We start from the raw sequence: 57,671 nt of genomic DNA on the forward strand, positions 1-57,671 counted from the left end.
ACAAAAACAAATAAATCATCTCATTTTGAGACTCTTAAAATAAGAGAGACTGCCCAAATATGAGCAGCCTCTCCACAACACAAGCTAATCTTATGATTATTTCACAATAACCTTATAAGATTTTATCGTCGATTTAGTTTCTATCTTAATAATATACACCCCGGTTGGAAGTGAAGAGGTATCAATACCTGTATGAGCATTGAACTTATCTGTTTTAACTACCTGTCCCTGTGCTGAGAACAATGTATACACTCCTTCTTCTGCTGATGTTATTCTAAGGTTTTCCCCAGCCTTTACAGGGTTTGGATATACTTTTACATCATTCGCTGCTTCTTTAACATCTGTGGCAGCAACTTTTGCAGTACTGGATACATTTTTCAGTAATGAAGCATAAGGAGAAAGTGGTGAATCCGGAGATCCTCTTTTCACAAGATCTGTATCTACTACAGCCTGAATACCGTCTTTGTCATTATCATTAATCGTAGAGATAAATCCTCCTCCTAAAGTATCAAGGTTTGCTTTTCCTATTTTATAAAGGTCAAGATCTGAACCATTGGAAGTAATATCCAGGAAGTCTGGTTTATCATCCCCGTCTGTATTTTTGATTGGGTATTTCAATACTCCTGAATCTGGCGAAGTTTCCAGAATATCAGCAATTCCGTTTTTACCTACCGGAACATTGGCATCAATGATACCGTTATGATCTGCATCAATCTGGTTAATTACCGAGTTTGGAATTCCGGATTCAAATAAATCTAAGATTCCGTCATTGTCAGAATCAAGGTCAAGATAATTAGGTACAGAATCTCCTAATACCGGTGTTATCAAAATATCACCTTCATTATCATCATCCTGGAATTTACCATTTTTATCAAAGTCTTCTACAGCATCAGGAATACCATCGTTATCAGAATCAAGATCACAAGCATCTACAATTCCGTCGCCATCTGTATCTAATGCAGGAGATTTGTCATTTACCGCTGTACATCCTTCTGCACAGTCAGGAATTCCGTTTCCGTTATTATCTATGCTGTCATCACCTCCCTGGCATTGATCGAAACAGTTCGGAACACCATCATTGTCATCATCTCTACTCGCAAAAGCATTATAGATATAGTAATTTTGAGGAATACGAATTGCCGTTCCACTGTTGAAAGTAATTTTAATACGGTTGAATGGTTTTGTAGCCTTTCCTCCTACATAGAATTTATTGGAATTTGTAGTGAAGAAATTTCCGCTGATAAGACTTCCTGAACTTGTGAAAGTATCTGTCAAAACATTCCCGTTATATAATGTTACGGTGATGTTTTCCAGAACACTTACTCCAAGAAGGTTTCCTGCTTTTTCTACAGTAAATCCAGCCATTGTATTGGCAGGAAGTACCGCATTAGTACCTACTGTTGCAAATGCCGAGAAAAGACTTAGGATAGATGCTGCAGGAACAGTAGCCGTTGCATAATTAGAAGGATTATTGTCCACAATTGCTTCCGGATTAGTCATTTTAGCTAAAATAAGCCCTAAGAATCCCGGACCTGAAGTCCATGTAGTACCTGTCACCAAATTTCCTGGTACCGCAGAACCGCTTGTCTGGATTTTATCATCACATTCACAAGTAATCGGTTCTTCGAAAGCATAATATACTTTCAATGCTCCTAAATTAAATCCTACGGTTTGGGTAATTTTCAATCTTACTTCGTTGAAAGGCTTAGTAGTGGTTAAAGTCACTTTTTGTTTTCCTGACCCATACCCTAATACTTTAATATTGATTAAACCTCCTCCGTCAGACAGTTGTTTTGAATCCTGAAGCTGACCGAAAAGATAAGTTTCTATGGTAATATTTTTTAAGAATTCCGCGCTTAACAGTTTCCCCTGATCATCCGGCTCTATAACAAATCCTGTTCTGTTTCCTGCAGGATAAGTTTGATTTTTGTCAAGAACTCCTACTGAATAAGATCCTAATAACCCTATTGGCAGCACTATTGACCCATATGAATTTTTATTTCCGTCACCAATTCTTTCTTTATTCTGAACATAAGAAAGCGGAGCCAGGAAACTGCTGCTTCCGGATACGTTTCCATCCACACCACTTCCTGCGATGATGTCATCACAAATACCATTGTTATCTGTAGGTACTTTTGCAGGATCAAATGCAAATGCATAATATACATTCATTGCACTGAATACAGAAAGAACATTCGTCTGATACAATCTTACTTCATCAAATTCTTTTGAAGTTTTAAAATGCAGGAATATTCTGTTTTTGCTTCCCCCGAATGCAGGCACTGATAAAAGTGTATTGCTGGTGGTTGTTTCCTGAAGTATCCCGTTTTTATAGGTACTGATTCTCAAAGAGCTCAAAAGATCCACCGTAATAAAACTTGTTCCAAGATCTACATTGAATCCGGTGATATATCCCGCAGGATACGTTGTATTTTTGTTTCTTACAGATATTCCGTTTCCACTTAAAAGAGAAGCGAAATTCCCCATACTTACGCTGTTATCAAGGCTGGCATCCACTACGGGATTCATGCTTCCGTTATAACATGCAAGACAAATCCCTGAATTGTTGACAGGTTTTGCTTCAACCCCCATCCCACGGATAGGTTCATAGCCCTGCTGCGCAAATAATACCGCAGACATCATCAATGTCATAAGCATCGCAGCTAACTTTTCGAATAATTTTCTGGTCATTTTATATTTTTTAAAGTTTGTGTTCGTTTTTTATTGAATTAGTAAAGAGCTTTCCAGTTTGTTCCATTGCAGCCTTCATGCACTCTAGTAGTTGTGTTATACCGGATTGCCCCTTCTTCAGCAGTTGTACAAGCTGCATTGGCATCGGAAGCAATTCCTTTCATCTGAATAGCTGCACCCGTAGCTGTAGCTGCTGTAGGAGCCATATTGATTCCTAAAATAGTGTCGGTTCCATTGCCTTTATTAAAAAAAACATGTTCTTTGTTAGCATAAACCATTTGTCCCGTAGCTGCCTGTCCGGAAAATCCTATTGCAAAAGCTTCTGTACCCGTAGCTGTATTGGCAGAACCTACAGCAATATTGTTCAGTGATGTTATATTTCCACTTCCAATGGCAATCCCACCACTATTGTTATGATTGTTTCCAATAGTAAGTCCCGCAATTCCTGTTACCGTATTAAGGTTTCCAAAAACCATGTTATTGGCCCCCGTTGCGCTGTTGTTATTTCCTATTATTTTAGCCCCATTATTGGCCGCATTATTTAATCCAATAGCTACAGCCGGAAAGTTCCCCTGTGCAGAAACTGTGTTGTCTTTTCCCAATGCAACATTGGAGGAGGTACTGTTGGTAAGGGTATTATTGGAACCCCATGTAAATGAAGCGAAAGAACCCGTAGCAGAATTGGCATTTCCTCCCTGTAAGGTTCCATTAATGTCTAGAACTCCTTTTACATTTTTCTGAGTTGCCAAAATTAAATTCTGACCGTCTGTTGTTCCTAAATAATTTCCGGTTCCAATATCAGTTCCTAAAGCTGCCGTTGCAGCTGTTGTTCCAGTATTTCCTACCGTCCGCCAGCTTCCGCTTAAGCTACCCCATTTGGTTCCGTCAAAATAATAGTATCCCGGTGAAACTACATCCACAGTCTGTCCTGTAGGTGAAGCTTCAACCGCTGTAACATATACGATTGCCCCGGTTTGTGCCGCTGTATAGTTTTTAGCTTTCAGTTGTACTCCAGTAAGCCTTGGCGCTATTACCCCGTCCAGTTTACTTGTATTAGAAGCTGATCCTACGACATCAAGCGTTGCCTGCGCCTGAGAGGTGTTAATCCCTACCTGTGCTAATGTGGTCAAACTAAATGATAAAAGAGCGATGGTTAATAATTTGTTTTTCATTTCTAATGATATTTGCTGTTTTTTTTTATGTGGATGTGTTTTTTTAAAAGACAATTATTGAGTGCTCTCATTTAAATAATAAATGAAATAACAGGTATACTGTAAGAAGCACCAAAATTGTGAGAAATATTAAGAGATAAGGGAGTGAATTAGCTTATCAGGAATTTTAATAATAAACTTAAAACCGTCAACCAACTTAATGGAATTAGTATAGAACTTTTTACCCTCTTCAAATGCCAGGAAATTATTTTGCTTGTAGTTCAGAGATGGATAATTCCATTTATTTCCAACGGCGATAAATTTTACATCTCTTTGGAAAAATTGCTGAAGGTTACTATTATTAAAAAAATTAAGATTGTATCTGGAACTTTTGCAATAGAAGAAATGAGTTTCATTCTGATCAGCCATTGTTTCATTTACAACAGCTAGATTATGGTATTCTTTTTCAGAATATAAATGAATGGAAACACCAGCTAAGCATCCCTGCAGATGATTATTACTATCTGCACTATATGATAACTCAGGCTTTGTCATCGTAACAGATATAAACTTAGCGTTTAGTTTCCCTACAGCTGCCAGAAGCAATATAAGCGTGATCTTGTGGCTGTAGGAAAGAAAGTAATTTCTATCCAATTATGTTGTGTTTTTTCGATACAAATATAATATTTTTTCAATCAAAACAACACTTTATTGATAAAAATTTACACAAAATGGATAGACAATAAAATTAAAACAAAATATTATGTTAATTTATATCAAATAACTAATCATAATAAAATACAATACGATAAGAGCCAATAATAATAAAATACTATTGTGAAATAAACCATAGATTTACAAAGACTTACATACAAAAAAAAGTCCGAACAATGTTCGGACTCCTATATTTATAATAAAATTGAAATTATTTCAATTCTACTTCAGCACCAGCTTCTTCTAATTGCTTCTTAAGAGCTTCAGCTTCGTCTTTAGATACACCTTGCTTAATTGGAGCAGGAGCACCGTCTACGATATCTTTAGCTTCTTTAAGACCAGCACCAGTTAAATCTTTTACTAATTTAACGATAGCTAATTTAGAAGCACCTGCAGACTTAAGAATTACATCGAATTCAGTCTTTTCTTCAGCAGCTTCACCTGCTCCACCTGCAGCAACTACTACAGCAGCAGCAGCTGGCTCAATTCCGTACTCATCCTTAAGGATAGCAGCTAATTCGTTTACGTCTTTTACAGTTAGGTTTACTAGCGTTTCAGCTAAATTTTTTAAATCTGACATTGTTGTAATGTTTTTGTTGATTATTTATTTAATTTTTTGAGAGTAATTATTCAGCAGCTGGCGTTTCGTCAGTGCTTTCTGCAGCAGGAGCTTCCGGAGCTTCAGCAGCAGGAGTTTCTTCTACCGCAGGAGCAGCTTCTTCAGCTTGAGCTTCTACAGCTTCAGATTTGTTTTGAAGAGCAGAAACAACTCTTTGAATTGGAGACTGAAGTAATCCGATGATTTCACCGATCATTTCTTCTCTAGACTTGATGCTTACTAAAGTATCAAGGTTATTGTCACCAACATAGAACGTTTCTTGTACGAAAGCAGACTTCAAAGCAGGCTTCTCGTCTTTCTTTCTAAAATCTTTGATTAATTTTGCAGGAGCGTTAGCTGTCTCAGCAATCATTAAAGCAGAGTTTCCTTTGAATGTCTCGAACATTTCAGAGAAATCTACTCCTTCAATCTGCTCCATTGCTTTTTGCAAAAGGGTATTTTTTACCACTTTCACTTTGATATTTTGCTTGAAAGCCTGTCTTCTGAAATCTGAAGATTTAGCAGCGTTCAAACCATCTAGATCTGCTACGTATACTACTTTTGCATCCTGAAGCAAGTCTTTGATCTCTTGTATTGCTACAACTTTTTGGTCTTTTGTCATTGTCTTAGGATTAAATATTAGTTAACAGATTTTGTATCAATTGCAATACCTGGGCTCATTGTAGAAGACAAATAGATGCTCTTCACATAAGTTCCTTTAGCAGCAGTTGGTTTCATTTTGATCAATGTCTGGATAAGCTCCTGAGCATTTTCTTTGATCTTAGCAGCATCGAAAGATACTTTACCAATACCAGCATGGATGATACCATACTTATCTACTTTGAAATCAATTTTACCTGCTTTAACTTCAGTTACTGCTTTACCAATTTCCATTGTTACAGTTCCTGATTTAGGGTTTGGCATTAAACCTCTTGGACCTAATACTCTACCTAATGGACCTAATTTACCCATTACAGCTGGCATAGTAACGATAACGTCAACGTCTGTCCAACCTTCTTTGATTTTTTGTAAATATTCGTCAAGACCTACATAGTCAGCACCAGCAGCTTTAGCTTCTGCTTCTTTATCTGGAGTTACAAGAGCTAATACTTTAACATCTTTACCAGTACCGTGAGGAAGAGATACAACACCTCTTACCATTTGGTTTGCTTTTCTAGGGTCTACACCTAATCTTACAGCGATATCTACTGAAGCATCAAACTTTGTAGTGTTCACTTCTTTTACAAGAGCTGAACCTTCTTCAAGGTTATAGATTCTTCCTTTTTCTACTTTGCTTAAAGCTTCCTTTTGCTTTTTAGTTAATTTTGCCATTTCTTTAAGTTTTAAGCGTTAGTTGGTTTAGTTCCTGTTACTCTTAATCCCATAGATCTAGCAGTACCTGCAACCATAGAAAGAGCAGAGTCCATTGTAAAACAGTTAAGATCCGCCATTTTATCTTCAGCGATTTTCTTTACTTGTTCCCAAGTTACAGAACCTACTTTGTTTCTGTTTGGTTCACCAGAACCTCCCTTGATCTTAGCTGCATCCATTAACTGGATTGCTGCAGGTGGAGTTTTAATAATGAATTCAAAAGATTTGTCTTCATATACTGTAATTACTACAGGTAAAACTTGCCCTGGCTTATCTTGGGTTCTTCCGTTAAATTGCTTACAAAACTCCATGATGTTCACACCTGCAGAACCCAATGCTGGACCTACTGGTGGAGAAGGGTTAGCTGCGCCACCTTTCACCTGAAGCTTTACCATTTTAAAGACTTTCTTAGCCATTGTTTGTTTTTTAAATTTGAATAATTAATGAGTTTGGAAGCATTTATTATTCAGTAGGTTATGCACTCACATAACAATAAACCTACTTTTTGGACTGCAAAAGTATAAAATATTTTTGAAATAGCAAACGGAAATTGCTGATTTTTAAAAAGTTTAAGAAAATATTTTATAAGGTGTTTTTAATTTTTGTTCAAATCATCTTAGAGAAAACAAAAACGACTATTTGCAGTAAATAGTCGTTTCATATATTTATAAAAGTAAAAAACTTATTAAAATCCTGAAGGCTTACTAATCGTCTGGGTAGAACCATCCGTTCCTCCGAGATTGGCATTGATATCACTTATATTTTGTTTTTCAATCAGTCTTCTGTAGGCCATCAGATAAAGATCAACGGTAAAGTTATTATACGTTCTTGACGGCGGATTAGAATTGGTTGCAATAATTCTGCTATCGGAAAATTTTGCCCTGATATGCCATGTTCCGTTACTTTTAAAGGCTACAACATCCGGTGATCCCTGTTTGTTGTCATTTACACCATTGTCGCCATAATCCAGCATTACGTTTGTAGTACCGTCATTCAGTTTGAATGAATAGTTATGAAGAATAACCAGAAAGTTATTTGCGTCTATTTTGGTATCATAATCTGTAATTCCTGCTCCTGATACTCCGGTAAGGGTAAGTTTAAGATAATTAAACAGTCCGCTGCTCTCCAAAGACGGATCATACAATTGCAGACCATTCTGTGAAGTAGCTAAAAAGCTACCACCCGTCATGGTAGGTTCTCCCGGATTTCTCAGATATAAAGAATTCGTGTAGGTTTTTCCATTGACGTCAAGTGTTTCTGCAGGATTTGATGTGTTTATTCCTACTTTTCCTTTTTGGGCATTCAAAAATATCCCAAGGCACATAATTATTGTGATATAAATTTTCTTTTTCATAAGTTTTTTATTGAAGCCCAAGAGGCGTATTGGTTGATACTCCCGAATATGCCGGTGAAGCAGATGCTGAAACAGAACCATTGAAAGTTCCCCAGTCTTTAACTAGTGATTTTTCAAAGACATTCAAAGTAAGTGTCCATGTTCCGTTTTGGGAAGAAACTGTTCCGGCTCCTTTAAAAGCTAAATTAACAGCATGATAATTTTTACCTGCACTGGTTACCTGGGTAACTTCAGTTGCATAAGAACCATATGATTTGGGACTGGTTGTAGTATTTGCTGCGGAGACCGCTCCTGTAAAAACAGCACCTGTAATTGCCACTACATATTTATTTACATCTAATCCTGTATTGAGATTCACAACTTCATCCTGTCTCACATTGGTCAATACAACATTATACATATTTACAGGGGCTACATTACGGAGCGATATATCCAACAGCTTAACCTTACCAACCGGTGAAGTATCTTTAGAACGGGTAAGCAGAAGATAGTTTCCGTTTGCCTTCGTATTTTCTGTATCTATTAAATAAGACTCTACCAATGTTTCTCCTTCAACATCGAGAGTTCCTTTTGGTGTTTTAGTATTTATTCCTACTTGTGCATGCGTGCTTAAAGCAGCAAAACCGGTAAAAAGTATCGCAATAATTTTTTTCATAGTGCATTTATTGAATTAATGGAGCCGCTGCAGCACCTGTAGTTGAAGCATTAAGATTTTGTGTAGGACTAAACTCCTTGGCATATGATCTGTCAAACACCAATAGATTCAAAGTCCACACTCCTGTAGGGAAAGAGTTATCCGGAGCGAATCCTTGATAATCTGCCTTAAGTTTCCATGTCCCTCCTGAAGAATAAGCAAAAATCTGGGGCACTGGAGTTAGCCAGTCTGCAGAGAAAGTTCTTGTAGGCTGTGTAAATCCGAAAGAAGAGATCACGACCAAAAACTTGTTGGAATTGATCTTTGTATCAAACTGATTTACCCAATCTTTATCTGAAGCATCACAGGTAATTTTAAATTGAATAAGGTTAATCGGAGCGGGAGAATTAGGTACAAAAGAATCATTGTAAGCCGTAATTTTGTTTTCCGGAGCCGGAGATTTGATAATGAAAGTGTAATTCTCGTCCGCTTTCAGTTTTTCCATGGGCTGCTTGAAAACAATTCCTGATGTCTTCATTGTACCGTTCACGGTAAGTTCTTTTTCAGGTGCTGTAGTATTGATACCAATCTGAGCACTTGTGAGCATAGATGTACCCACCAAAATGATCATCGAAATAATTTTTGTCATTGGGGTTGTGTTATTTAAGACTTGTGTTTTGGGTAATAACCCATATTTTATATTTTTCTGATTAAAAAATATAATACATCCACACACCTGCAAATAGTGTATGAAATAAAAAATATAAAATTATTTGGATTAGTTAACAGATTGTTGCAAGAAGTATGCCATCTGCAGGTGAATTAATCATCCCTCAAAGGCACCGGATACAGAAAAACAAGTTTACTCCCAATGACGTGATAATTAAATTGAAGCAAAACTCTTTATAGTGGTATCAACAAAAAATCTACCATTTGAATAGGGTTTTATAATTCAAACATTAAAAAAACTTGGAAAAATAATACTCCTTTACTTTTTGTAAGGAAAGCCCTCTCCCATCATATTGAATATGAATAAAGAAAAAGATAAAAAATATAATATTAATAAAAAGGAAACTTTTTAAGAAACTATTCTGATTGAATGAGATACCAAGACCTTCTTTATTTGGGAGCATTATTATAGTAACAATTAACAATAACATAGAATATATGTGATCCCAACGATACCAATCTATTCCCAAAACATACAAAGGTGCTACCCAAATAAGACTCACACCAACAAACTTAGCAAATGCATTAAACTTACTTCTGTAAAATATAAAGACATAGTATAAAAACATAGAAACTTCAAGAGCGAGTTCCAAAATGAATAAAAGATAAGAAATAACTTCTTGTTTTATAAGCCCAAATCCATCTGAAAATTTATAAAGAAAGATATTGTTATCACTAAAAACAACCCCCCTGTTTTTAATCATCTCTAAACTCTTACCACAATTGATTTCGTTGCCGAAAAAAACAGAATACCCATTATTACAGTGGATAAACCTAAAAAAAGCATCCAAAGAGAATATTTCTTTTCTCCAGTTTTAAGAACATGTATCGCAATAAAAAAAGGAAGGAAGAAATAGAACATTTCATGAATAAACAGACTCAGGCAAAATAAGATTAAAAAAATTCTTTCTTTAAGAACGGTCATCTTACCAAAAGCAAAGAATGCGGCCAAAGCAAAAAGAATCATTTCCCTTTTTCCGGAGTAAGACAGATTAACGGGGAAGTACATAAAGCAAAGTGGTGAACATAGTAACACTAAAATATTCCAATCCATTTTCTTTGTTACCAACAATCTGAAATAGGCGTAGAAAATAAGTGTATAAAAAATGATCTGCGTTATATAAACCTGGATAGGTAAAGATATTCTGAATTTATCCTGTACAGCAAAATACATACTTCCGGTAATTCCTCTGCGTTTAAAACCTCCATCTTCATAATTAACCAGCCAGTCTGACAATGTCCATTCCTGAATAGATAAAGTAGCCTTTCCGTATAATTTAAAAATTACATAAAGAAAGATCATAATTAGAAAGAAACAATATAACAAAAAGATGCTATTTTTTTTTGAAGATAATGTCATAAATTCTATCTTATTTCATGAATGAAAAAAGACCGCTTATCAGCAGTCTTTTTATATTTTTATAAGTAACTATTATACTTTTTCTACTTGCATGTAGCTTAGTTCCATTGGAGTTTTTCTACCGAAGATCAATACAGAAACTTCAATTTTCTTTTTGTCTTCAAGAATTTTCTCTACTGTACCATTGAATCCGTTGAAAGGTCCATCGATTACTTTAACGTTTTCACCTACTACATAAGGAATTTCAACATCGCTTGCGAATTCTGAAAGCTCATCCATTCTTCCAAGCATTCTGTTAACCTCAGATTTTCTCATTGGAACAGGATCTCCTCCTTTTGTTAAGCTTAAGAAAGAAATAACTCCAGGGATATTCTTGATAACGTGAGGAATCTCTCCCATCAGGTCAGCTTCAATCATCAAGTAGCCAGGGTAGTAAGGTCTTTCTTTAGGAACTTTTTTTCCGTTTCTAATTTGGATTACCTTTTCCATAGGAATAACCACTTGAGTAACGTACTGCTCAAACCCTAGACGTTTGATTTCTGTCTCAATATAGTTTTTCACTTTATTTTCCTGTCCGCTGATTGCTTTCAGCACATACCATTTCAATTCGCTCATTATGGGAAAATACTTAATTATTAATTGAACAAGTTGATTAGCATTCCTATTATGTTGCTGATTGCTTTTGAAAACAATTCATCAACTCCAAAGGTAAACAATGCCAGAATCACTGTCGCAATAGTCACTACGATTGTAGAAGACTGAAGGTCAGCCCACTTTGGCCATTCAACCTTATGTCTGAATTCGTTATAAGAACCTTTTAAAAAATCGACAAATGAACTCATAATTTATATTTGCACGGGCACAAGGATTCGAACCCTGATCAACGGTTTTGGAGACCGGTATCCTACCATTGGACGATGCCCGTAGTTAAAAAAAGCCCCGTAAAGAGAGTTCCTTACGGAAGCTTTTTTATATTTTTAAGATGATTAGTCTAAGATTTCAGTTACCTGACCTGAACCAACTGTTCTACCTCCTTCTCTGATCGCAAACCTAAGACCTACGTTAAGAGCGATTGGTTGTAACAATTCTACAGTAATCTCTAAGTTATCACCAGGCATTACCATTTCTACACCTTCTGGTAAGAAGATCTCACCTGTAACGTCAGTAGTTCTTACGTAGAACTGAGGACGGTACTTGTTGTGGAATGGAGTGTGACGTCCACCTTCTTCCTTAGAAAGGATATAAACAGAAGCTTTGAATTTTTTGTGTGGCTTAACTGAATCTTTCTTAGCGATAACCATACCTCTCTTGATGTCAGTTTTTTCAATACCTCTCAACAATAGACCTACGTTATCTCCAGCTTCACCTCTATCTAGGATCTTTCTGAACATCTCAACTCCTGTAATAGTAGAAGTTAATTTTTCGTCACCCATACCTACGATATCAACTGGATCTCCAGTGTTGATAACACCAGCCTCGATTCTACCAGTTGCTACAGTACCTCTACCTGTAATAGAGAATACGTCTTCGATTGGCATCAAGAATGGCTTGTCAGTATCTCTTGGTGGTTGCTCGATCCAAGTATCTACAGCATCCATTAATTGCTCTACAGTTTTGAACCACTTATCTTCTGTGTTAGCAGGAGATGCAGTAGCAGCAGTAAGAGCACCTAGAGCAGAACCTTGAATTACTGGAGAGTTATCTCCGTCAAATTCGTAAGTAGATAATAAGTCTCTAAGTTCCATTTCAACAAGCTCTAACAACTCAGGATCGTCTACCATGTCAACTTTGTTCATGAAAACAACGATTCTAGGTACGTTTACCTGACGGCAAAGTAGGATATGTTCTCTAGTCTGAGGCATAGGACCATCAGTTGCAGCACATACTACGATAGCTCCATCCATCTGAGCAGCACCAGTTACCATGTTCTTAACATAGTCGGCGTGACCTGGACAGTCAACGTGAGCATAGTGTCTTTTTTCAGTTTCGTATTCGATGTGAGCAGTATTGATAGTAATACCTCTTTCTTTTTCTTCTGGAGCAGAGTCAATTGCAGAGAAGTCTTTTTTCTCAGCAAGACCTTTGCTAGCTAATACAGCAGAAATAGCAGCTGTAAGAGTAGTTTTACCATGGTCAACGTGACCAATAGTACCAATGTTCAAGTGTGGTTTGTTACGATTAAACGTTTCCTTTGCCATGATTTAAAATTATTTATTTATTGTTTTTCAAATTTTCGGTGTGCAAATATAATGAATTTTTAAATACCAAAAACTTTTTATTAAAAAAACTTTCAATATTCTCATCCAGTGAAGGACAAACCTTATATTTAACGTATTGAGACTGCAAATTTACAAATTTTTCCGAATAGAAAAAATCCTTATAAACGTTTTATTAAAAATATAAACTATCTCACTAATTATGAATGAAATATATTGACAAATTAGTGATAATTATCTCTATGGTAAATCCAACATTCCTTTTTTCTCGTACATATTAAAACAAACTAAAATTAATATTATGAGAAAACTATTACACATGTGTTTAGCCCTGTTTGCTTTTACAGCATTATTTTCATGCGATAACTCGGACGAAAACATGATGCCTGAAAATACACCCCCTCAGGGCCCGGATCTTATGGTATATGGAATAACAGCAATGAACGAACTTGTTTATTTTAATTCCAATACCCCCAAAACTTTCACCTCAAAAACAGCTGTAACAGGTGTTACCTCAGGAGAAAAACTGCTAAGTATAGATTTCAGACCTGCTACAGGAGAATTGTACGCTCTATCAAATGCCAGCAAATTATATATAATCAATACCTCGAACGCTTCAGCAAGAGCGGTAAGTTCAACGGCATTCACCCCCATGATCTCAGGAACAATAGCGTCTATTGATTTCAATCCTACCGTTGACAGGATTCGCCTGGTGAGTAATACCGGACAAAATCTACGTCTGCATCCTGAAACCGGAGCTGTTGCAGCCACAGATTTAAATATCAACGGAACCGGAACTCCTTCAGTAACAGGATTAGCATACACCAACAGTAAAGCAGGTGCTTCCAATACAGTTTTATATGATATTGATCCGATGTTGGGAAAATTGTATAAACAGGATCCTCCCAATAATGGAACTTTGGTAGAGGTTGGAAGCCTGGGCACTACTTTTACAGGACAGGCTGCTTTTGACATTAGATATGATAATAGTACAGCTTTATTGGCTTTGAATGATAAATTACATGTTCTGGATCTGAATAATGGAAAAGCGGCTTCCATAGGAACTCTTCAACAGGCAGTCATTGATATTGCCATCCCTACGGAACCGGTGGCTTATGCTATTGACAATTCGAATAACCTTCAAATTTTTAATCCCAACAACCCGATGCCTGTTTCAAAAACCATTGCAGGACTGCAAAGTGGTGAAAGTATTTTAGGGATAGATTTCCGCCCTGCAAACGGGCAATTGTATGCTCTGGGAAGCTCAAGCAGAATTTACACCATCAATTTGGGAACCGGAGCAGCTACAGCAGTTGGTACTACTCCTTTTTCAACTTTACTTTCCGGAACAGATTTCGGCTTCGACTTTAATCCAAACGTAGACAGAATAAGAGTAGTGAGTAATACCGGCCAAAATCTCAGACTTAATCCCAATGACGGAACAATTGCTGCAGTAGACCTTACATTAAATCCCGGAAGCCCTATGATAAGTGCCGCAGCCTATACCAACAATTTTGCTGGTGCTACCTCTACTACCTTGTTTGTCATTGATCATAATACCGATAAATTATATCAGCAAAACCCACCGAACAACGGGACTTTAGTAGAAACAGGTTCTTTAGGAATTAACATTACAAATACGAATGGTTTTGATATTGGAAGCATGAGCCAAAAAGCCTATTTAATGGCATCGGTAGGTTCATCTACAAAAATTTACACTATTAATACCACATCGGGAGCTGCAACTTCTGTTTCTGATTACCCAAATCCTGCAAAAGCTTTTACCCTTGGATTGGGTTTTTAAACTCATCCTATCTTATTTCAATAATGGAGAAGCGCGGAAAACTTTGTTTTCCGCGCTTCTGACTAATATAAATGAAAGAAAATTTAAATTTGATTGAGCTTTTTCGTTCTGTTGAAAATCCAGAAGATGATCGGGAAAATAAGCAGGGTAAGAACAGTGGCAGTAATTAAACCTCCGATAATTACGATCGCCAGAGGTTTCTGAGATTCTGACCCGATTCCTGTAGACAACGCAGCCGGCATAAGCCCGATAGAAGCCATTAAAGCAGTCATAATTACAGGTCTGGTTCTGGATTTTACGCCATTCAGGATAGCGGTATCTATATCCATTCCGTCTTTAACATTCTGATGGAACTCTGTGATAAGAATTACCCCGTTCTGGATACAAATTCCTAAAAGGGCAATCATCCCTACTCCAGCTGAAATTCCAAAATTGATTCCGGTAACATGTAAAGCAATAATTCCACCTATCAAAGCAAATGGTACATTCGCTAATACAAGAAGGGAATCTTTCATATTTCCAAACAGAATAAACAACAGGAAGAAAATCATCAGGATACTCACAGGAACTACTTGTGTCAGCCTGTGCGAGGCGCGCTGCTGATTTTCAAACTGACCTGTCCATCCTACAGAATATCCGTCCGGAAGTTCAATCGTTTCTACTTTTTTCTGGGCGTCCGCAATTGTGCTTCCCAAATCCCGGTCACGAATGGAAAATTTAACGCCGATATATCGTTTGATATTGTCTCTGTAAATAAATGCTGCTCCGTTGTCTTTAAAGATGGTGCTTATTTCTTTCAAAGGAATTTTTGCTCCATCCTGTGTAGGCACCATTAAGGCTGCAATATCATTTTCATTGGTTCTGTATTCCTGAGAATAACGCAGGCGGATTGGGAATTTTCTTTCACCGTCAAACATTTCTGAAGCGGTTTTTCCACCAAAAGCCATTTCCAGCACGGCTTGTGCATCAGCGGGCATTACTCCGTAAGCGGCCATTTTATCCCTGTCCAAAACAACGCTTACCTCAGGCTGGCCAATATTTTTAATAATTCCCGGGTCTTTTACACCTTCTACATCTTTAATTTTCAGTAAAACTTCATGGGCTAATTTATCCAGCGTTTCCAGATTGTCACCATAGATCTTGATTCCATTTTCTGCTTTGAATCCTGCCACCGCTTCTGCTACGTTATCTGAAATTGGCTGGGAATAATTGAAGGTAATTCCCTGATAACTTCTGAGCTTTTTGTCAATTTCGTTGATCAGCTCATCATAAGTAATTTTACGTTTCCATTCTTCTCTCGGCTTAAGATTCACGGCAAACTGTACGAATCCAAATCCATTGGGGTCGGTTCCGTCATTACTTCTTCCCGTCTGCGCGAGAACATCTGTTACTTCGGAGAAGCTCATAATGTCTTTCTTTAAAAGGTCTGCTGTTTTCAGAGATTCTTTCAATGAAGAACTCATTGGCATTTCTGCAGTGATCCACAACGAACCTTCATTCAGCTGAGGCAGGAATTCCGTTCCAAGAAATTTACCGGAAAATAAAGTGACTGCAAGGAAAGAGATCGCTACAATCATACTCGTTTTTTTATGCTTGAATGTTAAATTAAAGCCTTTCAGAACAATTCTATCCCAGAAATTAACAAACGGATTATTTTTTTCTCTTACGTTTTTATTTAAAAGAATATGCGAAAGAACTGGAACCAATGTTAAGGTGAATATCAAAGCTCCCATTAAGGCAAATCCCAGGGTAAAAGCCAAAGGTGAGAACATTTTCCCTTCCACTTTCTGGAAAGAGAAGATAGGAATCAGAGAGGTGATAATGATTAATTTTGAAAAGAAGATGGCTTTTCCTAATCCGGTTCCTGTCTGCTTGATCCAGCCTCCTTTTGCCAGTTTATTAAATTTCTCCATTCCGTACCGCTTCGCTTTATGATCGAGCATTACGAAGAGACCTTCCACCATGACGACGGCTCCGTCAATGATAATTCCAAAGTCTACTGCTCCTAACGAAAGCAGGTTGGCACTCATCCCAGCCAGTTTTAAACATAAAAATGCAAATAATAAGGACAGAGGAATGATGATGGAAACAATCAGCGTTGTTCTCCAATCTGCCATAAAAATTAAAACAATTACCGTTACCAGTACAATTCCTTCAATAAGGTTATGCATTACGGTATGAGTAGTGAAGTCCATCAGATTATCACGGTCGTAGAAAGTAACCATTTTGACATCTTTTGGAAGCACTTTTTCGTTAAGTTCTTTAATTTTAGCCTTTACTCCTATTAAAACTTCTCTTGGATTCTCTCCTTTTCTCATCACAACAATTCCTTCTACGGTATCATCATGATGATTCAGTGCAGCCTGCCCTACTCTAGGCATTGAGCTTTCATGAACTTCTGCTACATTTTTTACCAAAACAGGGTTTCCGCTGTCATTCTGAATGGTAATATTCCCAATATCCGCCACTGATTTTACAAGACCAATACCCCTTACCACATAGGCCTGACCATTTTTTTCAATCACATCTCCTCCTACATTCAGGTTGCTCTTAGTGACAGCATCATACACCTGAAGCGGGGTCAGATTGTATTTATCCAATGCTCTCGGATCAATACTTAATTCAAAAACTTTATCCTGTCCTCCGAAAACATTGATATCTGCTACACCGGGAACGCCTCTTAGAGCTCGGTCTATCACCCAATTCTGAAGGGTGAGCAATGTTCGGGAGTCTTTTGTTTTACTTTCCAGCGTGTATCTGAAAATCTCTCCGGTTGGCCCGTAAGGGGGCTGGACTTCAGGATCTACCTCATCAGGAAGGCTAACGGTTCTTAACTGGTTATTGACCTGATTTCTGGCAAAAGTATCGTCCACCCCATCGTCAAACAGAATTTTAACAATAGAAAGTCCAAACATAGTGGTACTTCTCACACTTGTTTTCTTCTGAACCGGGCTCATCGCCAATTCTATGGGGGTAGTTACAAAACGTTCTACTTCTTCCGCACTGCGTCCATTCCATTGGGTGATGATTACAATCTGGGTATTGGTTACATCCGGGAAAGCTTCAATAGGCATATTTTTGAAACTTATAAAACCGGAGATGGCTAAAATCGCTACCCAGATAAAGGTAAATGCTTTATTTTTTAATGAAAAAGCGATTATATTTTTGATGAATTTATTCATGATAGATAAGTTGATGACCTAAAAAAGCCGTTAAAGAAACATTTCAATATTCTTAATGGTTTAATAAGACTAGCTGTTCAGCGATCGGTATATCAGCAGCTGGTTATTGGTAATCACTTCTTCTCCTTCTTTCAGGCCTTCTGCAATATAGGTAACATCACCTACCTGTTTAGATACTTTGATTTCTCTGATTTTCACATCTGTTCTGGATTTAAAAATCACCACAAAGCTTTTATTATCATCAAAGATCACAGCTTTGGAAGGAACAGTCAGCATTGTATTGCTTTCCAGACTGGAAACTTTTATGGTCGCTTTACTGTCCGGGATCAACAATCCGTTCGCATTATCCAAAACAACTCTTGCCTGCATGGCATTCGTCTGCGGATCGATAATTTTGAATATTTTATCAATTTTCCCATCAAAAACTTTATCCGGATAAGAAAGTGTGGATACCTGGGCCTTCATTCCTAGGCTTATTTTATCGATATCAGATTCGTTGACGTTCATGATAGCCCATACATTGGTGGTATTGGCAACGTCAAAAATATTATCACTTCTGTCACTTCTCAGCTGCATGTCTTTATTGATACTCTTCTGAACAATATAACCGCTGATAGGTGCTACAACACTGTATATATTTCCGGTTTTCACATTGTAGACCGTGCTTACTGCCGCAGCTCTCTGTAACTGATCTTCGGCTTTTTGCAGCTGGCTTTTGGCTTCCAGAACATCTCTTTCTGTATTTAATTTTCCTTCGTAGAGCTCTTTTGCAACACGAAGATTATTTTTTGCCACTACCAGATCTGTTTTTGCATCGCTTACATCCTTTTGAATTTCTGCAAGCTCGGTACTTCTTATGGTTGCCAGCACCTGCCCTTTTTTCACATAGTCACCCAGTTCTACGTTTACACTCATCACGTTTCCTCCTACCAACGGGTAAACATCTATATAACTGTTTTTGTCTGCAGAGATCTTTCCGTAAAAGCTGTATTCATCTTCTATATTCTTTGTTTCAACTTTTGCCAGGGAAATAGAATTCAGCATCGTATTGCTCAACTCAAATCCTTTTTTGGCGTGAATATTTTTCTCTTCCTCTTTTTTGGAACAGGCTATTAATGAAAGAACCATCAATGCGGGAATAATATATGTTTTCATCATTTTAATAGAAGATTTTCGTTTGTACTAGTTGATTAAGCTGTTCTGCCGACTGCATGATTTCATTTTTCATGTCGTAGATTTGAAGGGCTGTTTCCCGATAGCTGTCCATGAAGTCTGTGAATTCAATCAGATTGACATTTCCTTTTCTGAAATTGGTCAGCATTCCGTTATAAACAAGCTCCATATTCTCAAGATCTGTAGTTTTTACATCCAAAAGCTGATCATACTGTGCTTTCCAGGTTTTGTAAGCAGATTGAACTTTTGTTTCCAGGGTCAGTTTCTGAAAGTCTGCATTTTTCTGGTTTTGCTGAATGGCATAATTTGCTTTTACCACATTCCCCTGATTGGCTTTCCATAAAGGCAAAGGAATTCCTAAGGTCAGGTTTGCTTCATTATTAAAAGTTCCTCCTGCCTGATCCCATGCAGCTCCCACAGTAACATCCGGTACATTCAATGATTTTTGCCATTGCGCATACAGCTTACTGTTATCAATGAGTTTCAAATTGTATTTATAGTCAGCATTGTTTTCCAGCGCCTTGCTTTTCAGTTCATTTTCATCTCCGAAAGGTTGTGCTGCCAACGCTTCTTTAGCTTCCGATTCAGATATTGTAGGTTCTATCTCTTCCGAAACTCCTGTTAAAACTTTTAAGCTTTGTTCAAAATCCAGAATATTTTTATTGATTTCCAGCTTATCATGATTCAACTGAATCACAATACTCTGTAATCTGACAGCATCTTTAAGAGAAACGTTTCCTTTGGCCGACTGTACACGATAGGCATTTAAAAGGTCGTTCATATAACCTAGCTGCCTGTTTGTGTTTTCCAGTTTCAGCTTTTCGTAATAAAGATTGAAATAGGCAGAACGAAGTTGAGACCTTAAATCTACCAGCAATTGTGAAAACTGAAGCTGGGCCAGTTCTTTATTGGATTTGGCGAAAGCGATTTCGTTTTTCTTTTTACCTCCCATATAAATCAATTGGGTAATGCCTGCTCCCTTAGAATGCCCTACATCAAAAAACTTTTTGTCCTGAGGATTGTAAGCATTGAATTGCCCGCTCAATTGGGGTAATTCCCAGATTTTAGCCTGTAGAATATCCGCATCAGCCATATTGATGTTGTATTGTTCGGCGAGCAGCTGGAGGTTGTTCTTCTGAAAGGCTTCTTCACATTCCAAAAGAGACATCTGCTGTTGTGCCGCCATGAATGAGGAAACGGCGAGGCACAGCACTGCAATTCTGTTCATTATTTTTCTTTTTAAAATACAAAATTGCTTTGATGCGATTAAAAGAAACTTAAATGAGGCTTAAAAAAATATTAAAATAGGCTTAAACAGGGCGTTTCAACTAAAAATCCACGAGAAAACAAAGTATATTTTTCTCCATATATTGAATTTTCCAATAAAAATTCAATCTGTAGTTTAACAAAAATGCAGCTGTTTTCGGAGTCAGCTGTTTCTAATTCTATTTTTTAAAAAATAAAGTAAACTTATTAATATATTCTCCCGGTGATGAATATATGATATCAGCATCGTGATATTCCAGGATTCTTTTAACAATTCGAAGACCAAGACCTGAACCTGATATATTCTGAGAATTGTTTCCTCTTGTAAAAGCTTCAAACAGTTTCGTCTGCTCTTCTTCAGAAATAGTATTGCCGTGAGAAATTACTTCTATGGAAAGATTTTCGTTGGTTTCGGTAATCAGGACGTTCACTTCTGTATTGTCTGAATATACTGCCGCATTTTTAAACAAATTAATAAAAACAATCACTAATAACGACTGAATTCCTTTTATGGTCAAAAAGGCATTTTCAGAACTGTCTTCATTAATCATGAAATCCAGCTTAAGTTGTGGATAACTTTTCTCTACGGCTTCAAAGGCTTCAAAAATAACTTCATCAATCCTTACTTCTTCATAAATACTCTGAATATTTTCTTTATCAAATTTCGTCAGCAGTAAAAGTGAATTCGTAAGATCAGACAGCTGGTATACATCTCTCTGTATCTGTTTTAAAGAAGACAGCGTTTCCGGAGAATGTTCCTCGAACTTGATAAGATTCTCTAACTGAAAAGCCATTCTTGTAATAGGAGTTCTGATCTCATGGGAAGCACTTGCCGTAAAATCCTTTTGTGACTGAAATACATCATCCAGCCTTCCAATCATTGTATTAAATGATTTTGCCAAAACACTCACTTCGTCATTAGATTGTTCTACCGGAATCTGCGTGGTCAGTTTATGGGCTGTAACCTCAGAAATCTCTTTGTTAAGATCTTCAAGAGGACGAAGGAACTTTTCCACAAAATAATAACTAAAAAAACCAATAAGCATGGTGCTCATTACATAGGCAGTAATCAAAAGATATTTAAGATAGCCGAGCTTTGATTTTCCGTTGGTATCAAAGGCGCTTGTAAGAATATAATAGTTTTCACCATTGATGGTTCTGAGTGCCGCATAAATCTCCGGAATGGTTCTTTCTGTATAAATGATCTTCTTTTTATCCAGCTCTTTAAGCATCGCACTATCCCAGGTAACATTCCGGTCTTTGATTGTACTGTAGATTAATTCTTTTTTTCCGTTGAAAATTAAAATCTTTTCATTCAAAAGAATATTATCAGAATTCTCATTGAAGAAAACAGGCGCTTCTTCTTCAAAGTCTTTAGATTTTGAGATGAAATGGGAAGTAAATTCTAGTCTTTGCCTGAATCGCTCTTTAAATTCATCCCTTCTGAAATCATTAAAAGATAAATAAATGACCGCCATCACCATTCCAAAAAGTAATGAAAAGGCAATGCTGATCGTTAAAGCTATCTTTCTTTTTAAAGACATTTATAATGGGCTTAGGTAGTATCCGAATCCAGAACGGGTGTGGATCAGTTTTATTTTAAAATCTTTATCAATCTTTTTCCTCAGGAAATTAATATAAACTTCAACCGTATTGGTATTCGTATTAAAATTGTGCTCCCATACATGTTCTGTGATCTGTTGTTTGGAAACAGTTCTTCCCTGCGCTTCTGCAAGGTATACCAACAGCTGAAATTCTTTTAATGTAAGGGTTATTTCATTTCCTCCACGATACACCTTCTGTTCTGTTTTGTTGATAATAAGATCATCAATTCTGAGGATATCCTGATCTGAATTATCAGAAGGAGCTTTTCTTCTCAATAAAGAATTGATTCTTAAAAGAAGTTCTTCAAACTGAAAAGGCTTTACAAGATAGTCGTCTGCTAATCTGGTAAAGGCATCCTTTTTATCAGAGATATCTCCATAAGCAGAGATGATGATGATTGGGGTATTTTTATCAAAAGAACGAATCGTCTGGCATACATCAAGCCCATTTATTTTAGGAACATTAATGTCCAGCAGATACAAATCATAAGTACTGTTTTTTATCTGGCGGAGAAAAGTTTCGCCGTCATAGATCTTATCACAATGAAAATTATTGGATTCTAAAAATCTACAAAGCTCTGCAGACAGAATGAGATCATCTTCTAATAAAAGAATATTCATCAAAAATTTATTTTACACGAATTTAACGAAAATTTTACGATTGTGATTCTATTGGTGAAGTAAAAGTTTTCATGATGTATCTATATTCAACTTTTAAACATATAAGATAAAAATATTAGGCCGAAATCAGTTTGATATTTTAACTAAGCAGGTGTTTAATGATAAGCTTCTCTTTAAAGATAAAATTGATTTCTTTTTATGTGCTAAATAAATTAGGGCATAAAAAAATCCCGAAGAAATTCGGGAAAATCGAGAGCCAACTACGGGACTTGAACCCGTGACCTCTTCCTTACCAAAGACAATCCTACTCTTAATACATTTTTAACATTACTGATTTACAGTGATTTACATTTTAAAAAACTATGTTTTTCTGTTTTTTTATTAACTTCTATTAACGATATTATTAACTTCTGAAAACATTCTGAAAACACCTTTAGCAGGGGCTTTATAAAGTATATATAATTAAAATTATTTAATCTTTTTTACGTACAAATTTTCACATTGTAAGCCTTTGGAATTTAGCCCAGGCAGTCACTTGATAAAGCTTTACAATAAAGTTAATAGGTACTTCTTCAGGTTCGTAGCCCGTTTTATCATATTCAGGCAGACAATCGGGTAGTAAAATCAATGTATTTTTATCCTCTCTATTCCTCTTTACTATCTTAACCGTTCTTAAGCCATTTTCCATTACAATTCCGTAAAGTTCATTTGTAGGAAAATACGTCTGCCAATCCTGAATATCTCTTAATCCAATAACCGCACCGCTGGGTATTAATCTTGAAATAGAATGCCCAACAAGATTACAAGCAAACTCAGCCCGATGAAAATCAGGGCTATTTATATAAAACGAAGGACTAACTGTAGAAAAAATCTCATCAGAACTCCATCCTCCAGCAAAATCTATATCGTAATAAGGTATTTGCACAGGGCTTTCTGCCGGGAGAACAGCTATATTAGTTTTTCCATCTCTTTCAGCACCACTTTCTAACATAGAGCTTTCAGTATTCACACTATCCTCCTCTTCTAAAATATTCTTTAGTTGTTGATTTTTTTTAATCAAATTTTCTTTTAGAATAATACGCAATAACTCAGCTTTTGAATTGGGAATGCTACCTCCATTTTCATAAGAATTTATTGTTTTTCTCGTTACACTTAGCCGACTAGCTAGTTCTTCCTGAGTTATACCTGCTTTTTTTCTAAGCTCCCTTAATTGACCAGCTAATTCACCATCAGTTAATTTGGTTTTTTTTTCATTCATTTTCAACAAATTATATTTTAAAAAGAGAAAAAAGGTTACAAAATATTGTGTGTAACTTTTTGTTACATTATATTTGTATCATAATACACCTCATTAGTGTGCAAATATATATAAAATGAAAGCAATATCATCACACAGAGCAGAAAAAATAATAAAAATTAAAGCAATGGACAAAAGAGAATTAATAAGAAAATGGTTTAGTATTCTTGATAAAACACATAAAAACAATGTAGAAATTGAATTAAGTCAAAAGCATAATGTTACAACCATGACTGTACGATGTACATGGATCTATTCCGGTAAGCTATCTGACAGTTTACTTGACGAAGTTCTTGAAACCCTACAGAGACATTGCGAAAAACAGGAAACTGAGTATTTCAAAAGGAAACAGTCTTTAATTGACGCTATTTAATTGATTATGTCAAATGATTTAAACATATCAAAAATATTGAATCAACTAGATTCTATAATCGCTTATCACAGACTAGCAATAGATAAAGCTGCAATGCTAAGAAGGGAGTTGTCTGGTGTGGGAACTAACAACTCCCCCAAAGGGGAAAAGGTCTTCCCGAGGAAGAGAAAGCAAAATTACTAGGTAGACGTACAAAGAATATGTACAGAAAATAAAAAATCACCTGCACATGGCAGATGATCACTTTTTAACACTAATTATTGTTTTCAACAATAAGATGAGCCACAAATATACAAAAAAATAAAAACAGTTCCGTTTAAATGTTACAAAGTGAAAATGTTAAGGATAGCTATGAAACCACACACTAAAGACATTCCTACTCCAATTGCAATACTATCGATCGTAGCAGGAATTCTTTTAACCGGATATATCCAATTCCTTTAAAAATAACAAAAATAAAATAAATGATGGAATTACAAAATATTTAACAATATGGAAATCAAAATATTAGAACAAAAAGAAATTCTAGGTAAAAATATTACTTTTTATGGAACAAATGACAATCCTTTGTTCTTAGCTAAAGATGTCGCTCAATGGCTCGGATTAACAAACGTGACTGACATGATAAGCAGAGTTGACCAAGATGAGGTGACTAAGTTAAACTTAGGAAGTCTCCAAGGGTGGTGTAATTTTTTAACTGAAAATGGTCTTTATGAAGTTTTAATGCAATCACGAAAACCCATTGCAAAAACTTTAAAGAGAGGAATCAAACAGGTTTTAAAACAAATAAGGCTGACAGGAGGATATATTCCTATACAAAACAATGACTCTCCTGAAATGATAATGGCTAAAGGATTTCAAGTAGCCATGCAAACTATTGAAAGCGTAAAGATGCAGAATAAGCAACTACAAATGCAAAATGAGATCCAGCAGCAAAAGATCATAAGTGACGCTCCTTGGGTTGACTTATCAAAAAACTGTTATAACAGCACCGGATCCTACACAGCCTCTATCCTATCAGCAAGATTAGGATTTAAAAGCGCAAAAGCATTGAATGCAGAATTGAAAAAGTTAGGCGTACAATACAAAATAAAAGGTGATGATTGTTGGAAGCTTACTGCAAAATATTCTGGTAATGGATATACTAAAACAATACCATATCCATTTTTCAGATCTGACGGAACCTCTGACACCAAAAACAGAATGGAATGGACCGAGAAAGGATTTGTTTTCCTCAGGGAGTTTTTGAGTAAAAAACAGATCATGCCATAAATTCTTTCAAATGTACTAAAAAAGCACTTTTAAAAACTATAAAATAATATAATGACATTTTACCAAGACAACAAAAGAAACGAAGCTCAACGATTCAGTAACGACACATTTAAACTTAGATTATCAGATCTTATAATGGGATATGTTCCGTCCTTTGACAATTTTTTGAAAGAGTTCTTAAAAAGTGAACTTTTTTTGAATTGCGGAGATAGTGTAAGCCCCGTGTATCAAGGAACAGATCCAGAAGATGGTATTATAGATTACTTAATTGATATTCCTTTAGCTTCATTTATTCTGTATGACTTATTTAATAAAACAACGGATGAGTATTTTAAAAGTCAGATTGATCTTAGAATAACGGAACTCACTGATACAATCGGTCCACGCACAGGAGAACTAGTCATTAAGAGTTATTAAGCCTTAAAAAATCAAAGGGGTTGATATTGATTCGCCTATCCTCCATTAAATAAAAAATAAAATGAGCTACAAAGATGCCTATTACTTCAGTCATGACAGCAATGCCAGACAGGATGAAAAAATAATAGCTCTGAGAATGAAACTCGGATGGGAAGGTTACGGACTTTACTGGGCACTTATTGAGAAATTGAGAGATGCAACAAATTATATGTGTGTTAAAGATTATAATCTTATAGCCTTTGACCTACGTTCTGATGCTGCGAAAATAAAATCTATTATAGAAGAATTTGGGTTATTTGCCTTCACCATTAATGAAACTGGTGAGTGCTTCTACTCCATGTCTTTAATAAAAAGAATGACTCAATTTGATAGTGCAAAAGCTAAACTGTCTGTTTCTGGAATTAAAGGGAATCTCATTAAAAATAAGCACATAACAAAGGCTCAAGCTGCTAGTATGAATGATGATGAAATCCTTGAATTAAATGAGAAAATTAAGGGTAATAACGGGGGCGGATCGGGGGCGGGTCGGGAGACGACCGCAAATAAAGGAAAGGAAAGTAAAGGAGATAAGAGTAAAGAAAAGGAAATAGAAGTATATAGACAATTCCTCCACCTTTCTATTTCTGTTGAAGATTTTGACAAATTGATTGAAACCGGATATTCCAAGGAGCAAATAGATTCTATTCTGGAGAGCATTGAGAATTACGGTCCGAACAAGAAATACAAGTCTCTTTTTATTACAGCAAAGAACTGGCTAAAGAAAGATTTTGGAGTTCCCAAAACGAAAGAGGAGCAGGTTGTTATTGAAAATGAGACAGAAGAAGAAAGATTCCATAGGGAATGGAAGGCGAAAAATAAAACAATACCAATGCACTGATGGAAACGATTATCTCGCTGGCAACGATGCTCACATATGACATCACGGCAAACAAGCAGGGGGAAAACTACATGCCTTGTCCCGAATGTTCACACAACAGGAGAAAGAAAAATGTAAAATGTTTCTCCTACAACGCTGAAAAAGAAGCTGGATATTGCAATCACTGTGAAGCAAGATTTGTAAAACATAACCCATACGAGAAGAAGGAGTATGTCAAGCCAACATTTGAATTTCAGAATTACACAAAGCTTTCAGACAAGTTGGTTAAATGGTTTGAAAATCGGGGAATATCGCAGCGAACACTTTTGTCAATGAAAATTTCTGAAAAGAAGGAATACATGCCTCAAACGGAAAAAGAAGAAAATTGCATTGTTTTTCCATTCTTTAAAAAATCGGAACTGATTAATCTGAAATATCGAGATGCAAAGAAGAATTTCAAGTTAGCATCCGGCGCTGAATTAATCTGGTTTAACTATGATGCAATACTCAATCATGATGAGGTTATTATTTGTGAGGGCGAGATAGATGCTTTAAGCTTTATTCAGTCCGGATTTGATAATGTTATTTCTGTTCCTAACGGTGCAAATATTGGAAGAATGGAATATTTCGACAGTAGTTTTGAGGATCTGAATAAGATTAAAACATTCGTGATAGCAGTTGACAATGACTTAAAAGGGATAGAGCTGAAACAAGATTTAATCAGAAGGCTTGGAATGGAAAAATGCAAAACCGCATCATTTAAGCAATTTAAAGACGCAAACGAACTCTTAGTATCAGAAGGGGTGGATAGCGTTCAAAGAGCTATAAAAGAAGCCAAATTAATTAAGCTACCGGATATATACTCTGTGGATGATTTCAGGAATGAACTAAACGATTATTTTGAAAACGGAATGCCGCAAGGTAAAGAGCTTGGAATACCAGAATTGGATAAAATAATACGATGGCAGACTGGCCGTTTCGGAGTAGCAACCGGAATTCCAGGAATGGGGAAAAGTGAATTCATAGATTTTGTATACAGCAAATTAAATATTCTCTATGACTGGCCATTAGGGTATTATTCGCCCGAATCAATGCCTTTACAGCTTCACTTCAGTAAATTATTTCCAAAGTTTGTAGGAAAGGAATACAAAAAAGGAGTTGTGAATGAAAGTGAGAAGTATACTGGAGAAGAACATATCAACAAAAATGTTTTCTGGGTAAATCCTCCTGTTGATATGGACATCAATGAAATATTGGCAAGATTTGAATATTTAGTTAAGGCAAAGGGATGTAAGGCTTTTGTGATAGATCCATTTAATAGAATTGAGCAATCAGCAAATCATTCAGACAATGAAAGGTTGTTTATCAAAAAAAGCCTCGTTACAATGAGCAATTTCGCTAAGAGAACAGATAGTTTATTATTTCTCATTGCACACCCTACTAAAATGCAAAAGGAAAAAGGAATTTATAAAATACCTGGTCCTTATGACATTTCCGGTTCTGCCGATTTTTGGAATATGTTGGATTATACCTTAACCGTACATAGGACACAGAATGAAGATGGTAAGTTTCAGTCATTTGGAATCGTGATTGTCCAGAAGGCAAAAATCAACAAGACCATGGGAGATACAGGAACATGGGGGTATTGGTACAACATAAACAATGGTCGGTACATCACTGATCACGATGACGGAAGACCTAAACAATGGGATAATTCAAATTGGATAACCAAAGTAGAATATTTTCCACCTGAAGAAAAAGAATATCAAGTACAGCCTGTAACAATAAACGAAGCTTTTGGAGATGAGTACGCTGAATTACCATTCTGATATTGGATTGAGAGAATTTACGGCTTTACCCCTTGTATTGAATTTTAAGAATTATAAAATGTAACATATGCAAAGTCTAAAAAGCAAAACAAAAGACGGAACAGAGATAGAGATCATTATATCAGACAATGCCATTAAATCGGGGTTCAGCATTGGGAATTGGGCAGATCTGGAAATGATAGTAACGGATAAAAACAACGGACAGTATCAGGCTGATGTGTTTTTAAAGTCAGGATGGACCCATAAAGAACTTCAAGAAATTATAGCACAGACTGTCCTAAGTTGTGATGCAAAAGTTAAACGGGTAAAAGCAACCATCAAGGGGATTGTTTCAGTAAATTAAAAATATAAAATGCTACAGCGGGCTTGAAATTAAAAAAAGAGCTACGCCAGGCTGGAATTTGAGTAGGTACTTTACGGGAATCCCCTTCTACGGCGCTACGAGCCCCAAAAAAGCGCTAGTCACAGAATTTTTTCCTGGTTGCCGGTTGCCAGTATGACAGCACAAAAATGCAGTATTAATAAGGGTTTTAGAAAGACCAGACTGGCAACCTGACACCACTTTGGTTGCCATCATGGTTGCCACTTTGGTTGCCACTCACTAAAAAATTATGAAAAAAGAAAAATATTTATCCATAAGAGCATATGCAAAGCGCGTAGGGGTAAGTCATGCTTCGATTCAGAAGGCCATCAAAGCAGGAAAAATTTCTAAAGGCTATGATTCAGAAACCAAAACCATCAACCCCGATATTGCAGATCAGGAATACGGTTTTCAGACCGAGATCAAAAAGATCAATGAAAAATTAAAAGAAAATATATCCCAGCAGCAATTGGAAGCTTACAGCGGGGTCGATGTCGTTGAGATACAAATCTCTCATCAGGACACAGCACCTGAAGCCTTGCGAAAGCAAATCATCATTAAAGCGCAGCTCGATCTCTTGAAACTCAAAACAGAAAGCGGACAGCTCGTAAACAAAGAAGAAGTGTATAAAGAAATTTACGCCTATGGCAAAGAAATCAGAATGAGTCTGCAAGCTATCCCCGACAGGATCATAGATCAGCTCCTGACCATGGACCGAAACGATGCCCATAAATTATTAACTGAAAGCATCAACGAATCTTTAATAAAACTTACCACCTATGCTCATTAAAGGATTTTTAGACGCCTTACAACCAGAACCCATACTATCTGTGAGCCAGTGGGCAGATCAAAACCGACTCTTAGACAGTAAAAGTTCAGCAATGCCAGGAAAATACAGAACTTCCATCACTCCGTTTCTCAAAGAGATTATGGATCATCTCGGGGAATATTCTCCTGTAGAGGAAGTTATTGTCATGAAGGGAGCACAGCTGGGCGTGACCGAGGCAGGACTCAATTGGATAGGCTACACCATTGATATCTCCCCCTGCCCTATGCTTTTTGTAGAACCCACTAAAGAAGTGGTGGAACTGGTCAGCAAGACCAGAATACAGCCTATGCTCGAAAGCTCTCCCAGCTTGGCACACAAAGTAAAACCACCTAAGTCCAGAGACAGCGGAAATACCCTCACAAAAAAAGAATTTCCGGGTGGAGTATTGAGATTAGCAGGAGCCAACAGCGCTGCAGGTCTCAGAAATATGCCCGTCAAAAGACTCATGCTCGATGAGGTAGATGCTTATCCTGTGGATTTGGATACTGAAGGAAATCCCATTGACCTGGCAAAGAAAAGGACTTCCACATTTGCCAAAAGAAAAATCTTCATTTTATCCACTCCGGTAACAAAAGGCCTTAGTGTTATTGAGCCCCTGTTTGAGAGTACCGACCAGAGATATTTCTTTCTTCCTTGCCCTCATTGCGGAACTTTGCAGCATTTGAAATGGGAAAATTTAAAATATCAATACAACAAAAGCGCAAAGGTCGCAAAAGAGGTTTATTACCAGTGTGAACACTGCCAGGAAGGTATTCAGGAATCTGAAAAAACAAAAATGCTGGAGAGTGGAGTTTGGATACCTACAAAGCCTGAGAATCAAAATAAAAAAAGAGTGGGCTACCATATCAATTCCCTCTATTCCCCTTTAGGATGGAAAAGCTGGGAGGATTTAGCCATAGAATATGAAGAGGCCATGGGAGATGTCCCGAAAATGAAAACGTTTTACAACACCTCCTTAGGGCTGACCTATGAAGAAAGCGGAGATAAGCCCCAGTGGGAAGCATTGTATGACCGTAGAGAGGATTACCCGAGAGGAAAAATACCCACTGATGAAATTGCTTTTTTAACAGCCGGGGTAGATATTCAGAAAGACCGTATCGAACTGGAAATAGTAGGCTGGTGCGAGGGGAAGGTTTCCTACTCCATTGATTATAGAGTGCTAATGGGGTTTGTGGCAGGTGATGGCAGCGCCCAGGTTTGGCAAAAACTCGATGCCCTGCTCAATGAAACATGGATAAGACCCGACGGCACACAGATGAGTATCAGAATGATGTGTGTGGACAGTGGAAACTGGTCCAGTGAAGTCTATGCTTTTTGCGGCCGTTATCCCCCTTCAAGAGTCGTCCCCATCAAAGGACGTGACAATCAGATTACCATTATTTCTGCTCCAAAAGCCGTGAATGTTACCAGAAAAAATAAACCCATCAATGGCGTTAAAGTATGGCATGTCGGCGTTTCATTATTAAAATCGGAACTATACGGCTGGTTAAGAGTTAATCAGGGAGATCCAGGGTATTGCCATTTCCCAATGTATGATGAGGCCTACTTTAAAGGACTTACCTCTGAAGAACTTATTACAACCAAAAATAAAAATGGACACACGGTACAGAGGTGGGTGAAAAAGTTCACCCGAAATGAGCCCCTCGATATAAGGAACTACGCCAGGGCAGCGGCCCATATGGTCGGCATGGACTCCTTTTCACCCAAACATTGGGAACTCATGCGAAATAAAAGAACCGGAGCAGTTAAAAATAAAGTAAAGAAGAAATCAGATTTTTGGAATTAATATGGAAAAACACATCACAATACGCATTCAAATGCCGTTAAGCCTTGCAGAAATGGCCATTCATGCTGCATGCATATACTATCAGACCACCCCTGAAGAATTATTTGGGAAAAGTCCTAATCATGAGCATTCAGAAAGAAAATCACTCGTCTATCATTTGTTAAAAACAGAATGCAATATGACAGTCCCGGAAATTGCACGAATAGCAGGCACCAGCCGACAATATGTGAGCTATATGCTCGATCGTGTAGATATCCGCTCAAGATTGTATTTGTCAAATGCTTGCCACTACAAAAATATACACCATATTTTCACAACTTTACAGAAAGAACAAAAAAAATGGATGGACCAGAATTCACAATAGAACAGTATTACGCCTTGAATAAGAGTATCGCACAGGGAACCTTAACTGTTACCTATGGTGATAAAACCGTTACCTACCGCAGCCTTGATGAGATGCTCAGAATCAGAAATCTCATGGGCGCAGAATTGGGGCTTATTAAAAAAGACAATGGCCGAAAAGTAGGAGTCTTTAGTAAAAACTGGAAAAAATGTCCTTAGAATTAAATTTACTCGATAAAGTAGTTTCTTATTTAAGTCCGCAGTGGGGACTAAAAAGAATACAGCGGCGTAATGCAATGGATATACTTCAAAGAGGGTATGAAGGGGCACGAAAAGACCGCCGTACCAAAGGGTGGAATGTGAATGATTTTGAACAGGCCGCAAAAGTAGCCGAAATTAAAACCCTGAAAAACAGAAGCAGGGACCTCTACCGAAACAATCCCTATTCTTTCCGGGCTCATAATTCCATAGCTAACAATACGACCGGTACGGGCATTGTGCCGGCCATTAAAAATGAGCTGCTAAAAAAAATCTGGAAGGAGTGGGCCCATCAGACCTCAGTGGATTTTGACGCCAATTGTAATTTTTACGGATTACAGAATCTATGCATGAGAACACTCTCTATGCATGGTTCAGTACTCATCTTAAGAATTAAAACCAATAATAAAGAACATATTCCATTAGAACTCAAGGTGGTTTCCACTAAATTTTTAGACCTCTCAAAAGATACCATAAAAACTTCCACCGGGTCATATATTTCCGGGGAATTGAGTTCGCCGCCAGCGGAAAAAGGAAAGGATACTGGATTTACGATAAAGATCCGGAGCTGGAATATTCTAAAAGTACATTTTGGAAAGATCAGGATGTGATCCATCTTTTTTTTCAGGATGAACCCGGTCAGATCCATGGGGTTCCCTTTGGCTCTCCCTCCATGATGAGCTTAAGAGATTTTGACGATTATTCGGATGCGCAGCTGGTAAGACAAAAGATCGCCTCCTGCTTCTCCATATTCATCACCAAGACAGATGCTGAAATGATCGGGGCAGACACCCAGGATTATGAAGAGTTTGACAGGGTGGAACCAGGGCTCATTCAGACCTTAGAGCCAGGCAAATCGGTCACTTTTGCTTCCCCTCCTCCCGCAGACGGGTATGGCGAATATTCCAAAAACGTCCTTACAGGTATTTCAGCAGGCTACGGCATAAGCTATGAAGCCATGACAGGAGATTTAAGCCATGTCAATTACTCCAGCGGACGCATGGGGTGGTTAGAATACCAAAGAATGATTGAGACATGGCAGAATTTTATTCTCATCCCTAAATTATGCGCGAAAGTATGGCTTTGGTTTGTAGAGGCAGGAAATTTATTAGGCATTCTTCCCAAAGACACGCCTAAAACAGTGGAATGGACCGCCCCGGGTAGAATGATGATTGACCCTGTAAAAGAAGTGAACGGACTTTTAGCACAGGTAAGAGCCGGATTTATGAGCTGGCAGGAAGCCGTAAGACTTTTAGGCTATGCCCCGGAAGAAATTCTGGAAGAGATGAAAATTTCTAAAGAATTATTTGACAAGGCAGGCCTTCACCCAAAATCAGATCCCCGATATGATGCGGTAAATCTAAAAAATCAGAGTAATGATACAGGTAACAATAGCACACAGCAGTAATGGCTTAGCTCTTTTGCAGAGACAATTAGAGGACAGAAATCTTAAGAAAGCCAGCACAAGGGCCCTAAATAAAGCAATTGCAACAGGCAACACCCTTTACAGGCGAATGATTTCTGAATATTATAACATCAAACCTATTGATATCAGAAATTCTATTGTGCTGAAAAAAGCAACCTATTCACAGAATGAGGCCTCTATCTCAGGGAATTTCAAACCCCTGAGCTTATCCAGGTTTAATCCGCAGTTTGTTAATGGCCGAAGTGTTATTTCTATTCGCTCGGTGAGAAATAAAGAAACAGGAAGAAGAACTTTACAGCAAACAGCCCGAAATGCAAGGAAAAACGAGCAAGCCGGTGGAGGCGTTTCTATTGAGATCAAAAAAGGAAGCAGAAAAGTCATCCCTTATGCTTTCTTAACGAAATCACAGGCCAATACCGGGGTTGAAAAGCAGATTTTTGCCAGAGGAAAATACGCCGGAGGAAAATTCCAGAAAGCAAAAGAAAGATTCCCCATTACAGCCATGAAAACCACTTCTGTTTTCGGGATTTTGACTCATGACCCTATTCAAAGAAAAATAGAAACAGAATCTAAAGAAACCCTGCAAAGAGAGTTTGAAAGACAAATTTATTTATTAACAAGAAGATAACATCCTGAAACGGCACTGCTCAAAAGGAAATCAGACACTCTCTTAAGTGTTTTTTGTCAAATATTTAGCAAAGATACTATGGAATCCAATCCTTTGCTTTGTATTATGAAAAAGGCAAAAGTTTCCTTATCCTACGTCAGGGCTTCAATACCCGAGAACAGCTTTAATGAAAAGAACAACACCATTGAGGTGGTTTTCGCTACAGAAACTCCAGTAAAAAGATATGACTGGAATGAAGGATGCTATTTCAATGAAGTTCTCGAGATTTCCAAAGATGCCATCAATTTTGAAAGACTCAATAGAGGCCTTTCTGTTTTGAACTCCCATCAATCCTATGGACTGGAAAATATTCTGGGCGTGGTAGAGTCAGCCTGGATCGATGAAAACACCAAAGAAGCCAAAGCCATTATCAGACTTTCCAGCACGGAAAAAGATGCAGATATCATTTCTAAAATCAAACAGGGCATCATCCGTCATATGAGCGTTGGCTACAAGGTAGATCAGTACACCGTTAAAAAAAATGGCAAAGAAATTCCCGAGTACAGGGCCACACGCTGGACTCCCAATGAATTATCACTGGTACCCGTTCCGGCAGACTTTAATTCCGGAATACGATCTCAGCAAAAAGAAGAACATTTTAATTTAATTACGATAATGGACCAAGATAATATCCCGGCGGATGAAGTCCCAACACCGCCAAAAGTTCAGAATACACCCACACCTGAACCCAAAGTAAATGAATCAGAGGTAAGAGCAGAGGCTGTTGCCCAGGAAAGACAAAGAGCAATGGATATTTCAGAGGTCTGCCAGCGGGCAGGCTTAGAAACATCCTTCGCAGATTCACTCATCAAAAACGGCACCTCATTACATGATGCCAGAGCACTGATCATCGATGAAGTAGCCAAAAGAGCCAATCCGGCGCCCGTAGCAACTCCCCCGCCAGCAGAAGTGACGCAAGATGAATCCGAGAAAAAAAGAATCTCGATGGTAGAGGGAATTGTTGCAAGAGCGATTCCCGGATCTATAGACCTTAACGGAAACGAAAAAGCGCTACAGTTCAGAAACATGAGACTTCTCGATATAGCCAAAGACCGATTAACAGCAGCGGGTGAAAACTTCTCGATGTTAAGTGAACAGGAAGTGGTAAAAAGAGCATGGGCTACCACAGACTTCCCCACCCTCTTATCCCTGGCCTTTGACAGATCCCTCAGAAGATTCTATGAAGGCTACGCCGATGAGTGGAGATTCATCGCAAGGCAGGAAAACGCTACCGATTTCAGAGAAAAAACAGGTATCAAAGTCGATGGTGCCGTGTCTTTTGATGAAATTCCCGAAGGAGGAGAATACAAAGAAAGCAATATTCTACAGGCAGAAGAAGCAAAGATTAAGCTTAAAAAATTCGGAAGAAAATACAGCATCAGCGATATTGCTATTATCAATGATGATTTGAGTGTCTTCAGCAGACTGCCACAAATTATGGCACTCGGAGCCCAGCAATTCCAAAGTGATCTGGTTTGGTCCAATATCACCGATAACAAAAATGCACCGGACGGAAAGGCTTTATTTCATGCTGACCATAAAAATTACGATGCCACAGGAGCCGCTCTCACCACCGATGCATTAAGCATCGCAAGAACCGCCATGAGAAGGCAAAAATCCCCCGCAGGATTAAAGTTAGGCATTAAACCCCAGTATCTGTTAGTACCCCCGGAATTACAGACCACCGCAGAAAGACTCGTATCAGCAGTACTAGCTACCGAAACCGGAAATGTTAACGTTTTCGCAGGACAGCTGAGGGTCATGGTAAGCGATCAGCTCGAAGATCCCAAAGCATGGTACCTCCTGGCAGATCCTTCAGCCATTTCAGCAGACGGCATCGTGTACGCTTACCTCAATGGTCAGGGTGGACTTAAAACAGAATCAAGAGTCAACTGGGATACCGATGCCCTGGAAGTAAAAGGATCCATGGCTTTTGCCACCGCCGTATGGGGATGGGAAGGATGGTATAAAAACAAAGGAAAATAATTTTTTTTCTAAAAATTACAATTAAACATGAAAAATTATATCGAAAAAGGAGAGTTTCTCCACACTGTTTTAGAAGATACTGTAAAAGGAGGTGATCTGGTCATCAAAGAAGACACCATAGGGGTAGCCGTTTCAGATGGGAACGGAGTGGATTTATGCGCTGTAGCCGTTGAGGGCGTCTTTGAACTTCCTAAAGCTACAGCGGTCGCTTTGAACCAGGGGAAAAAAGCATATTTTATTTCTGCTGACAAAACCGTTACCGGCGTGGCTTCAGGCAATACACTCATCGGCTACGTTTGGGAAACGGCCGATGCCACTAACCCTGTAGTAAGAGTGAAAATTGGATAATGTATTCGACACCTTCAAGGCTCTGACATTCGATGTCATAGCAACGACGATGGGATATGATGCCCAGTGCAGAGGAATCACAGCAAGAGTACTTTTCAACCATCCCAGTGAAAATGAAAAGCTCTCCGAACATAACTATGATTATGACCGTCCTACTTTAGAATTTAAAGTGAATGACTGGGAAGGAATCCGGGAAGCGATTGAGCGAAAAGAAGATGTTCTGATCACCCTCAGAGGAAAAGAATATTACGCTATGAAAATCATAGGCGATGATCGTATCGCCCACGATGGAGACACCTATAAAGTATTACTGGAAGAAGCATAATGAATTACCAGGCAGTAGAATCAGAAATCGTCCATCAGATGCAGGCCAATACTGATTTATCTGCAATAGCAGATATTACAGTACTTCCGGAAGATATCGCCCAATACAAAATACCGGTTGTGAATGGTTTAGTGACCGTTGTTTTTATGAGTGAAACCTTTGATAAAAATCAAAGTATCGGCCCCATATCACAGCACAGCACCGCTACCTTTACCATCAGCATTCAATCCAGAAGATTAAGAGGTCCAAAAGGAGTGTACGTCATTTCAGAACTCATCAAGCAGTCCTTGATGGGGTTTACCCCTACAGATTGCGGAGCGGTTTCTTTAGGGGATTTTGCTTATGTAAACTACCAGAATGATGTCTGGGAATATTCCCTGTCGGTTGCATGCAGATCACTCAGAACACAAATCCTCCCCCACTCTGTTGATCCTCCGCTAACGGATCAACCGGTATATGATCAACCCCAATAATGACATATGAAAAAGTACATCTATAAAGGTCTTGTTAAAACGACACTTGGCGGCTATATTGTTGTTCCAGGCTCAGTCATTGAGCTCCCAGAAAAAGACGAAAGAGTAAAAAGTCTCTTGGCACAGGGACTTTTAGAATTAGTAGAAACCAAAAAACAAACAAAATAATATGGCAGCAAATTATCTGCACGGGGTAGAAACACTCGAACTGAAACAGGGCACCAGAACCATACAGGTGGTCAAATCGGCCGTAATAGGTCTGGTGGGTACTGCCCCTTCGGGTGAAAAAAACACCCCTATTCTGGTGAATTCAGAGAAAGATGCCGCGCAATTTGGAAGTACAATATCCGGATTTTCTATTCCCACGGCTTTAGAGGCTATTTTCAACCAGGGAGCCGGAACAGTCATCGTGGTCAATGTTTTTGATCAGACCAGGCATACCACACCGGTAACCGATGAGTCGTTGAAAGTAGAAGACAGAGCCCTGAAATTAACCTACCCTCCCCTGGATACGGTCATCATAAAAGATGCTGACGGAAACCCCGCAGACTATGTGCGGGATATCGATTACAGCATCGATCCTTTTGGAAACTTCAAGGCATTGACTCCCCGTATTGCAGATGGAATATTTATCAAATTTTCCTACAAAAGACTCGATGAAACTAAAATTACGGCCGGCGATATCATCGGGGAGATCAACCCCGCAACAGACCAGAGAACCGGACTCAAATGCCTGGAACTTGCTTACAATCTTTTCGGGTTTTCTCCAAAAATTATCATTACCCCTACCTTTTCAGACGACAGTGCCGTGGCTGCTGAACTGATTTCCACCGCTGAAAAAATGCGTGCCATCTGCTATCTGGATGCCCCCTATGCCACGACCGTGCAACAAGCCATTGAAGGCAGAGGACCAGGGGGAACCATCAACTTTAACACCTCCAGTAGTAGAGCACAGCTCCTGTATCCCATGCTCAAAACCTATAACGTACAAGCCAATTCAGAGGAATTATTTCCTTATTCAGCCTTCCTGGCAGGGGTGAGAGCTAAAGTGGATCATCAAGAAGGCTATTGGGTCTCGGAGTCCAACCATGAAATTAAAGGAATTACAGGAATTGAAAGAGAGATCAGTGCCGGTATCTCCAATAGCAACAGCGATGCCAATCTTTTGAATGAAAAAGGAATTACTACCGTATTTAATTCCTATGGCATCGGGTACAGAACATGGGGAAACAGAAGCGCAGCATTTCCTACAGGTACAAGTCCTGATAACTTTATCGCCGTAAGGAGAACAGCCGATGTCATTAATGAAAGTATTGAACAGGCATGCCTGCAATTTGTAGACCAGCCCATCACTCAGGGATGGATTGACTCCGTCAGGGAAACCGTGAACGCCTTCTTAAGAACACTACAGGGACGAGGAGCCATCATAGACGGGGTATGTAAATATTTGCAAGAAGATAATCCCCCAACACAGCTGGCGCAGGGACATGTTACATTCTATGTGGACTTTATGCCGCCTACTCCGGCCGAGAGAATTTCTTTTACTTCCCTGATCAACATTAATTATCTAAGCTCTTTAAAATAATATAAAATGGCTCAAAAAATCAAAATCGGAAGACTCACCAACGCCAATATATATGTGGATGGAGGGAGCCTTTTGGGGCGTGTTGAAGAATTTCAATGCCCGACCCTTACTTTCAAGCAGTCTGAACATAAAGCCCTGGGAATGAATGGTACCATAGAATACTATTCCGGCATCGATAAAATGGAAGGCTCCATGAAATGGACCTCTTATTATCCTGAATTTTTAAAGAAAATGGCCAATCCATTTAAGGCCGTAAGAATTCAGGTAAGGGGAAGTTTGGAAGAATACCAGGGCGGAGAAAGAATAGCACAGACTCCTGCTGTTGTTTTCCTTACCATTCAACCAAAGAATTTTCCCCTCGGAAATTTCCAGCAGCATGATAATGTCGAACTTTCCACAAACTATGGATGTACCTATGTCAGACTGGAAATTGGAGGAGAAGTCATTACGGAAGTAGATGTAGAAGCCAATATCTTTAAAGTCGATGGAGAAGATCTGTTAGCAGCGTATAGACAAAATCTGGGAATTTAATCCTTTTTTTATCGCGTAATAATAAAATTAAACACACAAAACCCACTAAAATTACGATTCAGTCCGTTAAAAACATTTAGAGCCTGTTTAAATTTTCTACTCAAATTTAAACAGGCTCCTTCAAGTTCATTGTTGTTATGAACCTTGAATTCCATTTTCTGATCTTTGTATTGTTTGGTGTCGTCTTTTAGGCTGACCGTTATCTCACGCTTGGCGTTCTGTCTTTCCGTTGTTTGTACTCGTCATTTGTTTCCTTTTGCTCTGTTGTGTGTCTTGCATAACATTTGGCAATTTTTCGTGTTAGTTGCACCGCCTTTACTCCAAGCTGTTACGTGGTCTGCGTCCATCTCTGCGAGTTTCCAAATTTTAGTTTTATTGCTGTCATGTCCTAATGCACATAATGGGCAATTTGAAACACTCTTTTTCTCTGCTTCTGCTGTCTGAATAGTATAAACAGATTTTTTTGTCGCATCGTTAAAAACCCGAATTGCTAAAAGTTTGGTATCTGTTGAACCGCCAAGAACATACTCAAAAATCCCTTTATGATTTTCCACATAGGGGTCAGCATAAAGTGTTTTAACTTTTTCGGAAACTTCTTGTGGGTTGTATGGTTGCTTTTTGTAGGTTTCAAAAAGTCGTCCCCATTCAAGTCCACGCATTTCACTTTCTACGTCTATAAATACAGTTGAAACCCAGTCAATAACGCTATTAAAATAAGTTTTTAACTCGTTTATGTCAGTGTCATAACGGTGTTTGCTCATATAACCGCCTATATTCCCTTTGCTTACCCAGTCAAGTGCTCTTTCTAAAAACTCTTGTCTGTTTGCACTACCCGAAACGTAAGCACTCCATTTTTGAATATTGGCATTTTGTGTGTTACTAAATTCTTCCTTGCCAAGTGTTACGAAAGGGCCAGAATAAACAGCATTTAGTAATTCTTGATTGTTAAGTGGAACACCAGTAATATTGATTGTCCTAAACCATTCTTTAATTTCACTTTCAGTTCCTTCGCACTCGTAAATTAAAAGTTCTGTATTCAATATTTTTTCTTGCTTGTCCTTTGCAATACCTCCAAAATATTGCTCCATTCCGCTCTCGTCTTTGATTGCAAATTTGTTAGTTACAAATCTGCCAAAACTTGTAATGCGTTGTTGGCCATCTAAAACTTCAAACTTGTCTGCACTTAATGTATTGAAATAGATTAGTCCTAATGGATAACCTTTTAAAATGCTTTCAATTACTGCAACATCTCTTTTGCCGTCTGCATAAATATAATTACGTTGATACTCCGGCTGAATTGTCAGTTTGCCTGACAAACCAAACAGTCCTTTGCCTTCAAGTTCGTTGTAAACAAAGCCATCGCAAATGGCTTTTACTGTTATATCTGTTCTAAGAGTAGTTTTCATTTACTTTTTATGTTTTATTAAAACTCTTGCGTAGGGAACTTCAACTACACCATCCAAAATCATATATAAATCCCCATCAACTGCACCACGCTTCTGAATTTCCTTTCTGTATTTTTTATGTTCAGTTTTATACGGTTGAACTCCGACTTCCAACCCTGAATTTGAAATACCTAAACCAATAATATCAAATTGATCGGGGTTATACTTATTTAAGAAACTGATAGGAACACCCATTGCACCATCGTAATCGCTTGGTATTGCATCAGTAAAGGGAACATCAATAGCATCAAAGTTTTCATATTTCTGATATTCTTTCCCTTTTACTTCTTTGTGTTTGCTGAATTTTATATTGTCTTGTTTAGTCATTAAAGGTAAAGGATCGTGTCGCCTGCCGTGGTCAAGATTTGTGTACCAACCAGTACCAGCAACACTTATCATTTTCTTACCATCACTACTTATTTCAACTTCTGTTCCGCTCAATTCATAGTCATCTGGAACAAAAAAAGTCATATTCTTACCGTTTATTCTTTGATTGAACCTAACTCCAGTCCATAGTTTATTTTGCTTTATAAGTGAAAAAATATCTTTGTAAGTTATAGCATTCATATTACCGATGATAACAAAATTCTTTTCAGCCTCAATAATCCAAGCAACAAATTCACGGAATAATGAGAAAGGAGGATTGGTAATTATTATGTCCGCCTCATTTCTAAGTTTTTTAATTTCTTCACTTCTAAAATCACCATCACCTTTTAAGTAAGACCACTCCAAATCATTAACATCAATTTTCCCATCGCCTGATTTGTCACGTGTTAAAGTGAAAATTTTACCATTTTGCTTTGTTTTATATTCGTCAAACTGTGGGTCGTTTACTTCAAAAAGTGTCGGTTGATAGTTGTTTTTGATCTTTTTACTTTCAGGTGCGTAACTCGTGCTAATTAGTTTTTTAAGTCCGAAGCGTTCAAAATTTTGAGCAAAGAACTTTGTGAAGTTGCTCCATTCAGGATCGTCACAAGGTAACAATATGGTTTTACCCTTAAAAACTTTGGGATTATATTCAAGGTAGGCAGACATTTCTTTTTCAATATCATGGTATTGAGTATAAAACTCATCCATTTTTGCCTTATTCGCATTCCTTAAATTTTTATTCTTTGCTGTATTCGCCATTTCTATTTATCTCGTCTTTATATTTTTAATGTCGGTTCTGTCTTGCGGTGTCGTTTTTACGCTTGCCTGTAATAACGTTTCGAAGCTTTATTAAGCAACTGATTTTAACCCACTTAATTTCATTTAACACTAACTTCATTTGAAAACCAAATGTTCAATTTAGCATTGAACCCGCCATTTTGCCAAACTGCTATTAGCCGATGTTATTCTTTAAAATAATTTCTTTGACGTGTTTTATGTTATAAGTTATTACTATTCCAGAATTTTCAAGGTATTTAATTTCCCCTAATGGTGTGTCAGTAAAATTAGTTTGGGGTAAGTAGCCAGAAACAACACTAGTTAATACCATTTTATTTGTTGAGTTTTCATAGTAACCAACAGGTCCTCCAGAAAATCCTGGATTGTTATGACCATCTAATAACATAATCGAACTACCATTTGGTTCATGAATATATCCAGAAACAATACATTTTTTGACAAGTGGAATAGGAAAGTTTGTTTTATTTGTAAAACTTTGATTTAAATTGTAAGGAAAACCTAGAAAGAAAATGTCACCACCAATAACTATATCCTCATCTAACAAAAAAGGAATGTCTTGAACGACTTTTTGTTGTAATTTAAATACAGCAATATCAACCCCTGATATTTCTGAAATATTTATATTTAAGGAAAATTCAATAAAACCATTATCAGTACGTATTTTGAAGTTTTTAATTTCTCCATTTTTTGCATTTGGAAATAAATGTTTTGCTGTAATTAGAAATTGGTTATTATTCCATGTAATTATGAAACATGTCCCTACTGAAGTTTCAAAAATAATATTAAATGTGTTCGTAAAAAATCCTAAAGGTATTGATTTTTCCATAGTTTTTTTTTATAATGTTGTCTAACTCTTTTATACTCGCTATAAACTAGCGACTATACATCTTAGTTGTGATGAATAGTCGCTACCAAGTAGCTAATTTTTATCAAAAATACTTTTTTTTTATTTTCCTACAAGTCATCAAACGGATTTTTATTTGTTGAATACTTTTAGAGCCTGTTTAAATTTTAGTGGAAAATTTTGTTAAAGCATTTCCGTGAACTTCCTACAAAATCCATTCAGGAGAAACCTGTCAAATATTTGGCAAGTTTTTTTTCTGCTTTCTTTCCTAGTTTTGAGCTTTAAACAAAGTATTATGAATAAAGAAATTTTCCCAACAGAGCCCAGCGAAGATGGCTTTTTCTACCAAAGTGAAGAGGAGAAAAACAGCGGCATATTAACCCGGAAATACGACAACGGAAGTGAAGTAAAACACCTTGAACTCAAGGATGGCCGAAAAGCTTCGGTGAGAAAGCTCAAAGGCCGGGATTTTGTCGAAACCAAGAAAAGAATGCAAAATGATCCTGCCGGTGATTTTGAAACCATCAATATGAGTGTAGCCACCACCATAGAGGGAAAACAGCAGCCCCCGGAATTTTATCTCGATGATCTCTTCCAGGATGATTATGCAAAACTCATGATCGCGTTTTCCTCATTAAATTTTTAATAGGGCTCAGGGAAATAGCCTTTACAGCGCACTTCTATGGCATATCACCATTAGAGGTAGAACAGTGGTACAGCCGTGAGATATACCTTTATTATAGAGAAGCGGTAGCCATTCATAATACCTTAAACTCTATCGAAGAATGAATCATGCAGCTACCGCCGTAACCCTTTTACTCAGAGCCGATATTTCAGGCGCAGAGTCCGCCATCAGACAACTTGACAGATCTTTCTCCGGCACATTAAGCAGAATCAATGCACAGGGACAATCCTTGATCAATAGGGGGAAGAAAATGCAGGAGGCAGGCCTTTCCAACATGGCTGGAGGTGCTGCCATGCTCGCTCCATTAGGTTTAGCCGTAAAACAGGCCATAGAATTAGAATCAAAAATTGCCGATGTGGCCAAGGTAACCAATGATGATTTTGGAAGTAAAGGGTTTACTGAATTAACCAATAATGCCATCGCTGTTTCTAATCTATACGGAGGGGCTGCTACCAGTGTAGCAGAACTCATGGCCGAATTGGCAGCAGGAGGCGTGGCCAAAAAAGAAATTGATGGAGTGGCAAGGTCTGCCAGTAAGATTTCTTTCGCCTTTGACATGGCAGCAGGGGAGGCAGCCAAAGGCTATATGGTCATTAAAAATGCCATGGGCATTACCCTAAAAGAAACCGATGCCGTAATGGATGCCATGAACGCCGCCACCAACAAATTTGGCGGTAAAGCTTCCAATCTGGTGACTTTTATGGCCAAGGGCGGAGCCTCTGTAGCCAGTACATTAAAAGTTTCAGGAACTCATATGCAGGCCTTCGGGAATGCCCTGCAGGTTGTAGGACAAAGCGGCGAAGAGTCCGCAACCATCATGAAAAGATTCCAAAAAGCCATCATGGGAAATAAGGAGCTCAGCGCGATGTTTGTTAAAGCAGGCGGCGGAGCAAAAGGACTCATCGCTATTTTGGAAAAAGCAAAAGCCAGCGGTAATGCCTTTAGCTGGCTCAATAAAAGAGATGTCGGTGAATACAGTAACGCGGTAGCTCAATTAGCTGCCAATATGGATACAGCAACCGGAGTCAGAAACCAGCTTAACTTTCTCTCTAAAAATTCCAATGTGACAGGTAGTGTTCAAAATGAAGCCCAGAACCGCTTAAAAACAACAGGTGCACAATTGGAAATCCTAAAGCAGCAAACCATCAATGCCGGTATTAAAATAGGAGGCGCTTTATTACCCTCCCTAATGAAGCTGGCTCAGGCTGCAAAACCACTCATAGACAACCTTTCTAAATGGATAACAGAAAATCCTAAATTAGTGGAGGGTATTGTAAAAATCATTGCAGCCATTGCCGCTCTAAAGATAGGAGTCGGCGCCTTACAATTTGGACTTGGAAGTACGATCACCACGATAGGAAAATTTATCACTGGCGGAAGTAAGGCACTAAGTGCCATTTCTAAGTTTTCCTCAACAATAGGACCGCACATCGGTAAAACTTTCACAGTAGTGGGCAGAGTTTTTACCAGTATAGGCCCCGCCGCCATAAAAGCCGCTATGGGTCTGGGAAAAGCATTCAGGTTTATTGGGATCGCTTTTTCCACCGTGTCAAAATTACTCATCGCAAATCCCTGGATACTCTCTCTGACCGCCATTGCAGCAGCAGCCTATCTTATTTATAAAAACTGGGATAAGATTTCCACCTGGTTTTCTAAATTATGGACCAAGGTAGCCGCTGTTTTCCGTTCCTATATTAAACTCATATCCGCTCTGCTGATCAAATTCACCCCTGCAGGACTGATCTATAAACATTGGGATAAGATAAAAGGATGGTTCTCCTCACTCTGGGGCACTCTAAAAGAACTCTTTAATAAAGGACTGGAAGGCATTAAATTTTTATTTTTGAATTTCACTCCGCAGGGGCTGATCTACAAACACTGGTCTCCCATTACTGCTTTTTTCCAGAAATTATGGGACAAGGTCAAAGAGATATTCGCTAAAGCGATCAGTTGGATAAAAAATTCTGCGATAGGCCCATTAATCAGTAAGATGTTAAGTGGCCTGCAAGGAGCCGTGAGCAGTACCCGTTCCGCTCTTGATTACGCCTCAAAAAATTCTCTGGACGCAACAATTAATCATGTGGGAGGCACTAAAGCGCTCCCTCAACCCAAATCGTATGCCCGAAATCTAAACAGCAGCATGAGCTTCGCACCGGTGATTAATATAAGCGGCAGTATGGATCAGCCGACCCAACAAAAACTGACCGCCCAGATGCGAAGGGATTTTGAAAAGCAAATGGCAGACTACAGTCACGGACAAAAAAGAAAAGGATTCGAATGATATTTCAATTAGGCAATAAAGAATTTTCAGGCCTCTACGCCCCGGAAGCATGGTCTTATTCCGGAAATGAGGCTGTGCTTTCCCAGTATGATTTGATAGGCTCCAAGCCAAGGCTACAATTGGGGAGTGAAACCCTGGAAGAATTATCCCTACAGCTCACTTTAAGAGCGGATTTCTGCAATATCAATCAGGAATTACAGGATTTTGAAACATGGAAAAGCACAGGAGAAATATTACCCCTGATATTAGGCAATGGGGAGTATATCAACGATTTTGTACTCAAGTCCGCAGTGAAAACCATCTCGCAGACTTTCAGCGATGGATCCCCTATTGAGATTCAGGTTTCTCTGTCTCTTTTGGAAGTAGCTAATGATCCTGATAAGAAAAAAATCAATGCAAGGAAAAATGCACGGGCTGTTGGTGATAAACAGCAGATCAATACACTTCCTCCACAGCCCAAAACCTCAGAAGCACAGGCCCATAAAGCACTCATGGATGCCCAGTTAAAAGCATGGCAGGCCGCTGAAACAGCCAATCAAACCCTCCAAGTGGACAATCCCGCTTCTTTATTTGACAAAGTTAAAAACACTCTCGATCAGGCGCAGAATAACATGACCAAAGCAATCGATGCTATTTCTGAGGCGCAGCAGCAGATCCATAATGCAGCCGGTATTATTTCAGCCCTTAAAGAGTCTATGGCTCAGCTCACAGAGATTAAAACGGTAATGAAAGAACCTTTCAGAACACAAGACGTAAAGGCTGCTGTTTTGAATGCACAAAACGGAATCAGGGCGGTTAATACCGCTTCTACCGTATTCACTAATGATATTATTCTAAGAAAAATATAATAGCCGATACGATTCAATATATCACGCAAGATGGAGAGAGATGGGATTCCATTTCCTGGAAAATGTATGGAACCGTGAGAGAAATTCCACGATTAATTTCTGCTAATCCCCAGGTGCCCATTTCTGAAAGACTAAAAGCAGGGACTGTGCTGGAGGTTCCAGTATTGGAAAGTTACAACCTAAAAACCGAAAAAGACCAATTACCACCATGGAAACGCTAGATCAGATATACATCAAAGTCCTTTATAATGGTAAAAACATTACCGCAGATGTAAGCAAAAGCCTCATGTCTTTGGGGTATACAGATCATATGTCCGAGGCAGATACTCTGGACATTACCCTGGAGGATTCTGAGTGTAAATGGCAGAGTGAGTGGTATCCCGAGAAAGGTGCAAAGATCACTGCTCAAATCGGTATTGCAGGAGGTGAAGTCTTAGATTGCGGAATCTTTGAAATTGATGAGATTGAATTGTACGGCAGCCCCGATGCAGTCAATATACGCTGTATCGCAGCCGGATTTAAACAGGGACAGAAAAGAACCCTAAAAAGCCATGTTCACGAAAAGAAAACCCTTTCTCAGATCGTGCATACCATCGCAGCAGATCTAGGGTTAAAAGTCATTGGCAATGTGAGCCAGGTAAAAGTAGAGAGGCTCGTTCAGCAGAAAAAAGGCAATCTGACCACGCTCAAAAAACTCGCTTCCAGATACGGCTATACCTTCAATGTCAGGGATCAGAATTTAATTTTTATTAAAAACGAAGAATTGGAGGGTAAACAGGCCGTAGCCTATTTCGATAAAACGGATCTAATCAGCTTCTCTTTAACGGATAGAACTTTTGGCACCTATAGCTCCGCATCTATCAGGTTTCACAATCCGGAAGCAGGATCCATTATTGAGTATAAGACCTCAGAGGGAGGACTCCCCAATTCAGATGATGTCCTACATTTAGAACAGAGCGTAGATAGTATCGAGCAGGCACAGCAGATCACAAAATCAGCCCTCCGGGAAGCTAATAAAATGCAGCAATCAGGAAATATTGCCCTTCCCGGATCTGTGGTTCTGATAAGCGGCAATATCATTTCCCTGCATCGCCTGGGAAGACTTTCCGGGGATTATCTGATCAAAAGTGCTTCTCATACCTTGAGCAGTACCAGCGGCTGGCTGGTAGATGCAGAGATCTATAAAGTAGGATATAAGGAGGAGCTAGAAAAACAGACCGAAAGAAATACCCCGAAAAAAAATAAAAAAGACAGCAGCCAGTAAGTTTTAATGATAAAGCCAACTGGAGAATCCTTAAAAAATTGGCCACCACAATGCTAAAATTCGGATTTATAACAGAAATAGACCACGCTAAAGGGTGTGTCAGAGTGAACTTTGCCAGCGATCAGATCGTCAGCAATCCCCTGCCGGTATCTGTACCGGCTTCAAAAAAGGACAAATACACATTCCCATTTTCAATCAATGAGCAGGTATGGTGCCTGATGGATGAAAACTGTGAATTCGGAGTCGTGGGCGGCGCCATCTATTCCCAGAAAGATTTCCCGCCACAAGGAGCCCGTGAAGATAAGCTCATCACAGAAATGAACGATGGTACATTTAGACTGGAAATTGATAAAGCAAGCGGGAAATTCAAGATCAGCAATCCCGAAGTTAGTTTTAAGGAATTGTTTGAGGATTTAAAAATACTCATTGAAAACCTCAAAGTCAAAACATCCTCAGGACCCAGCGCAGGACTCCTGCCCGATACCATAGAGCGATTAAACCAGTTCGAACAGAAATACGAAAAAATACTATCCTGATGCCATTAGATAAAAATACATTAAAAACCGAAATTAAAGCCATTCTATCCGATATGGAAAACAAAGAAACGGACAGCAAAGAAGAATTTGCCCAAAGACTTTCAGAGGCTATTGATGCATTTGTTAAGAGCGCTACGGTTACGGTCGCTGCGGGAATTCCGGTAACAACCTCCGGCGGATCGGGCTCTACTTCAGAGCAAGGAACTGGAACCATCTCCTAAAGGCAAATATTCAGCAAAAATTTTCCCGGCACAAGACATTAAGTTTGCCCTATGCAAGTGAGCGATATCCCAACAAAAAACTGGCAGTTAGACCTTAACAATGCAGGTAAAATTGTAGCCGGATATGATGATATTCAGCAGTGTATTGCTATTATTCTGCGCACCCGAAAAGGAGAAGACCCCCTAAGACCAGACTTTGGAAGTGATATCTGGAAATGGCTCGATAAACCCATATCTGCCTCAATTCCCAACATGAAAAGAGAAATTATTCAGGCCCTGCAATCATATGAACCCCGAATAACCATCCAAAAAATTGTCCATGAAATGGATATAACAGAGGGCAAAAGCAATATTATTTTTGGGATTACCTACAAAACCGGAGAGAATTACACAGGTACCTTTCAGTATCACCTGAAACAGGACACCAGGCCTTTGGCTCTTTCCGCATCCTACCTGCCTGATGCATTCCTCTATTTTATTGAGATGTCTTTACAGGGTGGGGAGGTTACTCCAGCGAGTCCACAAAATGGATTCCTGTCTATTAATGAAATGATGAAATGGGTACATCAATTTTGGGGAAATCTGGGCAATTGGTATCTACTCATCCAGGAAAACAAGGTGATTGTGTATATCAATACCCAATTAGGAGCATCCGGTAAATTGACCGTCACAAGTGTTACAAGTGAATTACACGCACCATTTCCAGAGAGATACGATCTTATCAATTACAATATCATATTTAAGAAAGACGGACGCAGAATAGCTCCCTGGAATTCAGAAGGCTTTCAGACCGAAAATGAAGCGTTGAATTTCGTAAGTCAGCAATACAAAGACTATGGGAAGTGGATCTTAAAAGACAATTATTTAGTGCTCATAGCAAGTGAGCCTTTAGATGGCTGTACGTTAGAAATTAACCTATTAACAAAAGGGGCTTTTAGCTCTGATTTTAATGAAGACTTTGAAATATAATGGAAGCACCTGAATTTATAGATATAGACCCTGAAACCATTATCCGCGAGATAAAATCGGACTACGAGCAGATGACCGGCAGTACCCTTTATCCCGGACAGGTAGAACAATTGCTGATTAATGCTTTGGCCTATCGGGAAGTCTTATTAAGAACACAGATTCAAAATGCCGCAACACAGAATCTGGTAGCCTTCAGCTCTGCCCCCTTTTTAGATTTCCTGGGAGATCTGGTCGGCGTAAAAAGACTTCCACCTTCTAAGGCTTTCGTTCAGGTAAAAATGAAATGTACGCCAGGACACGGAGTTCTCACCATACCAAAGGGCATTAGAATACAGGCTAATAATACCGGGGAGGTCTTTGCTCTCATGGAGGATGTGACCCTTCAGGCTGATGAAGATGAAAAAACAGCATCATTTGTCAGTGTGAATAACGGCGCACAGGCTAATGGATTGAATCCCGGGGAAATATCAATCATATTAGACCCTCAGCCTTATCTCTTCTCGGTAACCAACATCAATACATCCACAGGCGGAAGCAATGAAGAATCGGACGAAGCTTTGCGAGAGCGTATTACCCTGGCTCCACAATCTTTCAGCAATGCCGGAAGCCGCGGAGCGTATGCCTTTTTTGCACGCAGCGCCAATGCAGCAATTATGGATGTAGGAATCACCTCCCCTCTTCCCGGTCAGGTTAATATTTATCCATTAATGAAAGACGGAGAATTACCCAGCCAGGCCGTTTTGGACCAGGTAAAGATCGCATGCAGCGATGAAAAAGTACGACCCCTCACAGACACAGTTATCGTACTGCCCCCTACCGCTAAAAGTTACCAGATTGATGTTGATCTCACATTAATCACAGGGGCTTTAAGTTCGGAAGTTATCGCTATGGTACATGATAAACTCATCAATTATGCCAGCAGCAGGAAGATGAAAACAGGACTTGACGTGGTTATCGAAAAAATTATAGGAGAAGCCATGAAAGTAGATTCTGTGTATGAGGTAAAGGTAAATTCACCTTTATCGACAATCCTTGTCGGTGAAGATCAGGTAGCCCTATGCTCGGGGGTCAATGTTAAAGTAACAGGATATAGCGATGAATAATATACTGCCCGAGAGCTTGCAGCAACCCCATATCATCGCTTTTGACCTTTTGGCAAAAAAGCGCTTTAATGCCATAGAGCTAGATACCCTGCTGGTCTACATGATTGATTCCGTACCGGAATCAGTCCTAAGAACATTAGCGATTCAGTTTGATCTCATGGGCTACAATGGATGGAAACTCGCAGACACCACCGAAAAGAAAAGAGACCTTATCAAAAGAGGAATTGAGCTTCACAGGTATAAAGGGACGCTCTGGGCCATCAAAGAAGCCCTGAGAACAGTAGGATTTCCTGATGCAACCATTACAGAGCATGTAAACCACTGGGCAGGATTTACCATTGAACTGGGTATTGGGCAGAATGCTGTAGATCCACAGCGTATTGAAGATGCCCTGGCCATGGTCAAAGCCTATAAGAATGAACGATCACATCTCATGGGATTTGAATTTAAACTCGATTTCCAGGAAATGCTTTCATTGGTCGATGACAGCTATGAAGCTCCCGGAATAGAAAGTGAAGATGCTCTATTCTTAGGGGGTGACTTTATATATGACGGCACCTACACCTACAATGGTGAAAAAAATTACAACAACGACAACGATGTTTTAGAAATCATAATAAACTGAGATGAAAGAAAATATAATAACAAAAGGATCTCTGGAAATCATTGTAAAAGATTCGGCAACACGACAAACCCTGAAGCGGATGAGCGGTGATAATCTTATTGTTTCCGGAGGAATCATCAACGTAGCCAAACTACTGGGCGGAGATCTTTCCGGGAAAAGTATTTCCAAAGTAGGTTTTGGTGAAGGCCTCGCCGATCCCTCACCACAAGACAATGCCCTGGTCAATGGTTTCTATAAAAATATAGATAGCGTTACCTACCCTTCCATGAGTAAGGTACAATTTACTTTTTCTTTAGCTGCCGGGGAGGCGAACGGACTCAAAATTACAGAGCTGGGACTTTTTAATGCAGATCTGGTCATGTTTTCAAGAAAAACCAGACCGGAAATACTCAAGACATCAGCAATTATTTTAACAGGAATCTGGACCATAACAATTAACTAAAATGGGAGTTTTACAAGAATCAGCAGAGTGGGAAAAAAGCATCTATCAGATAGAACAGTCGGATGTAGTACGGGGAGGTGATCCCCAGTCCGGAGGAATTGCCAACCGACAGGCTCAGCAGCTGGCCAATAGAACGAAGTATCTTTATGATCATTTCAGCAAAAGAAAATCTCTAACCATCAAGCAGGTTTCACAGAGCATTCAATTGACTTTGCCTGATATCGTGGATAAAGACGTCGTTTTGGATATTGCAAGCAGCGGCAAAGTGGTAACAGTAAATACTTCAGGAATTAATGAGGGTCAGGTTATGTCTTTCACCGCACTGGGGACAAACAGAAACGCCGTAAAAATAGAAACCGGAATCCCCATAGAAGCAACTCCCGATGATGAGTTTAAAACAGATTTGTGGTTACATGGCGGAGAAAGCTTTTCAGCAGCATTCTACGGAGGTAAACTCTATCTCATCGGTGGAAATATTCATCTGGAAAACATTGGTGAAGTACGCTATGGATATACCCCGCAATCTTTCTCTCTCCCGGCAAACGGCACTCTTGTTAACCGAGCGGATTTCCCAAGACTTTGGCAAATGGTCAGCAAATATTCCAAGATCGTTACAGACTCCCAGTGGCTCAGTGCCAGTGGTTTAAACAGCGGATATTTTTCCTCAGGCAATGGTACTTCTACTTTCAGGGTGCCGGATTTACGAGGTCTTTTCATTCGTGGATTAGACGCTGGAAGGGGCATAGACCTGGACAGAAATTCAGCAAACATTCAGGACGGATCTTTCCAGGCAGATGCTTTAAAAAAGCACAAACACCTCATTACCGATGTTCATCCCTATGATGGATTTGCACTGCTGGGAGGAGGATTTAATGGAGGAGCAAATAACTTCAAATGGAGAAATACTGAAACCCAGGAAGCAGGAACCTATGAAACAAGACCGCAAAACATAGCCCTAACACCTTATATAAGATTTTAAGATGGATACAACGAATATTAAAAATAAGATCAACCTAAACATCAAAGACAATCAGGCCAGAGAAATTACCGCTGAAAAAGTCAGGGAGGTGCTGTATTATATCGTGGATGAGTTTAATGATAACTTTGTCGATGAAAAAGGCATTGATGGAAAACTCGATAAAACGACCGAGACCGTTTCAGGTCCTGATACCGTTTTTAAGTATGCCTATATTCTTGACCAGGATAATAATGTCAGAAGAATGTTTGCCGGTGATCTGGGGAAAAATGTTGCCAATTCGGCATTGACATCAATTGCCGGAGCCGGATTGACTCTAGGCGCCAACTGGACCATTAATACAGCAGGATTCTATTATTACCTCAAAAATTTGCCCGATAAATCAACAGATTCCACATTTGTAAGAATGAGAGTCCAGGATTCAACAGGCCAGGAAGCATGGAGTAACGGGAAAAATATCGTCTTACGTTTTCCCTCACTGGCAACCGATGCCGAAAAAACGACCTTTAGAAATGGACTGAAATTATCAACTGAAAATTTCTCTACAGGGACCCCAAGAATTGATGTCCTACTCCTTCCTTTTATTGACAATACAAAGAACTTCATTCAATATACAACACTCGTAGGAGTCAATCTATTTGTGGATAATATTACCCCAAACGCCTACATCAAAATTAAAAGAATCAAGGATATTAACGGTACAATTCTTCCAGCACCTGAAACCTATGATGTCGATAATTTCACTGTACTGCAGAATTTCCCCAATAACCTGAATTTTGGAATCAACTGGAAAACAAAGCCAGAAGGATATTACCAGGTTTTTGTAACCCATAACAATATGACAAACGCAAGCTCCCCGGAATTAATCGTAAAAGAAGGATTAACTTACAGCCAGTTTACAGGCATTGCGAACTGGCAGAAAGCTTCAGGAGGGGATTCTTCCGTAAATGACACAGCCATTTCATCTGGATCTCAAAACACCCTCTATTACTCCGATAACTTAATAAATACCGCCGAAGTAAATGCAGGTTTTATGGCCTCATTTTCTTTAAATAATCAATTAACCAACTATGGAGCCAACTTCGTTAACTTTTGGAGATGCGGGTTAATTGGCAACGGGGATAGCGTATTCTATGGAGTTCAGTACTACGATGGCGGCGGAATAGGCATGTTACCTGGCACTACATTGGCCATAAGAAACGATACTTTTCATATTGCCTATTATAATGGAGTCGTATATGTCATCGCCGAAGGAAATGGCAAAACGTATCAACAGTTTAACAGTACTTACAATTTATACCCGAAAAGGTTTGTTTTCCAATTAGGTGGAGGAGGACAAGGCTCTATCAGTATGCAGGTACTAGGAAAAATTCTATTATCTTAAAAATTAAAAGCATGAACGAAAATTTAAACATACCCGAAAATATTCAAAAAATTACCTTTTTTGTAATCAGTTTGTTCTGCACATTAGGTAAATATCTTATAAAGTGGGATTATAAGCTTACTACATTATATGCTATTCTAACAAGTAACAATCTTGTTTTTGACCGTTTTTTCCACATATGCCCGAAAAGCTGAACAAAAACTTCAAAAGAAGCTAATATATTAATCTTTTAATACAATAATCACAATGAAAAATTATACTCAGGCTCCTTTGCCTTTTCAGGGACAGAAAAGAAAATTTTTAAAACACTTTAAAGAAGCTTTAAAAGAATTCTCACCCAATGCTACCTATGTAGATTTATTTGGTGGATCGGGACTGCTCAGCCATACTGTGAAAAATTTCTATCCGGATGCAACGGTTATTTATAATGATTTTGATAATTACACATTACGCATTGAGAATATTGATAACACCAATACTTTACTGGCTGATATTCGGGCAATCTGTTCTAAAAATACCAATAGAAAAGACAAAGAAAGACTAAGTGATAGTCTTTGTCGTGAAATTATTGAAAGAATAAGCCATGAGCAAGGTTTTATCGACTGGGTGACCATATCATCATCTTTACTGTTCTCCATGAATTATGTGACAAACTTTGACCAGCTGAAAAAAGAAACATTCTATAATAAGGTCAGATTAAGTGATTATAACGCAGAGGGCTATCTTGAAGGGGTAAACACAACTAAAAAAGATTATCGTGATTTATTTGCCGATTATAGAAATAATACAGATGTAGTCTTTTTGGTTGATCCTCCCTATCTATCAACAGATACCACAACATACAACCGTAATGATTATTGGAAATTGTCAGACTATCTCAATGTACTCAAGACTATTGAAGATACATCTTACTTCTATTTTACAAGCAATAAAAGCCAAATTACAGAGCTTTGCGAGTGGATGCAGCAGCATGGATACTGCAGAAGTCCTTTTGATGGAGCTAAAACCATAACCGTAGGAACACAGCTGACTTACAATGCTGCTTACAATGATATAATGATCTATAGAAATATTTTTTAAACAGTATTTCAATTCTCTTTTAAAGCATCCCAAATGGATGCTTTTATTATATATAGAAACAACAAACATAACAATAAAGCCGGATCGGTATTTCACGTTTTTGTTTGGCCAATTAGAAGTTCAAAAAATATCTCTATATTAGCACCCATAATTTTTACGAAACAAGCGTAAGCTATCATTTGGGATAAAGAAAACCGCGAATTTTCTAAAACAGTTCTAAAAATGATAGGCTTACGCCCTCGTACCTATATGGGCGTGAGGGCTGTAAGTCATATCTGAACTGTTGGGTTCTTCGCGGTACCTCTTTATCGGATTGGCTTCAGTATCACGCCTTTCTTATTTTAATGTGATTTTTATCATGTGTAAGAAAATACGTCACGGTTTGTCGCCGTGTCGTGATAGCTTTGCATTAGAACGGCTGAAAACACATAAATAATAAGGTTAAGAATGTTCATGCTAAATCTATAAAACAACTCTTTATCTTGTGAACAAAAAAATATACTTTTGCAGGAAAGTTAAAACATAAATATTTAATACATATATAATTATGAAAGTACAATTATTTTCGATTGCACTATTAGTGTCATCATTTTCATTCGCCCAAAGCTGGAATACTACTGGGAATTCAGGGACTAATCCATCCAATAATTTTATTGGAACTACAGACAACCAACCTCTGGTTTTTAAAACGAACAATACAAAAGTGATGAACATTCTTCCAAATGGAGTAATAAATGTAGGAACTAATGATCCGGGAGGTAGTGGTGAGGCTTATTTCAGAATCTATAAGGAAGACAATCTGGCTTTTGAGATCGCTAATTCATTGGGATCATTCCAGATCGGAAAATCGGGCTGTTCAGGCTGTTGGGGTGGACAAATCGGAGATACAGTTCTTAGAAACTTAGGAAAAAGCCACAATATCATTATCGCTCAACCTAATGATGGTAATGATGGCTCTACCTATTTCGGTATTCAGGATGCTTATAATGGAACCTGGGTAAAGTTTTTCAATAATGCTATTGCCAGATTTGACGGTAAAATTAAGGCTAAAGAGGTTGAAGTAAAAGCTAATGTATGGGCTGATTATGTCTTTAAAAAAGAATATCAGCTGAAATCTTTAGAGGAGGTTGAAAAACATATTAATGAAAAAGGGCATTTGCCTAACATTCCCACTGCTCAGCAAGTACTGGAAAACGGAATTAATGTTGCTGAAATGAATTCTAAGCTGCTTGAGAAGATTGAAGAATTAACATTATATTCTATTGAGCAAAATAAGCAATTAAAGTTCCAGGCAGAAGAAATTAAGATGTTAAGAAAACAATCCGAAGAGCTTCAGGAACTCAAAAGTCAAGTTCAGCAATTATTATCAACCAAAAAATAATCACCAATGAAAAGAAAATTACTATCACTTTCATCCCTGATGATAAGCTTCTTCGGGTTTTCCCAAACCGAAGTCTATTTCAAATATGATGAAGCAGGAAATCAAAGATACAGGGGAACTAATATCGCTGGGAAAATAGCCCAAGAGCCTGTACAAACCGTAGCTAAAACAGCTTCCCCTACTCAAATTATAGATGAAACTTCATTTTGGAAGCAAATTAGACTATATCCCGTTCCTGTAAACGACTATCTTACGATAGACTGGAGTGAAGAGGTAGATGGACTCATAGAATCTATTTCACTGTATCAGCATAGTACAGTTCACTGGAAATTCCAGCAGCAGAATGCGCCTGATCTTAACAAGCAAGTAAAGGTTAACATGATAGGCTATGATTGGGGGGTATACGTTGTACAATTTACCCTAAAAGATGGCAGAATTTTTAGTAAAAATATCACCAAACGATAAGAGCCATGAAACGTTACGATAAGAAAATACAACTATTTTCAACAATTATACTGTCACTTTGTTCGGTATTGGGCTTTTCACAGACCATACTGTATCAAACAGAAAGTACCTCAAGGACGGTTCAAGACCCGCAATCAGTGGTGTTAGCACAAGGATTCTATGCTTCTTCCAGCTCATCGAATCCCTTTGTTGCTAAGATCGGTCCAGCTACTGAGAATCCGGGAGGTGGACCTGTGGACTCTGGCGCTGGATCAACCAACCCATCAGGAACGACAGCACCGGATGGAAAGAGTTTTCATGACACTAAAGGAAATATTGAGGTTAATGGAGCTGGGCAATTGCAATTCACATTACCTATTGCCCTCCCTCCAGGAGTAAAAAGTGTAGCACCACAGATTAATCTATTGTATACCAGTGGGGCTTCTAATGGAATAGCTGGTTATGGCTGGAATATTTCAGGAATTACCTCTATTTCAAGAGCCGGAAAAACAATTGATAAAGACGCAGAAGCTAAAGCAGTACAAAT

The 57,671-nt window shown here is 38.4% G+C and carries 62 protein-coding genes and 1 tRNA gene (1 of these 63 only partly in view); 38 read left to right on the forward strand and 25 right to left on the reverse strand.

Translation table 11 applies throughout. The features are described 5' to 3' along the window. Window positions 1-96: 96 nt before the first annotated feature. The 16 genes from CLU97_RS17935 to tuf all read right to left on the reverse strand — a co-directional run bounded on the left by CLU97_RS17935 (window position 97) and on the right by tuf (window position 12,800). The gene (locus tag CLU97_RS17935; protein WP_121489149.1) at window positions 97-2,691 is read right to left on the reverse strand and encodes a T9SS type A sorting domain-containing protein; all 2,595 of its coding nucleotides are present in this window, start codon (window positions 2,689-2,691) and stop codon (window positions 97-99) included. A 38-nt stretch (window positions 2,692-2,729) separates the two neighbouring features. Beyond that, on the reverse strand, window positions 2,730-3,863 hold the full coding sequence (locus tag CLU97_RS17940) for a hypothetical protein (RefSeq protein WP_147436513.1): 1,134 nt from the start codon (window positions 3,861-3,863) through the stop codon (window positions 2,730-2,732). 129 nt (window positions 3,864-3,992) lie between these two features. Beyond that, complete coding sequence (locus CLU97_RS17945; protein ID WP_147436514.1) at window positions 3,993-4,496, reverse strand: hypothetical protein; 504 nt, start codon at window positions 4,494-4,496, stop codon at window positions 3,993-3,995. Window positions 4,497-4,767: 271 nt separating this feature from the next. Continuing rightward, a complete protein-coding gene (rplL, locus tag CLU97_RS17950; RefSeq protein WP_076781873.1) occupies window positions 4,768-5,136 on the reverse strand; it encodes a 50S ribosomal protein L7/L12 in 369 nt (122 codons plus the stop codon). A gap of 46 nt (window positions 5,137-5,182) precedes the next feature. Next, complete coding sequence (gene rplJ / locus CLU97_RS17955; RefSeq protein WP_089689626.1) at window positions 5,183-5,776, reverse strand: 50S ribosomal protein L10; 594 nt, start codon at window positions 5,774-5,776, stop codon at window positions 5,183-5,185. 17 nt (window positions 5,777-5,793) lie between these two features. Then, window positions 5,794-6,486, reverse strand: a complete 693-nt coding sequence (gene rplA, locus CLU97_RS17960) for a 50S ribosomal protein L1 (RefSeq protein ID WP_002976422.1) — start codon at window positions 6,484-6,486, stop codon at window positions 5,794-5,796. 11 nt (window positions 6,487-6,497) lie between these two features. Beyond that, on the reverse strand, window positions 6,498-6,941 hold the full coding sequence (gene rplK / locus CLU97_RS17965; protein ID WP_105701281.1) for a 50S ribosomal protein L11: 444 nt from the start codon (window positions 6,939-6,941) through the stop codon (window positions 6,498-6,500). A 269-nt stretch (window positions 6,942-7,210) separates the two neighbouring features. Beyond that, the gene (locus CLU97_RS17970; protein WP_121489152.1) at window positions 7,211-7,879 is read right to left on the reverse strand and encodes a hypothetical protein; all 669 of its coding nucleotides are present in this window, start codon (window positions 7,877-7,879) and stop codon (window positions 7,211-7,213) included. Between the two features lie 7 nt (window positions 7,880-7,886). After that, window positions 7,887-8,534 (reverse strand): hypothetical protein, encoded by a 648-nt coding sequence (locus CLU97_RS17975; RefSeq protein ID WP_121489153.1) that lies wholly within the window; start codon window positions 8,532-8,534, stop codon window positions 7,887-7,889. A 7-nt stretch (window positions 8,535-8,541) separates the two neighbouring features. After that, the gene (locus tag CLU97_RS17980) at window positions 8,542-9,162 is read right to left on the reverse strand and encodes a hypothetical protein (protein ID WP_121489154.1); all 621 of its coding nucleotides are present in this window, start codon (window positions 9,160-9,162) and stop codon (window positions 8,542-8,544) included. A gap of 310 nt (window positions 9,163-9,472) precedes the next feature. After that, a complete protein-coding gene (locus CLU97_RS17985) occupies window positions 9,473-9,946 on the reverse strand; it encodes a hypothetical protein (RefSeq protein ID WP_121489155.1) in 474 nt (157 codons plus the stop codon). 2 nt (window positions 9,947-9,948) lie between these two features. Next, window positions 9,949-10,545, reverse strand: coding sequence for a hypothetical protein (locus CLU97_RS17990; RefSeq protein ID WP_121489156.1), 597 nt, complete (start codon window positions 10,543-10,545; stop codon window positions 9,949-9,951). Between the two features lie 129 nt (window positions 10,546-10,674). Then, a complete protein-coding gene (gene nusG, locus CLU97_RS17995; RefSeq protein WP_002976412.1) occupies window positions 10,675-11,217 on the reverse strand; it encodes a transcription termination/antitermination protein NusG in 543 nt (180 codons plus the stop codon). Window positions 11,218-11,237: 20 nt separating this feature from the next. Beyond that, the gene (secE, locus tag CLU97_RS18000; RefSeq protein WP_002976410.1) at window positions 11,238-11,444 is read right to left on the reverse strand and encodes a preprotein translocase subunit SecE; all 207 of its coding nucleotides are present in this window, start codon (window positions 11,442-11,444) and stop codon (window positions 11,238-11,240) included. A gap of 12 nt (window positions 11,445-11,456) precedes the next feature. Continuing rightward, window positions 11,457-11,527, reverse strand: a tRNA-Trp gene (locus tag CLU97_RS18005). Between the two features lie 61 nt (window positions 11,528-11,588). Next, window positions 11,589-12,800 (reverse strand): elongation factor Tu, encoded by a 1,212-nt coding sequence (gene tuf / locus CLU97_RS18010; protein WP_121489157.1) that lies wholly within the window; start codon window positions 12,798-12,800, stop codon window positions 11,589-11,591. A gap of 319 nt (window positions 12,801-13,119) precedes the next feature. Between tuf and CLU97_RS18015 the strand changes: the two genes are divergently transcribed. After that, complete coding sequence (locus CLU97_RS18015) at window positions 13,120-14,622, forward strand: DUF4394 domain-containing protein (RefSeq protein ID WP_121489158.1); 1,503 nt, start codon at window positions 13,120-13,122, stop codon at window positions 14,620-14,622. An 83-nt stretch (window positions 14,623-14,705) separates the two neighbouring features. Here the strand turns inward: CLU97_RS18015 and CLU97_RS18020 are convergent, their stop codons facing one another. The 6 genes from CLU97_RS18020 to CLU97_RS24085 all read right to left on the reverse strand — a co-directional run bounded on the left by CLU97_RS18020 (window position 14,706) and on the right by CLU97_RS24085 (window position 23,726). Further along, the gene (locus CLU97_RS18020; RefSeq protein WP_121489159.1) at window positions 14,706-17,804 is read right to left on the reverse strand and encodes an efflux RND transporter permease subunit; all 3,099 of its coding nucleotides are present in this window, start codon (window positions 17,802-17,804) and stop codon (window positions 14,706-14,708) included. A 69-nt stretch (window positions 17,805-17,873) separates the two neighbouring features. After that, window positions 17,874-18,959, reverse strand: a complete 1,086-nt coding sequence (locus tag CLU97_RS18025) for an efflux RND transporter periplasmic adaptor subunit (RefSeq protein WP_121489788.1) — start codon at window positions 18,957-18,959, stop codon at window positions 17,874-17,876. A gap of 4 nt (window positions 18,960-18,963) precedes the next feature. Beyond that, on the reverse strand, window positions 18,964-20,205 hold the full coding sequence (locus CLU97_RS18030) for a TolC family protein (RefSeq protein WP_121489160.1): 1,242 nt from the start codon (window positions 20,203-20,205) through the stop codon (window positions 18,964-18,966). 217 nt (window positions 20,206-20,422) lie between these two features. After that, window positions 20,423-21,787: an ATP-binding protein gene (locus tag CLU97_RS18035; RefSeq protein WP_121489161.1), complete on the reverse strand. Its 1,365-nt coding sequence runs from the start codon at window positions 21,785-21,787 to the stop codon at window positions 20,423-20,425. Then, window positions 21,788-22,468 (reverse strand): response regulator transcription factor, encoded by a 681-nt coding sequence (locus CLU97_RS18040; RefSeq protein WP_121489162.1) that lies wholly within the window; start codon window positions 22,466-22,468, stop codon window positions 21,788-21,790. Between the two features lie 496 nt (window positions 22,469-22,964). Beyond that, the gene (locus CLU97_RS24085) at window positions 22,965-23,726 is read right to left on the reverse strand and encodes a helix-turn-helix domain-containing protein (RefSeq protein ID WP_228437790.1); all 762 of its coding nucleotides are present in this window, start codon (window positions 23,724-23,726) and stop codon (window positions 22,965-22,967) included. A gap of 115 nt (window positions 23,727-23,841) precedes the next feature. Between CLU97_RS24085 and CLU97_RS18050 the strand changes: the two genes are divergently transcribed. The 20 genes from CLU97_RS18050 (at window position 23,842) to CLU97_RS18140 (ending at window position 39,429) form a co-directional block, all read left to right on the forward strand. Next, window positions 23,842-24,138, forward strand: a complete 297-nt coding sequence (locus CLU97_RS18050) for a hypothetical protein (RefSeq protein ID WP_121489163.1) — start codon at window positions 23,842-23,844, stop codon at window positions 24,136-24,138. Between the two features lie 492 nt (window positions 24,139-24,630). Further along, window positions 24,631-25,410 (forward strand): phage antirepressor, encoded by a 780-nt coding sequence (locus CLU97_RS18055; RefSeq protein ID WP_121489164.1) that lies wholly within the window; start codon window positions 24,631-24,633, stop codon window positions 25,408-25,410. A 51-nt stretch (window positions 25,411-25,461) separates the two neighbouring features. Continuing rightward, a complete protein-coding gene (locus tag CLU97_RS18060; protein ID WP_121489165.1) occupies window positions 25,462-25,827 on the forward strand; it encodes a hypothetical protein in 366 nt (121 codons plus the stop codon). A gap of 61 nt (window positions 25,828-25,888) precedes the next feature. Next, window positions 25,889-26,704 carry a Lin1244/Lin1753 domain-containing protein gene (locus CLU97_RS18065; RefSeq protein WP_121489166.1) on the forward strand — a complete coding sequence of 272 codons (816 nt, stop codon included), beginning with the start codon at window positions 25,889-25,891 and terminating at the stop codon, window positions 26,702-26,704. Then, complete coding sequence (locus tag CLU97_RS18070) at window positions 26,704-28,512, forward strand: bifunctional DNA primase/helicase (RefSeq protein WP_121489167.1); 1,809 nt, start codon at window positions 26,704-26,706, stop codon at window positions 28,510-28,512. Before CLU97_RS18065 ends, CLU97_RS18070 begins: the two co-directional genes overlap by 1 nt. A 67-nt stretch (window positions 28,513-28,579) precedes the next feature. Further along, the gene (locus CLU97_RS18075; protein ID WP_121489168.1) at window positions 28,580-28,855 is read left to right on the forward strand and encodes a hypothetical protein; all 276 of its coding nucleotides are present in this window, start codon (window positions 28,580-28,582) and stop codon (window positions 28,853-28,855) included. 268 nt (window positions 28,856-29,123) lie between these two features. Beyond that, window positions 29,124-29,663 (forward strand): hypothetical protein, encoded by a 540-nt coding sequence (locus tag CLU97_RS18080; RefSeq protein ID WP_121489169.1) that lies wholly within the window; start codon window positions 29,124-29,126, stop codon window positions 29,661-29,663. Continuing rightward, on the forward strand, window positions 29,653-31,488 hold the full coding sequence (locus CLU97_RS18085) for a phage terminase large subunit family protein (protein ID WP_121489170.1): 1,836 nt from the start codon (window positions 29,653-29,655) through the stop codon (window positions 31,486-31,488). Before CLU97_RS18080 ends, CLU97_RS18085 begins: the two co-directional genes overlap by 11 nt. A 31-nt stretch (window positions 31,489-31,519) precedes the next feature. After that, window positions 31,520-31,852 (forward strand): hypothetical protein, encoded by a 333-nt coding sequence (locus CLU97_RS18090; RefSeq protein WP_183084606.1) that lies wholly within the window; start codon window positions 31,520-31,522, stop codon window positions 31,850-31,852. Beyond that, window positions 31,828-32,049, forward strand: a complete 222-nt coding sequence (locus tag CLU97_RS18095) for a phage head-tail joining protein (protein ID WP_121489172.1) — start codon at window positions 31,828-31,830, stop codon at window positions 32,047-32,049. The genes CLU97_RS18090 and CLU97_RS18095 overlap by 25 nt, the downstream gene beginning before the upstream one ends. Further along, complete coding sequence (locus CLU97_RS24235; protein ID WP_121489173.1) at window positions 32,040-32,699, forward strand: phage portal protein; 660 nt, start codon at window positions 32,040-32,042, stop codon at window positions 32,697-32,699. Before CLU97_RS18095 ends, CLU97_RS24235 begins: the two co-directional genes overlap by 10 nt. Next, window positions 32,636-33,496: a phage portal protein gene (locus CLU97_RS24240; protein ID WP_262690750.1), complete on the forward strand. Its 861-nt coding sequence runs from the start codon at window positions 32,636-32,638 to the stop codon at window positions 33,494-33,496. The genes CLU97_RS24235 and CLU97_RS24240 overlap by 64 nt, the downstream gene beginning before the upstream one ends. Beyond that, window positions 33,465-34,142, forward strand: a complete 678-nt coding sequence (locus tag CLU97_RS18110) for a phage tail protein (RefSeq protein WP_121489175.1) — start codon at window positions 33,465-33,467, stop codon at window positions 34,140-34,142. The genes CLU97_RS24240 and CLU97_RS18110 overlap by 32 nt, the downstream gene beginning before the upstream one ends. Window positions 34,143-34,247: 105 nt before the next feature. Continuing rightward, a complete protein-coding gene (locus CLU97_RS18115; RefSeq protein WP_183084608.1) occupies window positions 34,248-36,167 on the forward strand; it encodes a prohead protease/major capsid protein fusion protein in 1,920 nt (639 codons plus the stop codon). Between the two features lie 27 nt (window positions 36,168-36,194). Next, window positions 36,195-36,515 carry a DUF2190 family protein gene (locus CLU97_RS18120; protein WP_121489177.1) on the forward strand — a complete coding sequence of 107 codons (321 nt, stop codon included), beginning with the start codon at window positions 36,195-36,197 and terminating at the stop codon, window positions 36,513-36,515. Beyond that, the gene (locus tag CLU97_RS18125; protein ID WP_147436515.1) at window positions 36,508-36,840 is read left to right on the forward strand and encodes a hypothetical protein; all 333 of its coding nucleotides are present in this window, start codon (window positions 36,508-36,510) and stop codon (window positions 36,838-36,840) included. The genes CLU97_RS18120 and CLU97_RS18125 overlap by 8 nt, the downstream gene beginning before the upstream one ends. Then, window positions 36,840-37,313: a Gp37 family protein gene (locus tag CLU97_RS18130; protein WP_121489179.1), complete on the forward strand. Its 474-nt coding sequence runs from the start codon at window positions 36,840-36,842 to the stop codon at window positions 37,311-37,313. Before CLU97_RS18125 ends, CLU97_RS18130 begins: the two co-directional genes overlap by 1 nt. A gap of 6 nt (window positions 37,314-37,319) precedes the next feature. Further along, complete coding sequence (locus tag CLU97_RS23805) at window positions 37,320-37,481, forward strand: hypothetical protein (protein WP_183084510.1); 162 nt, start codon at window positions 37,320-37,322, stop codon at window positions 37,479-37,481. A gap of 1 nt (window position 37,482) precedes the next feature. Further along, window positions 37,483-38,898, forward strand: coding sequence for a phage tail sheath family protein (locus tag CLU97_RS18135; RefSeq protein WP_121489180.1), 1,416 nt, complete (start codon window positions 37,483-37,485; stop codon window positions 38,896-38,898). A gap of 6 nt (window positions 38,899-38,904) precedes the next feature. Next, window positions 38,905-39,429: a phage major tail tube protein gene (locus CLU97_RS18140; RefSeq protein WP_121489181.1), complete on the forward strand. Its 525-nt coding sequence runs from the start codon at window positions 38,905-38,907 to the stop codon at window positions 39,427-39,429. Between the two features lie 242 nt (window positions 39,430-39,671). Here the strand turns inward: CLU97_RS18140 and CLU97_RS18145 are convergent, their stop codons facing one another. From CLU97_RS18145 to CLU97_RS18155, 3 genes are all read right to left on the reverse strand, one after another. Then, window positions 39,672-40,835, reverse strand: a complete 1,164-nt coding sequence (locus tag CLU97_RS18145; RefSeq protein WP_121489182.1) for an HNH endonuclease family protein — start codon at window positions 40,833-40,835, stop codon at window positions 39,672-39,674. Beyond that, on the reverse strand, window positions 40,836-42,002 hold the full coding sequence (locus tag CLU97_RS18150) for an adenine-specific methyltransferase EcoRI family protein (RefSeq protein ID WP_121489183.1): 1,167 nt from the start codon (window positions 42,000-42,002) through the stop codon (window positions 40,836-40,838). 193 nt (window positions 42,003-42,195) lie between these two features. After that, window positions 42,196-42,867, reverse strand: a complete 672-nt coding sequence (locus CLU97_RS18155) for a serine protease (protein ID WP_121489184.1) — start codon at window positions 42,865-42,867, stop codon at window positions 42,196-42,198. Window positions 42,868-43,180: 313 nt separating this feature from the next. Here CLU97_RS18155 and CLU97_RS18160 point away from each other — a divergent pair, with 313 nt between their 5' ends. The 17 genes from CLU97_RS18160 to CLU97_RS18245 all read left to right on the forward strand — a co-directional run. After that, complete coding sequence (locus tag CLU97_RS18160; protein ID WP_121489185.1) at window positions 43,181-43,531, forward strand: hypothetical protein; 351 nt, start codon at window positions 43,181-43,183, stop codon at window positions 43,529-43,531. A gap of 139 nt (window positions 43,532-43,670) precedes the next feature. After that, window positions 43,671-45,851: a phage tail tape measure protein gene (locus tag CLU97_RS18165; protein WP_121489186.1), complete on the forward strand. Its 2,181-nt coding sequence runs from the start codon at window positions 43,671-43,673 to the stop codon at window positions 45,849-45,851. Continuing rightward, the gene (locus CLU97_RS18170) at window positions 45,848-46,699 is read left to right on the forward strand and encodes a phage tail protein (protein ID WP_121489187.1); all 852 of its coding nucleotides are present in this window, start codon (window positions 45,848-45,850) and stop codon (window positions 46,697-46,699) included. Before CLU97_RS18165 ends, CLU97_RS18170 begins: the two co-directional genes overlap by 4 nt. A gap of 20 nt (window positions 46,700-46,719) precedes the next feature. Continuing rightward, entirely contained in the window at window positions 46,720-46,920 is a 201-nt protein-coding gene (locus CLU97_RS24415; RefSeq protein WP_410493428.1) for a tail protein X, read from the forward strand. Next, a complete protein-coding gene (locus CLU97_RS18180; protein WP_121489189.1) occupies window positions 46,908-47,963 on the forward strand; it encodes a phage late control D family protein in 1,056 nt (351 codons plus the stop codon). The genes CLU97_RS24415 and CLU97_RS18180 overlap by 13 nt, the downstream gene beginning before the upstream one ends. A gap of 50 nt (window positions 47,964-48,013) precedes the next feature. Then, the gene (locus CLU97_RS18185; RefSeq protein WP_147436516.1) at window positions 48,014-48,499 is read left to right on the forward strand and encodes a hypothetical protein; all 486 of its coding nucleotides are present in this window, start codon (window positions 48,014-48,016) and stop codon (window positions 48,497-48,499) included. Beyond that, on the forward strand, window positions 48,499-48,720 hold the full coding sequence (locus tag CLU97_RS18190) for a hypothetical protein (protein WP_121489191.1): 222 nt from the start codon (window positions 48,499-48,501) through the stop codon (window positions 48,718-48,720). The genes CLU97_RS18185 and CLU97_RS18190 overlap by 1 nt, the downstream gene beginning before the upstream one ends. Before the next feature lie 51 nt (window positions 48,721-48,771). Then, the gene (locus CLU97_RS18195; RefSeq protein WP_121489192.1) at window positions 48,772-49,689 is read left to right on the forward strand and encodes a GPW/gp25 family protein; all 918 of its coding nucleotides are present in this window, start codon (window positions 48,772-48,774) and stop codon (window positions 49,687-49,689) included. Further along, window positions 49,689-50,792, forward strand: a complete 1,104-nt coding sequence (locus tag CLU97_RS18200; RefSeq protein ID WP_121489193.1) for a baseplate J/gp47 family protein — start codon at window positions 49,689-49,691, stop codon at window positions 50,790-50,792. Before CLU97_RS18195 ends, CLU97_RS18200 begins: the two co-directional genes overlap by 1 nt. Further along, a complete protein-coding gene (locus CLU97_RS18205; protein ID WP_121489194.1) occupies window positions 50,785-51,417 on the forward strand; it encodes a phage tail protein in 633 nt (210 codons plus the stop codon). The genes CLU97_RS18200 and CLU97_RS18205 overlap by 8 nt, the downstream gene beginning before the upstream one ends. 1 nt (window position 51,418) lies before the next feature. Then, window positions 51,419-51,859: a hypothetical protein gene (locus tag CLU97_RS18210; RefSeq protein WP_121489195.1), complete on the forward strand. Its 441-nt coding sequence runs from the start codon at window positions 51,419-51,421 to the stop codon at window positions 51,857-51,859. Between the two features lies 1 nt (window position 51,860). After that, a complete protein-coding gene (locus CLU97_RS24095) occupies window positions 51,861-52,838 on the forward strand; it encodes a phage tail protein (protein WP_228437793.1) in 978 nt (325 codons plus the stop codon). Window position 52,839: 1 nt separating this feature from the next. Further along, window positions 52,840-54,219 carry a hypothetical protein gene (locus CLU97_RS18220; RefSeq protein ID WP_121489196.1) on the forward strand — a complete coding sequence of 460 codons (1,380 nt, stop codon included), beginning with the start codon at window positions 52,840-52,842 and terminating at the stop codon, window positions 54,217-54,219. A 246-nt stretch (window positions 54,220-54,465) separates the two neighbouring features. Continuing rightward, window positions 54,466-55,299 carry a DNA adenine methylase gene (locus tag CLU97_RS18225; RefSeq protein ID WP_121489197.1) on the forward strand — a complete coding sequence of 278 codons (834 nt, stop codon included), beginning with the start codon at window positions 54,466-54,468 and terminating at the stop codon, window positions 55,297-55,299. A gap of 547 nt (window positions 55,300-55,846) precedes the next feature. Next, window positions 55,847-56,680 carry a cell wall anchor protein gene (locus CLU97_RS18230; protein ID WP_121489198.1) on the forward strand — a complete coding sequence of 278 codons (834 nt, stop codon included), beginning with the start codon at window positions 55,847-55,849 and terminating at the stop codon, window positions 56,678-56,680. A 6-nt stretch (window positions 56,681-56,686) separates the two neighbouring features. Next, window positions 56,687-57,145 carry a hypothetical protein gene (locus tag CLU97_RS18235; protein WP_121489199.1) on the forward strand — a complete coding sequence of 153 codons (459 nt, stop codon included), beginning with the start codon at window positions 56,687-56,689 and terminating at the stop codon, window positions 57,143-57,145. Between the two features lie 5 nt (window positions 57,146-57,150). Further along, on the forward strand, window positions 57,151-57,671 hold the beginning of the coding sequence (locus CLU97_RS18245; RefSeq protein ID WP_228437795.1) for an RHS repeat domain-containing protein. It continues 6,208 nt past the right edge of the window; only the first 521 of its 6,729 coding nucleotides appear in the window; the start codon lies at window positions 57,151-57,153; its stop codon lies off the right edge, out of view.

The organism is Chryseobacterium sp. 7 (assembly GCF_003663845.1).
Lineage (GTDB): Bacteria > Bacteroidota > Bacteroidia > Flavobacteriales > Weeksellaceae > Chryseobacterium.

Bases quoted from the DNA above. Each gene is read 5' to 3' on its own strand.
- CLU97_RS18080 (WP_121489169.1), top strand. From the start codon at position 29,124: ATGAAAAAAGAAAAATATTTATCCATAAGAGCATATGCAAAGCGCGTA.
- CLU97_RS18025 (WP_121489788.1), bottom strand. From the start codon at position 18,959: ATGAAAACATATATTATTCCCGCATTGATGGTTCTTTCATTAATAGCC.
- CLU97_RS17935 (WP_121489149.1), bottom strand. From the start codon at position 2,691: ATGACCAGAAAATTATTCGAAAAGTTAGCTGCGATGCTTATGACATTG.
- CLU97_RS18070 (WP_121489167.1), top strand. From the start codon at position 26,704: ATGGAAACGATTATCTCGCTGGCAACGATGCTCACATATGACATCACG.
- CLU97_RS18130 (WP_121489179.1), top strand. From the start codon at position 36,840: ATGAATTACCAGGCAGTAGAATCAGAAATCGTCCATCAGATGCAGGCC.
- CLU97_RS17940 (WP_147436513.1), bottom strand. From the start codon at position 3,863: ATGAAAAACAAATTATTAACCATCGCTCTTTTATCATTTAGTTTGACC.
- rplK (WP_105701281.1), bottom strand. From the start codon at position 6,941: ATGGCTAAGAAAGTCTTTAAAATGGTAAAGCTTCAGGTGAAAGGTGGC.
- tuf (WP_121489157.1), bottom strand. From the start codon at position 12,800: ATGGCAAAGGAAACGTTTAATCGTAACAAACCACACTTGAACATTGGT.
- CLU97_RS23805 (WP_183084510.1), top strand. From the start codon at position 37,320: ATGAAAAAGTACATCTATAAAGGTCTTGTTAAAACGACACTTGGCGGC.
- CLU97_RS18040 (WP_121489162.1), bottom strand. From the start codon at position 22,468: ATGAATATTCTTTTATTAGAAGATGATCTCATTCTGTCTGCAGAGCTT.
- CLU97_RS18135 (WP_121489180.1), top strand. From the start codon at position 37,483: ATGGCAGCAAATTATCTGCACGGGGTAGAAACACTCGAACTGAAACAG.
- CLU97_RS18180 (WP_121489189.1), top strand. From the start codon at position 46,908: ATGGAAACGCTAGATCAGATATACATCAAAGTCCTTTATAATGGTAAA.
- CLU97_RS24085 (WP_228437790.1), bottom strand. From the start codon at position 23,726: ATGAATGAAAAAAAAACCAAATTAACTGATGGTGAATTAGCTGGTCAA.
- CLU97_RS18115 (WP_183084608.1), top strand. From the start codon at position 34,248: ATGAAAAAGGCAAAAGTTTCCTTATCCTACGTCAGGGCTTCAATACCC.
- CLU97_RS18060 (WP_121489165.1), top strand. From the start codon at position 25,462: ATGACATTTTACCAAGACAACAAAAGAAACGAAGCTCAACGATTCAGT.
- CLU97_RS18095 (WP_121489172.1), top strand. From the start codon at position 31,828: ATGGATGGACCAGAATTCACAATAGAACAGTATTACGCCTTGAATAAG.
- CLU97_RS18210 (WP_121489195.1), top strand. From the start codon at position 51,419: ATGAAAGAAAATATAATAACAAAAGGATCTCTGGAAATCATTGTAAAA.
- secE (WP_002976410.1), bottom strand. From the start codon at position 11,444: ATGAGTTCATTTGTCGATTTTTTAAAAGGTTCTTATAACGAATTCAGA.
- CLU97_RS18145 (WP_121489182.1), bottom strand. From the start codon at position 40,835: ATGAAAACTACTCTTAGAACAGATATAACAGTAAAAGCCATTTGCGAT.
- CLU97_RS18160 (WP_121489185.1), top strand. From the start codon at position 43,181: ATGAATAAAGAAATTTTCCCAACAGAGCCCAGCGAAGATGGCTTTTTC.
- CLU97_RS18050 (WP_121489163.1), top strand. From the start codon at position 23,842: ATGAAAGCAATATCATCACACAGAGCAGAAAAAATAATAAAAATTAAA.
- CLU97_RS18015 (WP_121489158.1), top strand. From the start codon at position 13,120: ATGAGAAAACTATTACACATGTGTTTAGCCCTGTTTGCTTTTACAGCA.
- CLU97_RS18190 (WP_121489191.1), top strand. From the start codon at position 48,499: ATGCCATTAGATAAAAATACATTAAAAACCGAAATTAAAGCCATTCTA.
- CLU97_RS18155 (WP_121489184.1), bottom strand. From the start codon at position 42,867: ATGGAAAAATCAATACCTTTAGGATTTTTTACGAACACATTTAATATT.
- CLU97_RS18075 (WP_121489168.1), top strand. From the start codon at position 28,580: ATGCAAAGTCTAAAAAGCAAAACAAAAGACGGAACAGAGATAGAGATC.
- CLU97_RS18035 (WP_121489161.1), bottom strand. From the start codon at position 21,787: ATGTCTTTAAAAAGAAAGATAGCTTTAACGATCAGCATTGCCTTTTCA.
- CLU97_RS24095 (WP_228437793.1), top strand. From the start codon at position 51,861: ATGGGAGTTTTACAAGAATCAGCAGAGTGGGAAAAAAGCATCTATCAG.
- CLU97_RS18195 (WP_121489192.1), top strand. From the start codon at position 48,772: ATGCAAGTGAGCGATATCCCAACAAAAAACTGGCAGTTAGACCTTAAC.
- CLU97_RS17990 (WP_121489156.1), bottom strand. From the start codon at position 10,545: ATGATCTTTCTTTATGTAATTTTTAAATTATACGGAAAGGCTACTTTA.
- CLU97_RS18150 (WP_121489183.1), bottom strand. From the start codon at position 42,002: ATGGCGAATACAGCAAAGAATAAAAATTTAAGGAATGCGAATAAGGCA.
- CLU97_RS17985 (WP_121489155.1), bottom strand. From the start codon at position 9,946: ATGATTAAAAACAGGGGGGTTGTTTTTAGTGATAACAATATCTTTCTT.
- CLU97_RS18065 (WP_121489166.1), top strand. From the start codon at position 25,889: ATGAGCTACAAAGATGCCTATTACTTCAGTCATGACAGCAATGCCAGA.
- nusG (WP_002976412.1), bottom strand. From the start codon at position 11,217: ATGAGCGAATTGAAATGGTATGTGCTGAAAGCAATCAGCGGACAGGAA.
- CLU97_RS18140 (WP_121489181.1), top strand. From the start codon at position 38,905: ATGGCTCAAAAAATCAAAATCGGAAGACTCACCAACGCCAATATATAT.
- CLU97_RS18225 (WP_121489197.1), top strand. From the start codon at position 54,466: ATGAAAAATTATACTCAGGCTCCTTTGCCTTTTCAGGGACAGAAAAGA.
- CLU97_RS17970 (WP_121489152.1), bottom strand. From the start codon at position 7,879: ATGAAAAAGAAAATTTATATCACAATAATTATGTGCCTTGGGATATTT.
- CLU97_RS18085 (WP_121489170.1), top strand. From the start codon at position 29,653: ATGCTCATTAAAGGATTTTTAGACGCCTTACAACCAGAACCCATACTA.
- CLU97_RS17975 (WP_121489153.1), bottom strand. From the start codon at position 8,534: ATGAAAAAAATTATTGCGATACTTTTTACCGGTTTTGCTGCTTTAAGC.
- CLU97_RS18055 (WP_121489164.1), top strand. From the start codon at position 24,631: ATGGAAATCAAAATATTAGAACAAAAAGAAATTCTAGGTAAAAATATT.
- CLU97_RS18235 (WP_121489199.1), top strand. From the start codon at position 56,687: ATGAAAAGAAAATTACTATCACTTTCATCCCTGATGATAAGCTTCTTC.
- CLU97_RS18200 (WP_121489193.1), top strand. From the start codon at position 49,689: ATGGAAGCACCTGAATTTATAGATATAGACCCTGAAACCATTATCCGC.
- CLU97_RS18020 (WP_121489159.1), bottom strand. From the start codon at position 17,804: ATGAATAAATTCATCAAAAATATAATCGCTTTTTCATTAAAAAATAAA.
- CLU97_RS18185 (WP_147436516.1), top strand. From the start codon at position 48,014: ATGCTAAAATTCGGATTTATAACAGAAATAGACCACGCTAAAGGGTGT.
- CLU97_RS18090 (WP_183084606.1), top strand. From the start codon at position 31,520: ATGCCGTTAAGCCTTGCAGAAATGGCCATTCATGCTGCATGCATATAC.
- CLU97_RS18110 (WP_121489175.1), top strand. From the start codon at position 33,465: ATGATACAGGTAACAATAGCACACAGCAGTAATGGCTTAGCTCTTTTG.
- CLU97_RS18165 (WP_121489186.1), top strand. From the start codon at position 43,671: ATGAATCATGCAGCTACCGCCGTAACCCTTTTACTCAGAGCCGATATT.
- rplA (WP_002976422.1), bottom strand. From the start codon at position 6,486: ATGGCAAAATTAACTAAAAAGCAAAAGGAAGCTTTAAGCAAAGTAGAA.
- CLU97_RS24235 (WP_121489173.1), top strand. From the start codon at position 32,040: ATGTCCTTAGAATTAAATTTACTCGATAAAGTAGTTTCTTATTTAAGT.
- CLU97_RS17980 (WP_121489154.1), bottom strand. From the start codon at position 9,162: ATGACAAAAATTATTTCGATGATCATTTTGGTGGGTACATCTATGCTC.
- CLU97_RS18170 (WP_121489187.1), top strand. From the start codon at position 45,848: ATGATATTTCAATTAGGCAATAAAGAATTTTCAGGCCTCTACGCCCCG.
- CLU97_RS18220 (WP_121489196.1), top strand. From the start codon at position 52,840: ATGGATACAACGAATATTAAAAATAAGATCAACCTAAACATCAAAGAC.
- rplJ (WP_089689626.1), bottom strand. From the start codon at position 5,776: ATGACAAAAGACCAAAAAGTTGTAGCAATACAAGAGATCAAAGACTTG.
- CLU97_RS18230 (WP_121489198.1), top strand. From the start codon at position 55,847: ATGAAAGTACAATTATTTTCGATTGCACTATTAGTGTCATCATTTTCA.
- CLU97_RS18205 (WP_121489194.1), top strand. From the start codon at position 50,785: ATGAATAATATACTGCCCGAGAGCTTGCAGCAACCCCATATCATCGCT.
- CLU97_RS18120 (WP_121489177.1), top strand. From the start codon at position 36,195: ATGAAAAATTATATCGAAAAAGGAGAGTTTCTCCACACTGTTTTAGAA.
- rplL (WP_076781873.1), bottom strand. From the start codon at position 5,136: ATGTCAGATTTAAAAAATTTAGCTGAAACGCTAGTAAACCTAACTGTA.
- CLU97_RS18030 (WP_121489160.1), bottom strand. From the start codon at position 20,205: ATGAACAGAATTGCAGTGCTGTGCCTCGCCGTTTCCTCATTCATGGCG.